Source organism: Acinetobacter sp. YH1901134, from assembly GCF_013416965.1.
Taxonomy (GTDB): domain Bacteria; phylum Pseudomonadota; class Gammaproteobacteria; order Pseudomonadales; family Moraxellaceae; genus Acinetobacter; species Acinetobacter amyesii.
In genome coordinates this window covers 1-57,671 of sequence record NZ_VPEW01000005.1, presented here as the reverse complement: position 1 = coordinate 57,671, position 57,671 = coordinate 1, and the positions used below count along the sequence as shown (strand labels likewise).

General features: G+C 41.5%; 54 protein-coding genes, 1 other RNA gene and 2 pseudogenes (1 of these 57 running past the window's edge). 22 read left to right on the top strand and 35 right to left on the bottom strand.

Annotation, left to right across the window (positions count from 1 at the left end; genetic code table 11):
• The 6 genes from cydB to FTV50_RS07575 all read right to left on the bottom strand — a co-directional run.
• Nucleotides 1-731: the 5' portion of a cytochrome d ubiquinol oxidase subunit II gene (gene cydB, locus FTV50_RS07595; RefSeq protein ID WP_078193076.1), read on the bottom strand. 274 nt of this gene lie to the left of the window's left edge; only the first 731 of its 1,005 coding nucleotides appear in the window; it begins with the start codon at nt 729-731; its stop codon lies beyond the left edge, outside the window.
• Nucleotides 724-2,154 carry a cytochrome ubiquinol oxidase subunit I gene (locus FTV50_RS07590; protein ID WP_180024031.1) on the bottom strand — a complete coding sequence of 477 codons (1,431 nt, stop codon included), beginning with the start codon at nt 2,152-2,154 and terminating at the stop codon, nt 724-726. The genes cydB and FTV50_RS07590 overlap by 8 nt, the downstream gene beginning before the upstream one ends.
• A gap of 259 nt (nt 2,155-2,413) precedes the next feature.
• Complete coding sequence (locus tag FTV50_RS16690; protein WP_078193302.1) at nt 2,414-2,827, bottom strand: DUF2946 domain-containing protein; 414 nt, start codon at nt 2,825-2,827, stop codon at nt 2,414-2,416.
• Between the two features lie 205 nt (nt 2,828-3,032).
• Nucleotides 3,033-3,905, bottom strand: a complete 873-nt coding sequence (locus FTV50_RS07585; protein WP_078193078.1) for an MBL fold metallo-hydrolase — start codon at nt 3,903-3,905, stop codon at nt 3,033-3,035.
• Nucleotides 3,906-3,907: 2 nt separating this feature from the next.
• Nucleotides 3,908-4,324, bottom strand: coding sequence for a DUF6691 family protein (locus FTV50_RS07580; protein WP_180024030.1), 417 nt, complete (start codon nt 4,322-4,324; stop codon nt 3,908-3,910).
• Between the two features lies 1 nt (nt 4,325).
• The gene (locus FTV50_RS07575; RefSeq protein WP_180024029.1) at nt 4,326-4,742 is read right to left on the bottom strand and encodes a YeeE/YedE thiosulfate transporter family protein; all 417 of its coding nucleotides are present in this window, start codon (nt 4,740-4,742) and stop codon (nt 4,326-4,328) included.
• A 126-nt stretch (nt 4,743-4,868) separates the two neighbouring features.
• Between FTV50_RS07575 and FTV50_RS07570 the strand changes: the two genes are divergently transcribed.
• Nucleotides 4,869-5,180, top strand: a complete 312-nt coding sequence (locus FTV50_RS07570) for a metalloregulator ArsR/SmtB family transcription factor (protein WP_078193081.1) — start codon at nt 4,869-4,871, stop codon at nt 5,178-5,180.
• 40 nt (nt 5,181-5,220) lie between these two features.
• Here FTV50_RS07570 and FTV50_RS07565 read toward each other — a convergent pair whose 3' ends face one another.
• The 4 genes from FTV50_RS07565 to dsbD form a co-directional block, all read right to left on the bottom strand.
• Entirely contained in the window at nt 5,221-5,583 is a 363-nt protein-coding gene (locus FTV50_RS07565) for a YidH family protein (protein ID WP_180024028.1), read from the bottom strand.
• Nucleotides 5,584-5,670: 87 nt separating this feature from the next.
• Complete coding sequence (dsbG, locus tag FTV50_RS07560; RefSeq protein WP_180024027.1) at nt 5,671-6,423, bottom strand: thiol:disulfide interchange protein DsbG; 753 nt, start codon at nt 6,421-6,423, stop codon at nt 5,671-5,673.
• A 21-nt stretch (nt 6,424-6,444) separates the two neighbouring features.
• A complete protein-coding gene (locus tag FTV50_RS07555; protein WP_180024026.1) occupies nt 6,445-7,287 on the bottom strand; it encodes a TlpA disulfide reductase family protein in 843 nt (280 codons plus the stop codon).
• Nucleotides 7,284-9,257 carry a protein-disulfide reductase DsbD gene (dsbD, locus tag FTV50_RS07550; RefSeq protein ID WP_180024025.1) on the bottom strand — a complete coding sequence of 658 codons (1,974 nt, stop codon included), beginning with the start codon at nt 9,255-9,257 and terminating at the stop codon, nt 7,284-7,286. Before dsbD ends, FTV50_RS07555 begins: the two co-directional genes overlap by 4 nt.
• A gap of 118 nt (nt 9,258-9,375) precedes the next feature.
• Here dsbD and FTV50_RS07545 point away from each other — a divergent pair, with 118 nt between their 5' ends.
• Together FTV50_RS07545 and FTV50_RS07540 are read left to right on the top strand one after the other, a co-directional pair.
• On the top strand, nt 9,376-10,065 hold the full coding sequence (locus FTV50_RS07545; protein ID WP_180024024.1) for a response regulator transcription factor: 690 nt from the start codon (nt 9,376-9,378) through the stop codon (nt 10,063-10,065).
• Entirely contained in the window at nt 10,044-11,405 is a 1,362-nt protein-coding gene (locus tag FTV50_RS07540; protein WP_180024023.1) for an ATP-binding protein, read from the top strand. Before FTV50_RS07545 ends, FTV50_RS07540 begins: the two co-directional genes overlap by 22 nt.
• 122 nt (nt 11,406-11,527) lie before the next feature.
• Here FTV50_RS07540 and FTV50_RS16805 read toward each other — a convergent pair.
• Both FTV50_RS16805 and ssrA read right to left on the bottom strand, forming a co-directional pair.
• A pseudogene (locus tag FTV50_RS16805) lies at nt 11,528-11,743 on the bottom strand (Arm DNA-binding domain-containing protein); the annotation flags it as partial.
• Between the two features lie 159 nt (nt 11,744-11,902).
• Nucleotides 11,903-12,262, bottom strand: a transfer-messenger RNA (tmRNA) gene (gene ssrA / locus FTV50_RS07530).
• A 128-nt stretch (nt 12,263-12,390) separates the two neighbouring features.
• On the opposite strand from ssrA, the gene glpK reads away from it, so the two are divergent.
• On the top strand, nt 12,391-13,875 hold the full coding sequence (glpK, locus tag FTV50_RS07525) for a glycerol kinase GlpK (RefSeq protein ID WP_180024022.1): 1,485 nt from the start codon (nt 12,391-12,393) through the stop codon (nt 13,873-13,875).
• A 70-nt stretch (nt 13,876-13,945) separates the two neighbouring features.
• On the opposite strand, the gene FTV50_RS07520 is transcribed toward glpK, so the two are convergent.
• The 3 genes from FTV50_RS07520 to FTV50_RS07510 all read right to left on the bottom strand — a co-directional run bounded on the left by FTV50_RS07520 (nt 13,946) and on the right by FTV50_RS07510 (nt 17,389).
• Nucleotides 13,946-15,472 carry a DHA2 family efflux MFS transporter permease subunit gene (locus tag FTV50_RS07520; RefSeq protein ID WP_180024021.1) on the bottom strand — a complete coding sequence of 509 codons (1,527 nt, stop codon included), beginning with the start codon at nt 15,470-15,472 and terminating at the stop codon, nt 13,946-13,948.
• A gap of 6 nt (nt 15,473-15,478) precedes the next feature.
• Nucleotides 15,479-16,630: an efflux RND transporter periplasmic adaptor subunit gene (locus tag FTV50_RS07515; protein WP_180024020.1), complete on the bottom strand. Its 1,152-nt coding sequence runs from the start codon at nt 16,628-16,630 to the stop codon at nt 15,479-15,481.
• A 261-nt stretch (nt 16,631-16,891) separates the two neighbouring features.
• The gene (locus tag FTV50_RS07510) at nt 16,892-17,389 is read right to left on the bottom strand and encodes a thioesterase family protein (protein ID WP_180024019.1); all 498 of its coding nucleotides are present in this window, start codon (nt 17,387-17,389) and stop codon (nt 16,892-16,894) included.
• Between the two features lie 107 nt (nt 17,390-17,496).
• On the opposite strand from FTV50_RS07510, the gene hemB reads away from it, so the two are divergent.
• Nucleotides 17,497-18,510 carry a porphobilinogen synthase gene (gene hemB / locus FTV50_RS07505; protein ID WP_180010032.1) on the top strand — a complete coding sequence of 338 codons (1,014 nt, stop codon included), beginning with the start codon at nt 17,497-17,499 and terminating at the stop codon, nt 18,508-18,510.
• 137 nt (nt 18,511-18,647) lie between these two features.
• The gene (thiO, locus tag FTV50_RS07500) at nt 18,648-19,772 is read left to right on the top strand and encodes a glycine oxidase ThiO (protein WP_180024018.1); all 1,125 of its coding nucleotides are present in this window, start codon (nt 18,648-18,650) and stop codon (nt 19,770-19,772) included.
• 21 nt (nt 19,773-19,793) lie between these two features.
• Here thiO and FTV50_RS07495 read toward each other — a convergent pair whose 3' ends face one another.
• The 3 genes from FTV50_RS07495 to FTV50_RS07485 form a co-directional block, all read right to left on the bottom strand.
• A complete protein-coding gene (locus FTV50_RS07495; RefSeq protein ID WP_180024017.1) occupies nt 19,794-20,729 on the bottom strand; it encodes a TIGR01777 family oxidoreductase in 936 nt (311 codons plus the stop codon).
• Nucleotides 20,730-20,799: 70 nt separating this feature from the next.
• Nucleotides 20,800-21,249, bottom strand: a complete 450-nt coding sequence (locus tag FTV50_RS07490) for an ABZJ_00895 family protein (RefSeq protein ID WP_180010029.1) — start codon at nt 21,247-21,249, stop codon at nt 20,800-20,802.
• 397 nt (nt 21,250-21,646) lie between these two features.
• A complete protein-coding gene (locus FTV50_RS07485; RefSeq protein ID WP_180024016.1) occupies nt 21,647-22,591 on the bottom strand; it encodes a GGDEF domain-containing protein in 945 nt (314 codons plus the stop codon).
• A 222-nt stretch (nt 22,592-22,813) separates the two neighbouring features.
• Here FTV50_RS07485 and FTV50_RS07480 point away from each other — a divergent pair, with 222 nt between their 5' ends.
• From FTV50_RS07480 to FTV50_RS07470, 3 genes are all read left to right on the top strand, one after another.
• Entirely contained in the window at nt 22,814-23,137 is a 324-nt protein-coding gene (locus FTV50_RS07480; RefSeq protein ID WP_373683678.1) for a VOC family protein, read from the top strand.
• Between the two features lie 138 nt (nt 23,138-23,275).
• On the top strand, nt 23,276-24,529 hold the full coding sequence (locus FTV50_RS07475) for an exonuclease SbcCD subunit D (RefSeq protein ID WP_180024015.1): 1,254 nt from the start codon (nt 23,276-23,278) through the stop codon (nt 24,527-24,529).
• Nucleotides 24,530-24,538: 9 nt separating this feature from the next.
• The gene (locus FTV50_RS07470) at nt 24,539-28,135 is read left to right on the top strand and encodes an AAA family ATPase (protein WP_180024014.1); all 3,597 of its coding nucleotides are present in this window, start codon (nt 24,539-24,541) and stop codon (nt 28,133-28,135) included.
• Nucleotides 28,136-28,183: 48 nt separating this feature from the next.
• Here FTV50_RS07470 and FTV50_RS07465 read toward each other — a convergent pair whose 3' ends face one another.
• The gene (locus tag FTV50_RS07465) at nt 28,184-28,984 is read right to left on the bottom strand and encodes a thioesterase family protein (protein WP_078193098.1); all 801 of its coding nucleotides are present in this window, start codon (nt 28,982-28,984) and stop codon (nt 28,184-28,186) included.
• A 193-nt stretch (nt 28,985-29,177) separates the two neighbouring features.
• Nucleotides 29,178-29,864, bottom strand: a complete 687-nt coding sequence (locus tag FTV50_RS07460; protein ID WP_180024013.1) for a YggS family pyridoxal phosphate-dependent enzyme — start codon at nt 29,862-29,864, stop codon at nt 29,178-29,180.
• Nucleotides 29,865-29,989: 125 nt separating this feature from the next.
• Here FTV50_RS07460 and FTV50_RS07455 point away from each other — a divergent pair, with 125 nt between their 5' ends.
• Both FTV50_RS07455 and FTV50_RS07450 read left to right on the top strand, forming a co-directional pair.
• Nucleotides 29,990-31,027 carry a type IV pilus twitching motility protein PilT gene (locus tag FTV50_RS07455; protein WP_078190026.1) on the top strand — a complete coding sequence of 346 codons (1,038 nt, stop codon included), beginning with the start codon at nt 29,990-29,992 and terminating at the stop codon, nt 31,025-31,027.
• Nucleotides 31,028-31,054: 27 nt separating this feature from the next.
• Nucleotides 31,055-32,176 (top strand): PilT/PilU family type 4a pilus ATPase, encoded by a 1,122-nt coding sequence (locus FTV50_RS07450; RefSeq protein ID WP_168379063.1) that lies wholly within the window; start codon nt 31,055-31,057, stop codon nt 32,174-32,176.
• A 78-nt stretch (nt 32,177-32,254) separates the two neighbouring features.
• Here the strand turns inward: FTV50_RS07450 and fur are convergent, their stop codons facing one another.
• Nucleotides 32,255-32,692, bottom strand: a complete 438-nt coding sequence (fur, locus tag FTV50_RS07445) for a ferric iron uptake transcriptional regulator (RefSeq protein WP_078193101.1) — start codon at nt 32,690-32,692, stop codon at nt 32,255-32,257.
• Nucleotides 32,693-32,804: 112 nt separating this feature from the next.
• On the opposite strand from fur, the gene FTV50_RS07440 reads away from it, so the two are divergent.
• Nucleotides 32,805-33,203 carry an outer membrane protein assembly factor BamE gene (locus FTV50_RS07440; protein WP_078193102.1) on the top strand — a complete coding sequence of 133 codons (399 nt, stop codon included), beginning with the start codon at nt 32,805-32,807 and terminating at the stop codon, nt 33,201-33,203.
• A 43-nt stretch (nt 33,204-33,246) separates the two neighbouring features.
• On the opposite strand, the gene FTV50_RS07435 is transcribed toward FTV50_RS07440, so the two are convergent.
• The 9 genes from FTV50_RS07435 to FTV50_RS07395 form a co-directional block, all read right to left on the bottom strand.
• A complete protein-coding gene (locus tag FTV50_RS07435; RefSeq protein WP_180004252.1) occupies nt 33,247-33,573 on the bottom strand; it encodes an RnfH family protein in 327 nt (108 codons plus the stop codon).
• Entirely contained in the window at nt 33,573-34,655 is a 1,083-nt protein-coding gene (locus tag FTV50_RS07430; RefSeq protein WP_180024012.1) for a hypothetical protein, read from the bottom strand. The genes FTV50_RS07435 and FTV50_RS07430 overlap by 1 nt, the downstream gene beginning before the upstream one ends.
• A 142-nt stretch (nt 34,656-34,797) precedes the next feature.
• Nucleotides 34,798-35,253, bottom strand: a complete 456-nt coding sequence (locus FTV50_RS07425; RefSeq protein WP_078190032.1) for a bacteriohemerythrin — start codon at nt 35,251-35,253, stop codon at nt 34,798-34,800.
• Between the two features lie 263 nt (nt 35,254-35,516).
• Nucleotides 35,517-36,365 (bottom strand): class II glutamine amidotransferase, encoded by an 849-nt coding sequence (locus FTV50_RS07420; protein WP_111885279.1) that lies wholly within the window; start codon nt 36,363-36,365, stop codon nt 35,517-35,519.
• Between the two features lie 209 nt (nt 36,366-36,574).
• Entirely contained in the window at nt 36,575-37,483 is a 909-nt protein-coding gene (argB, locus tag FTV50_RS07415) for an acetylglutamate kinase (RefSeq protein WP_180024011.1), read from the bottom strand.
• Between the two features lie 10 nt (nt 37,484-37,493).
• Nucleotides 37,494-38,918 carry a phosphomannomutase/phosphoglucomutase gene (locus tag FTV50_RS07410; RefSeq protein WP_180024010.1) on the bottom strand — a complete coding sequence of 475 codons (1,425 nt, stop codon included), beginning with the start codon at nt 38,916-38,918 and terminating at the stop codon, nt 37,494-37,496.
• A gap of 562 nt (nt 38,919-39,480) precedes the next feature.
• Nucleotides 39,481-39,933, bottom strand: coding sequence for a dUTP diphosphatase (gene dut, locus FTV50_RS07405; protein WP_111885270.1), 453 nt, complete (start codon nt 39,931-39,933; stop codon nt 39,481-39,483).
• 64 nt (nt 39,934-39,997) lie between these two features.
• Nucleotides 39,998-42,037, bottom strand: a complete 2,040-nt coding sequence (locus FTV50_RS07400; protein WP_078193107.1) for a UvrD-helicase domain-containing protein — start codon at nt 42,035-42,037, stop codon at nt 39,998-40,000.
• Between the two features lie 137 nt (nt 42,038-42,174).
• A complete protein-coding gene (locus FTV50_RS07395; protein WP_078193108.1) occupies nt 42,175-42,807 on the bottom strand; it encodes an OmpA family protein in 633 nt (210 codons plus the stop codon).
• A 250-nt stretch (nt 42,808-43,057) separates the two neighbouring features.
• On the opposite strand from FTV50_RS07395, the gene FTV50_RS07390 reads away from it, so the two are divergent.
• The 6 genes from FTV50_RS07390 to FTV50_RS07365 all read left to right on the top strand — a co-directional run bounded on the left by FTV50_RS07390 (nt 43,058) and on the right by FTV50_RS07365 (nt 47,635).
• Nucleotides 43,058-43,981: an acyltransferase gene (locus FTV50_RS07390; protein ID WP_180024009.1), complete on the top strand. Its 924-nt coding sequence runs from the start codon at nt 43,058-43,060 to the stop codon at nt 43,979-43,981.
• Between the two features lie 15 nt (nt 43,982-43,996).
• On the top strand, nt 43,997-45,061 hold the full coding sequence (locus FTV50_RS07385) for a preprotein translocase subunit SecA (RefSeq protein WP_373683677.1): 1,065 nt from the start codon (nt 43,997-43,999) through the stop codon (nt 45,059-45,061).
• A gap of 125 nt (nt 45,062-45,186) precedes the next feature.
• Nucleotides 45,187-45,906: a septum site-determining protein MinC gene (gene minC / locus FTV50_RS07380; RefSeq protein WP_078193110.1), complete on the top strand. Its 720-nt coding sequence runs from the start codon at nt 45,187-45,189 to the stop codon at nt 45,904-45,906.
• 65 nt (nt 45,907-45,971) lie between these two features.
• On the top strand, nt 45,972-46,784 hold the full coding sequence (gene minD, locus FTV50_RS07375) for a septum site-determining protein MinD (RefSeq protein WP_067670152.1): 813 nt from the start codon (nt 45,972-45,974) through the stop codon (nt 46,782-46,784).
• A 2-nt stretch (nt 46,785-46,786) separates the two neighbouring features.
• Nucleotides 46,787-47,059 carry a cell division topological specificity factor MinE gene (gene minE / locus FTV50_RS07370; protein ID WP_078190039.1) on the top strand — a complete coding sequence of 91 codons (273 nt, stop codon included), beginning with the start codon at nt 46,787-46,789 and terminating at the stop codon, nt 47,057-47,059.
• 288 nt (nt 47,060-47,347) lie between these two features.
• Nucleotides 47,348-47,635 carry a PA4642 family protein gene (locus tag FTV50_RS07365; RefSeq protein ID WP_067766167.1) on the top strand — a complete coding sequence of 96 codons (288 nt, stop codon included), beginning with the start codon at nt 47,348-47,350 and terminating at the stop codon, nt 47,633-47,635.
• An 82-nt stretch (nt 47,636-47,717) separates the two neighbouring features.
• Here the strand turns inward: FTV50_RS07365 and FTV50_RS07360 are convergent, their stop codons facing one another.
• Nucleotides 47,718-48,620: an AEC family transporter gene (locus tag FTV50_RS07360; RefSeq protein WP_180024008.1), complete on the bottom strand. Its 903-nt coding sequence runs from the start codon at nt 48,618-48,620 to the stop codon at nt 47,718-47,720.
• A gap of 104 nt (nt 48,621-48,724) precedes the next feature.
• Here FTV50_RS07360 and FTV50_RS07355 point away from each other — a divergent pair, with 104 nt between their 5' ends.
• Complete coding sequence (locus tag FTV50_RS07355) at nt 48,725-49,621, top strand: LysR family transcriptional regulator (RefSeq protein WP_180024041.1); 897 nt, start codon at nt 48,725-48,727, stop codon at nt 49,619-49,621.
• 42 nt (nt 49,622-49,663) lie between these two features.
• Here FTV50_RS07355 and FTV50_RS07350 read toward each other — a convergent pair whose 3' ends face one another.
• Complete coding sequence (locus FTV50_RS07350; RefSeq protein WP_180024007.1) at nt 49,664-52,777, bottom strand: DNA translocase FtsK; 3,114 nt, start codon at nt 52,775-52,777, stop codon at nt 49,664-49,666.
• A 253-nt stretch (nt 52,778-53,030) separates the two neighbouring features.
• Between FTV50_RS07350 and trxB the strand changes: the two genes are divergently transcribed.
• The 3 genes from trxB to FTV50_RS07335 all read left to right on the top strand — a co-directional run bounded on the left by trxB (nt 53,031) and on the right by FTV50_RS07335 (nt 55,663).
• Complete coding sequence (gene trxB / locus FTV50_RS07345) at nt 53,031-53,984, top strand: thioredoxin-disulfide reductase (RefSeq protein ID WP_180024006.1); 954 nt, start codon at nt 53,031-53,033, stop codon at nt 53,982-53,984.
• 110 nt (nt 53,985-54,094) lie between these two features.
• The gene (aat, locus tag FTV50_RS07340; protein ID WP_180024005.1) at nt 54,095-54,826 is read left to right on the top strand and encodes a leucyl/phenylalanyl-tRNA--protein transferase; all 732 of its coding nucleotides are present in this window, start codon (nt 54,095-54,097) and stop codon (nt 54,824-54,826) included.
• A 21-nt stretch (nt 54,827-54,847) separates the two neighbouring features.
• On the top strand, nt 54,848-55,663 hold the full coding sequence (locus FTV50_RS07335; protein WP_078190044.1) for an arginyltransferase: 816 nt from the start codon (nt 54,848-54,850) through the stop codon (nt 55,661-55,663).
• An 85-nt stretch (nt 55,664-55,748) separates the two neighbouring features.
• On the opposite strand, the gene rimI is transcribed toward FTV50_RS07335, so the two are convergent.
• The 3 genes and pseudogenes from rimI to tuf all read right to left on the bottom strand — a co-directional run.
• A complete protein-coding gene (gene rimI / locus FTV50_RS07330; protein WP_180024004.1) occupies nt 55,749-56,207 on the bottom strand; it encodes a ribosomal protein S18-alanine N-acetyltransferase in 459 nt (152 codons plus the stop codon).
• A gap of 118 nt (nt 56,208-56,325) precedes the next feature.
• Nucleotides 56,326-57,207 carry a metal-dependent hydrolase gene (locus FTV50_RS07325; RefSeq protein WP_078193116.1) on the bottom strand — a complete coding sequence of 294 codons (882 nt, stop codon included), beginning with the start codon at nt 57,205-57,207 and terminating at the stop codon, nt 56,326-56,328.
• A gap of 216 nt (nt 57,208-57,423) precedes the next feature.
• Nucleotides 57,424-57,671, bottom strand: a pseudogene (tuf, locus tag FTV50_RS07320) (elongation factor Tu); the annotation flags it as partial.

The window sequence follows — 57,671 nt, the reverse complement described above, 5'->3', positions numbered from 1 at the left end:
AATAATGTGAAGATCAATACTAAAATCGGCACAGGGCTAAAATAGTACAGTTGCGGCAAGCTAAACCAACGATTTGCAATCTCTGCATGTACCAATGGGGTGTAAATACTCACTGCAGCAAAAATCACAAATAAGGCGATAATCAGTTTTGGCATGAGGCTAAACATATGATTTTGAACACGTGCATCAGTTTTAAAAATCAGCCAACCACAGCCCAAGGTGGCATATAGCACCACTACAGCAATCCCAGTAAAAATTGAAAATGGGGTCAGCCAATCCAATCCACCACCACTATAAATACCATTGGTGGTTTCAATCCCTTGGATATAAGCACCTAAAATCATACCTTGGAAGAATGATGCCAAGATCGAGCCCCAAATAAACGCTTGATCCCATAAATGTTTGGTGCGGTTCGCTTTAAAACGAAATTCAAAGGCGACTCCACGGAAAATCAGCGAGATGACCATTAAGATAATCGGCATATACAGCGCAGAAAGCACAGTCGAATACACCAATGGAAATGCCGCAAATAAGCCTGCACCACCTAAAACCATCCAAGTTTCATTGCCATCCCAAACTGGTGCAACGGTATTCATCATCACATCGCGTTCTTGGCGATCTTTTACTAAAGGAAAAAGGATACCAATCCCTAAATCAAAGCCATCGAGTACCACATAAATCAGCACACCCACAGCAATGATTACTACCCAGATTAAGGATAAATCAATCATGGTTTTTCTCCTGTGGTTGTACTTCAAGCGACTCATCAATGGTACTCATTGGACGATTTGATGCACGAATGACCTCACCATCGCTATGGGCTTGAGAATGAATGAACTGTGGTCCTTTAACCATCAGTTTGAGCATGTAATAAATCCCAATACCAAATACGACGCAGTAGACAATCACAAAGATTATTAAGGTTAAACCGACTTGTTCTGCCGATACTGGTGACAAGGCATCTTTGGTACGCAGTACGCCATACACGACCCAAGGTTGACGACCGACTTCTGTGGTAAACCAACCAGCAAGCAAGGCAATAAAGCCTGAAGGTCCCATACATAAGGCAAATTTGTGGAGCCATTTTGACTCATAAAATTTCCCAGTTTTACGCAACCATGCACCCATCATAGCAAGCAAAATCATCAAGACTCCCATACCGACCATAATGCGGAAGCTCCAAAATACTATGAGCGAGTTTGGTCGATCTTCAGGGGCAAATTCTTTTAAGCCTTTCACCTCTCCCTCTAAGGTGTGCGTCATGATCAGACTACCGAGGTTCGGAATGCCAATTGCATACTTGGTTTCTTCCGCCTCCATATCAGGAATACCGAACAAATATAACGGCATGCCATGATCTTTATTAGTTTCCCAATGTCCTTCAATTGCAGCAAGTTTCGCAGGTTGATGTTCTAATGTATTTAGACCATGCATATCCCCCACAAATACCTGTAAAGGTGCAAGTGCGAGAATCATCCACATCGCCATAGAAAATGATTTTTTTACTAAGGCATCACGGCGACCTTTGAGTAAGTGCCATGCTGCAGTAGCAGCGACCAATAAGCCAGATACAAGGAATGCTGCTAGAGCCATATGCGCTAAGCGATATGGGAATGATGGGTTAAAAACGATAGCAAACCAATCTTGCGGCACTATAATGCCATTTTCAAAGCTGAAGCCTTGTGGAGTTTGCATCCAGCTATTGGAAGATAAAATCCAAAACATGGAAATACAGGTGCCAATTGCCACCATCAGCGTGGCAAAGAAATGGGTTTTAGGACCCACTCTTCCCCACCCAAACAGCATAATGCCTAGGAAACCCGCTTCTAAGAAGAAGGCACTCAAGACCTCATAACTGAGTAAGGGGCCAGTGACACTACCCGCAATACGAGAGAATTCACTCCAGTTGGTGCCAAATTGGTAGCTCATGACTACCCCTGAAACTACTCCCATTCCGAAAGACAATGCAAACACCTTGATCCAAAATTGGAACAGATCTCGGTAAACGGGATCTTGTGTTTTAAGCCAACGCCATTCTAAGACCGCAAGAAAACTTGCTAGCCCAATGGAAATTGCAGGGAAAATAATATGAAAAGAAACTGTAAAAGCGAATTGAATTCGCGCCAATTCAAGTGCTGTCAAACCTAAATCCATGTCTATCACCTTATTGTGGAATTATGCGGTGAACCACTAACGGCCCATAATTTCGGGACTGCTTTAGGAAAGATAGATCAGTACGATGACGCAGACTGTTGTGAATCTGTTGGGATTTGATCAATTGTTTTAGCCTAATGATATAGGCGAACCGATTCTGTTCGCATCCGCTAAACGGTGCAAAAATATAAAGTTTCATAAAATCACTCTTTAAATACCGAGGTAAATCAACAATTCAAATTGTTGGTCTGATTAGGATTTAAAGTGTGTGTGGAGGTGCCCTACCTTGTGGAAGTAAGTAAAGCCTTTGCAGTGAGAAATATACATGTCGGAAAGCATCTTTATAGAAACTTAGACGGACTTGAATCTTATCGATGATTTCAACTATCTCAAAATCAAAAGGTAGGACAACATCACCATAGACGGTACAGTATTGGCATTGATGGTTATGTCCATTGTGATCGTCGTGATTATGATCGTGGGTCAGATGATGAACAAGTTCGTTATACGTCTCATGTACGTGTTTGTGCTTTTCTGGGGACAGTAAATTATGTGTAATAGAGAGACATACCGGAGCAATTTGAAATTCTTCGGGTAATAGTGGTTGTAAATATACTGCGATTTGCAAAACTAAAGTTAAAATTGCAAAAAACAGTCCACTCTGTCTTAGCAACATATTCTCTCAACAGATGCCAACGAAAGCAAAAATACTTAAAAAGCCGTGCTTCCTTGAAATCCGATCATACAAGTCAGCTTTATAGAATAAATATACCTAAAATACCAAGATCTTTAAAGTGAATATTCACTTTAAAGATCTAAATATTAATTTTTAAGATAAAGACATAAATAAGTCTTTAATAATTTGAAATACAATATTTTTAGGTTTTAAAAAAATTAAGCGGTAACTTTAAATACGACACCCCATTTTCTTCAGGTTCGGGAAATTGGCCCGCTTTCATATTGATTTGAATCGACGGCAAAATCAGTTTAGGCATACTTAATGTTGCATCCCGCTCATGACGCATCTGCACAAATTCAGATTTTGTAGTTCCCTCATGAATATGAATATTGTGCTCTTTTTGCGTTTGAATATCGGTTTGGCAGTGATATTCATCACGCGTTTTTGGCAAATAGTCATGGCACAAGAACACCCGGGTGGACGCTGGCAATTGATACAGTTTTTGCACCGAATCAAATAAGGTATCTGCACTACCACGCGGAAAATCACAACGTGCTGTGCCATAATCTGGCATAAATAAAGTATCACCGACAAAAACTGCATCACCCACTACATAACTTAAACATGCAGGCGTATGACCTGGTGTCGGGATGTTATATGCCTCTAGCTCACCAATATGAAAATGCTCATGATCATCAAATAAATAATCAAATGGTTGTTGAGCATTAAACTGCTTGATATCTAAATTATAAATGGCACTAAAGGTTTCTTGCACCAAGGCAATGTGATGACTCATGGCAATTTTGCCACCGAGTACAGATTTTAAATACTGTGCTGCAGTCAAATGATCTGCATGCACATGGGTTTCCAAAATCCAATCTACTTTTAAATCTTGTACTTTGACATATGCAATGATTGCATCAGCATGGGTGGTCGAGGTGGTTGCCGAAGCCGCATCATAGTCCAAAACACTGTCAATGATAGCGCAGCGCTTGGTTACCGGATCACTCACCACATAACTAAATGTATTGGTCGCTTGATCAAAAAAATCCTGAACAATCGGTTGTTGCATAGTTAAGCTCCTGACCATTTACGGTGAATCAACACGCCTGCAAGCATCGCCACTATAAAATATAAAACTTGATAATGCCCTAAGCCAATTAAGGTGAAACTTGGCGCTGGGCAAATGCCGGCAATCCCCCATCCCACACCAAATATTAAGGCACCGATAATAAGCTTTGAATCAATTTTATTGTTACTTGGTAAATCAATCTGCTCATTAAATACTGTGGTTGGTGCACTGCTACGTACCGCTTTTTGGAATGGAATAAATGCCACAGCAATTGCCCCCATCATTACAAAGGCAAGGCTTGCATCCCAATTACCAAATATGTCTAAAAAATCGATCACTTTTTGCGGATTAGACATGCCAGAGAACATCAAACCCACTGAAAAAAGCGAACCAAATACAAAAGCTAAAAAGTTTTTCATTTTAGAATGCTCCAATCAAGTGACGAACGACATATACAGCAATAAAGCCTGCAAACATAAAGGTCATAGTTGCAATGATGGAACGTTTAGATAATCGGCTGATCCCACAAATACCGTGACCACTGGTACAACCAGAACCTAAGCGGGTACCAAAACCCACCAGTAAACCAGCAATAATCATCATTATTGGGCTAGCAGACACGATAATCTCTGGTTGTACAAAAAGACCATAAATAAATGGCGTGATGATCAAGCCTGAAAGAAACCACAGTGCAGGCGTTTTAAAAATCGTCTGTGGATTCAGTACCTGCTCAATCAAGCCACTGATGCCTGCAATACGCCCATGGACATACAAATAACCCACCACTGCTATACCCAACAGAGCACCACCAAGAAACGCTGTCACAAAATCATGCATAGTTAATGCGCCATAAAACAATATTTAAACTTATATTATATAATATTATATATTAATCAAGTCATTTTATGTTATTATCTCGATATACTTTGCTCCTTTTGCTTTTTATGATTCAGGTTAGACGTTATGAACATCGCATTCGATAACTTAAAAATTGAATTTACGCAGGTTGATACCGTTTCCAATTGTTTGAAAGTGTTATCAAATCCTGACCGTTTAAAAATTTTATGTGTGTTGATCAATGGCGAATTAAATGTTCAGCAAATTGAGGAATGTACCGATATTCATCAGCCGACCCTATCGCAACAATTGACCGTTTTACGGAACAATAAAATTGTTTCGACACGTCGCGAAGGCAAACAAATTTTTTATCAATTGGCAGACCCTAAAGTGCTGGGTATTATGCAAACGCTGTATCAATTGTACTGTCAGGAATAAACATTTTTGTGCATGCTTTTGTATGGAGGCTCAGCCAAGTTTAGTAAATCCAAAATGAGATGATCAGTAAAAACCCAGTCAGCATGGTCAATAAATTCAGCCACACGGGATGTTGGCTCTGATAATCCGCAATAAATTCCTGTTCGGTTAATGAGCGCAACCCTCGACGATATTGCAAAATTGAGGCAAAGTTCACCAATAAACCAAACACAATCACGACACTGCCAAGCCACTGTCCATAGATAATTTTGTGCTGATATTGCTCAGGGTGCAGTAGTTGTAACAATACATTTGATTTTTCAATCACAAAACCAAAGGCAATCAGCGCTAAACCACTGCGATTCCATGCCAATGCCGTACGTTCCAAAGCAAGCAATACGCGTGGATCTTGTAAATTTGACATCGAGTTTCCTGATTTCCTTATTTTAATGCTGAGCTTAGCATGATCTTAGACGGGCTGTTGTGTTGGCTTGGTGAACATCCATTTTACTTATTTTTCAAAGATTTCTTTGAGATCACTCGGCATCCCTTGTGCGGACTTGAAGTTCCCCTTGCTGTCACGCCAAGCAATGGATGGTGTTGAGAAGAAACCATATTTGCCCATTAAGCTTTGGTTAAAATCAATTTTTTCTGCAATTTCTAAAGGAATATTTTCAGCTGGTTTAAGACGATTTTTGCCACGATTGATATTAATGTCATTAAATACGGCTGTTGGATTTTTTGACATGAGTAAAGTTGCCACCTGAGCACGGCTTTCTTCACGAATCACACCCACTTGAATATGACGTAATTGAACCTTGCCTGACTCTACCCAAGGACGTGCTTCTTGCCAAAATTTATGGCAATACGGGCAATTTGGATCAGAGAACACATAGACGATACGTGGTGCATCGCTTTTGCCATCTTGAATCCAAGTTGAATCTTCTAATGTTTTCCATACATCATCCAAAATGGCTTTTTTCATATGGGTTTCAATTTGGGTGTTTGAAAGATTATTGCCTTGGGCATCAAATAACTCACCTTTTATATAATATTTACCATCTTTAGAAATAAAAATGGTATTGGAATATTGGTCTTCATGCCCCACCCAACCTGTTAAACCTTCGGGTGCAGGAATTGGTTTTACAAATTGAAAGCCTTCTTTTTCTAGTTGTTTTTTAATGGCATTCGGATTAGCACTGACACCACATGCCACCGTCAACAGTGTTCCGATAACTAAACTGGTTTTAAGTAAAGTATTCATGACACATATCCTATGATTAATTTATGGATTCATTTTCTTTAAGTATTGTTGCAACATCGCTTGACTGATTTCGCCTTGATGACGCTCAATTAACTGACCTTGTGCATTGAAAAATAAGGTAGTGGGTAAACCTAAACTGTTCACTGCTTGTGGCATTTCACCCTGCATATCGAGCAAAATATTTTGAAAACTGAAGTGATGTTTTGTGAGATAAGTACGGACGGTATCGACCTCTTCACCTTGATTGAGCATGACAAAATGCACCTCAGGATATTGATCCTGCGCACGCTGTAATACAGGCATTTCACGATGACACGGCGGACACCAACTCGCCCATAAATTCACAACCGTGGGCTGACCTTGAAATTGTTTTAGCGCAATCATTTCTGACCGACCTTGACTGGCTAGGTTCAGACTTGGAAAACTCAAACTTGGATAATGGCTGTCTTGATGCGTGATTTTTTGTGCTGTCCATCCTGTCCCTACGAGCATGACAAAGATCAGCAATAATGTGGCCTTTGCTTTGTTCGCAATGGCTGAATTTCGCCACCAAAACCATGCACTTCCTATAATTATTCCGCCACTCAGATGAAACCCTTTGTCTTGAATTTTCAGCATATCAATGGGCGATGCGAGATAAGATTCCAGATTTAATCCAATAAAGACTAGGCGTGCACCTATTAATCCGATCCAAATACTATTCCAAATAGAATCTTGGAAACGCTGTTGAATCTCGGCTGACCACTGTGCTTCTTGCCCGACTTTTCGTCCAATCATGGCGCTGACCAGCAAAGCCAACACCAAATACAACAGCCCCCAAGGCAACATGAAAGGTCCCAGATGCAGTGCTTCGCTTGAGATCATGGCGGTGTACCTCGGTTTAATCGGCTCAAGAGTTGCGCTGCACTAAAGGTGCCCGTCAAACGTAGATTGCGCTGTTCCTGATGATGTACATCTAAGAAAATCATGGTCGGTGGTCCTAAAATCTGCCAGTCTTTCAGCACGATATCTTGACTTGCTTCGTATTCTGTTAAGTCGAGTTTGATCCGAGAAACATGTGCTAAACCAGCTTGTACATCGGAACGAGGCATCACCTCTTTTTCAATCGGCTGACAAGCCACACACCAATCAGCATACACATCGATGAGTACTGCTTGTCCTTTGACTTTATTGAGTGCCTGTTCAAGCTCAGCCTGGGTACGTACTTTTTGCCATGCGACTAATGATGTGGCTTGTGTTGTACTCAGTTGTGACCATGCTTGCGTGATATACCATCCACCGGATATTGCAGTAGCTAAGCTCATAACAATGAACAGCAGTTGCGTCGGCATTTGTGAAATATGCGGACGAATCTTCCATAAAATGTAAACCGTGATACTGATGAATAAGAGTCCCATCAACGTCAAATAAACCACGCTCGGCAGTAAAGGACGTAGGAAATACACCGCCAACAACAGCATGACAAAACCAAAAGTGAATTTCAGACGATCCATCCATACGCCCGGTTTGGGTAAGTACTGTGCACCAAACACACAAGCAATCAACAATGGCAAGCTCACACCTAGACCTAGAATAAACAGGTAACTAGCCCCCATCCACGGTTCAGGCAATTGCGCAACAAACAGCAAAGCCCCTGCCAATGGCGCACTCATACAGGGTCCGACAATTAGCGCAGAGATCATACCCATAATGAATGAACCCCATAAGGTTCCACCTTTTTGTCGTTGTTGCCATTGATCTAAACGCTGTAATACACCTTGTGGTAAAGACAACTGGAATATGCCAAATAAATTCAATGCAAACAGCACGAACATCACGGCAAATAACCCAATAAAGATGGGACTTTGTAACCAACGTTGGAAGTTATAGCCAAGTCCAGCCACAGCTAAACCCATCAAGGCATAAATCAATGCCATTCCGACCACAAAAATACCTGCAATCATGCCAGCACGATAGCCACGATGACGTTGTACCAAAATACTGGATAAGATCGGAATCAGTGGTAAGGAACATGGTAAGAATGCGAGCAATACACCTAAACCTAAAAAAATGATCAGATTCAGTGCAATATTGTCTGTTGAAAGTAAATGAAAGAAGTACTGATCATTGTTCCAATCGGCCTGCTTCGTGCGCTGTTCAGCATTCCTTGTAGTCACAGATTCAGAACTTGCCTGCATCATCAAGGCATCATCTAGCTCTGGCGCACTGGCTTCGCTAGGTCCTGTTAATGCAGTCGGTTCAGAAGATGGATTTAAGCCATTTTCATCCTCTTTGACTTCTGCTGTATTTGCTGGCGTTACAACTGTTACAGTTTCAGTGTTTTTCGCCTGTAGTTCTACAGGTATTGCAGTATTGGGTAATGAGGTGGATGTGACTGCATCTAATAATTTCTTTTGCGTTGTGCTTTGCTGACTCAGCTTGCTTTCAGGCAATAATCCATCGGCATCGGTGTGAATGGTTGTACGCTGTACTGGATAACATAAGCCACTTTCGGCACAGCCTTGCCATTCAATTTTATAGCTTTGATTGGGTTGCATGGCGACAGTCGCTTGCACTTGACCATAATGTACGTCGGTCATGCCGAAATTGGGATCATCTTTTTGCTGTGGACGAGGCAGTTGCAGTGATAATGCTTTGCCATTTTCAATGACTTTAAGCTGATCATGATATAGATAATATCCATCAGCAATACGCCACGTGAAACTGGCTTTGTCTTGAGCTGTGGATACAGCCTGAAAAGCAAATGCTTGATCAGGAGGTAAAAAATCAGCCAATGCGCTTTGCATACTCAAAATACTGAATATTCCACACACCCCTGCTAACCCTATACGCATAGATGACTTTAATACCCGACATAAATCTATTTCAGTTGATTATGCAAAAGCATAAATTAAGGGAGCATTAACAAGATAAATCATTTATAAAATACAGGCAGGAAGTCAGGAAAACGCTATGTTTGTTGTTTTGGTTGAAGATGATCCATATATTGCCTCAAGTATTTGTGCCACATTGGATTTTTTAAATATTTCAGTAGAACATGTGAGTCATGCGCGTGATGCGGATTATTTTATCCGTCACAGTGCGGTCGATCTATGTATGCTGGATTTAGGCCTACCTGACCAAGATGGTTTAGACTTACTGCGATCATGGCGCAGAGATCAGATTCATGTTCCTGTTTTGGTTTTAACCGCACGGTTACAGACCCAACAATGTGTTGAGGCATTAAATGTCGGCGCTGATGACTATTTAACCAAGCCTTTTGAACTGGATGAACTGATTGCACGGGTTCATGCACTCACCCGACGTCATCGCGGTTTTTCATCGAATGTCATTCAATTTGACCACTTAAAGCTCAATAAAGACACTCAAGAAGTCCATTATCAAGATCAGATGATTCAGCTTTCACGCCGTGAATACAGTTTGCTTGAAACCTTGATGAGCCATCCAAATCAAGTACTTAAAAACGAAGTGCTGTTAGACAAGTTATACGGCTTTCAAGATAGCATTGAAAGTAATGCCCTGAATGTCCATATTTATCACTTAAGGCAAAAATTGAATGCGGACTATATTCAAACCATTCGTGGTGTCGGTTATATGTTTAGAATTGCTGAGTCAATCCCATGCAAAAATCACACAGCTTAAAATGGCGCTTGGTCAGCAGTCTTTTGGCCTTGATGATCGGCTTATGGAGTGTAGTATTTGTTTGGCTGTATATCGACTTACAAAAACGTCTACAGGAGACTCTAGATCAACGTCTACATGCCTCCGCACAAATGGTGGCACGGCTAATTCAACAATTACCAGTGCAAAGCTTGGATGAGTCTGCCTTAGCCCAACAACTTCATTCCACAGACCAAGAACAATTGATCGCGTGCGAAGTATCATTATTTAGCTCTGACATCAGTGTAGGACAGCATGTCATTGCCAAAACACGCGGTGCACCGAAAGATTTAAGTCAGCAAGCAGTTGGTTTTAGTACTTGGCAACAAGGTGAGACGCAATGGCGCAGTTATGTGTTACGCCGTGGTGAGATTCAAGTTGTGGCTGCAGAGCGTATGTTTTTGCGGGAGTCTTTGCTAAAACAAATTTTACAATCGGTCTTAATTCCGCTGATCTTGTCATTATTGTTGTGTATCGGCTTAATTGTTTTGATCATTCGTCGAGAATTTAAAGCCTTGGATCTGGTTGTAAGCGATTTAAGTCAGTCAAATTTATCGCTCAATGAAGCAAGCCAATATCTCACAAGCTTAGATGCCAATACCATGCCCTCAGAGGTCTACCCTTTTGTGCAAAATGCGAATCGCTTAGTCCATAAACTGCATCAAAGTCTTGAAAATGAAAAAGTCTTTAGTGCATACGCTGCGCATGAATTACGGAGTCCTTTAACCGCAATTAAAACCAATGTGCAATTGGCACAACTGATAGCGAAAACGGACGGCAATATGAAATTGCAATATAGCTTGGATCAAGCAAATCAAAGTGTCCGTCGCTATGCTGATTTACTTGAGCAATTACTGATGTTGTCGAATACTGATCAATCTATTGAACAGATCAAAGCAAGCATTCAGGTACAGCCCATTATTGCAAAAGTACTCGATGATTTAGCACTGATTTATCCTGAAGCAACAGCTAAAATTCAGGTCGATTGGCACAGTCTTGGTGATTTGGCATTACCTCAATTTGTCTTGTATTCTGTTCTTAAAAACCTGCTTGAAAATGCACTATTACATGCAAATGCTGATGTGATTAACGTGAGTATGCAGAAAAACACTTTACACATTCAAGATAACGGTCCACATTTAAATGCCGAAGATATTCGTTACTTAGGGCAACGTTTTTGGCGTAAATCGGCTCAGCAGAAAGGTCATGGACTGGGCTTATCTTTGGTCAAAATAATGCTGACAAAATATGCTTATACCATCCAATTTGAACCGAATTTTCCTAAGGGATTAAAGATTACACTGTTATCTCAAGAGTGTTGAATAAAGCAGATTATCATTTTTAGATCATGACTATTTATTCTTTGATTCTTAAATCATGTCTCAACGACCACTTAAAAAAATTGCTTGATATATTTGTAATAGACTGAATTGTAATACATTTATTTCAGTTCAAGGGCAAGCTCTCTTGCTTTCTTTAAACTCCCGTAAGGATATAGACTGAGTGAGTCCGACTTACGTTCACCATGAACGGTATAGCATACATTTCTTTATTTTTGTCCTGCTGGCGTCACAAGAAGTGAAAGACCATTCTCATCTGACAGACGGTAACGCTTATCTTGTGGCTGTGCTTTTCTGCATTCTGTATCTGTGAGTTTCATGTGTATTTACCCGTTATCAATCCTAAAATTATTGGGTAAATTTTCCCAAAAATTACCCACTCAAGGCAAAAATTGGGTCACACAGCTTAGGACAAGGTCGGACAATACAGCCAATAAAAAAGCCTTTAAACATTGAGTTTAAAGGCTTTTTTAGGAATTTGGTGGAGATGGCGGGAGTTGAACCCGCGTCCGCCAGCACTACGCTCGAGAATACTACATGCTTAGATATCGTCTATTGATTTAGCTCTTTGTGACCCGACGAACAGGGTACAAATCGCGATCCTTTAAGATTTAGTATAAGACCCCAAGGCTTGATCTTATACGGACTTGTGTGCGTTCGCTTCAGTCGGGACCCCTAACCACAAGTATTCAGGGATGCGGACAAGCTGCCCTTAGGCAGCTAGAGCGTAAGTTTCGTCGTTTGCGACTAAAATATGCAAATTTGATTTACGAGAGAAAATGCGCTCTCGACATGCATCTATGAGTTTCATCACCAGCGTCGAAGCCAGAAACATCCCCAAAGTAGCGTCATCATAGCATAACTTCAAAAAATTGCGATGCAATTTCGAAACAATTACACATTGATCTGCGCTTAATTACATAATTGCGTTAATATTTTATTTTTCAAGACCGCAAAAGAAAAATATATGAGCTTTTTATTGGCACTCGATCAAGGAACGACTTCAAGTCGTGCGATCATTTTTAACGAACATGGACAAGTTCAAGCTACAGCTCAACGGGAAACCCATATTCAAACCCCGCATTCGGGTTGGGTGGAGCAAGATGCTCAAGAAATTTGGAGTACACAAATTGCCGTCGTGCAACAAGCACTCGCTTCTGCTCGTATCCTCGCAAAAGATATTAAAGCCATTGGACTGACCAATCAGCGTGAAACCACTGTGGTTTGGGATAAACGCACAGGTCAACCGCTTGCTCCTGCAATTGTCTGGCAAGACCGCCGTGCAACCGAGTGGTGTGGACAACTGACCCAACAAAACCTCAATGACCTCATTCACAAAAAGACCGGTTTACGTATCGATCCCTATTTTAGTGCTGGCAAATTGGTCTGGTTATTAGAACACACTCAAGGTCTACGTGAACTCGCTCAGCAAGGTCATGTGGCTTTTGGCACGATTGACAGTTGGTTGGTGTGGAACCTGACGCAAGGTGCAGAGCATGTGATTGAAGCCAGCAATGCCTCACGAACCATGCTAATGAACTTACAGCAACAAGCTTGGGATGAAGAACTCTTAGAAATATTCGATATTCCCCTGTCGGTCCTCCCTAAAATCATCAGTTCAGATGAATATATTGCAGATACCGCTACAGGTTTACTTGGCGCAAACATTCCCATTACCGGCATTTTAGGTGATCAGCAATCTGCGTTATTTGGACAGTCATGCTTTGACGCAGGAACAGCAAAAAATACCTATGGTACAGGCTGTTTCATGCTCTTTAATACCGGCACTGAAGTTCAATATAGCCACAATAAATTACTCTCGACACTTGCATGGCAAGCTCAAGGTCAAACCCATTATGCACTAGAAGGCAGTGTGTTTATGGCTGGCGCAATCGTGCAATGGCTAAGAGACGGTTTAGGGATTATTCAAAAAAGCAGTGATGTTGAAAAACTCGCGTGCCAAGTGGAGCATACCGATGGCGTGGTTTTGGTTCCTGCCTTTACTGGGCTAGGCGCTCCGCATTGGGATAGTGATGCCCGCGCCCTCCTCTGTGGAATGTCACGAGGTACCAATAAATCCCACATAGCTCGTGCCGCCTTAGAGGCTATTGCTTTTCAAGTGTCGGATGTATTGACCGCCATGCAGTCCGACCTGTCTAGTCCACTTAAAGAACTCCGGGTCGATGGCGGTGCCAGTAGCAATGATATGCTGATGCAATTTCAGGCCGATATCTTAAATGTGCCTGTACTGCGTCCTAAACTTTTAGAATCAACTGCATGGGGTGCTGCCGCGATGGCTGGACTCAAAGCGGGTGTGTTTTCAAATCTTGATGAAATTGCCGCTTCATGGCAATTAGAACGTGCTTTTGAACCAAAAATGAATGCCGATCAACGTGAATTTCATTTGGCTCAGTGGCAGTCTGCACTCAAACGGGCGCGCTCGGACCTTTAATTTTTTCAATCAACACCGTATGCAATAAAAAAACCGCTCATTCGAGCGGTTTTTTTATACTTGATAATATTTAATGTGCATGACCACCACCCACACCTGCTTTAGGTCGCGGACAGAGCCAAATGATCAGTGCGGCGAATATAAAGACACCCGCCAAGACTAAAAACACATGATTGGCTGAAAGCGTTAAGGCTTCTTTATCCACCAAACTGGAGATGTAACCCAATGCGGATTCTGAACTCATTCCATGATTCACCAAGGTGTTTTGTACCTCAGTAACATGTAAATTACTGACCATTTCACTGCGTGCGACTTTGGTGTGATCATCCCAAATGGTTACTGCAATCGACGCTCCAATTGCCCCTGCCATGGTTCTTAAGAAGTTCATCAAACCTGCCGCAGATGCCATGTCTTGTGGCAGTACAGATGCTAAGGCCATATTTGACAAGGGAATAAAGAAAAATGGAACGGCAAAACCTTGTAATATTTGCGGCAAAGCCAAAGCCATAAAGTCTGCATCCGTGGTCCAAAAGGCGCGCATAAGGGTGACTCCGCCCAAGATACTTAAACCAAAACTCGCCAAAGCACGTTGATCGTATTTGGTTGCAAGCTTTGCAACAATTGGCGACATGGTCAAACTACCGACGCCCATCGTTGCAGTAAGATAACCGGCCCACGTTGCGGTATAGCCCAAGTTAATTTGTAACCACTGCGGAATCAGAACAATACTGCCAAAGAAGGCACCAAAACCAAAGGCCAAAGCCAAGACCGAAATGGTAAAACTTCGGTACTTAAACAGCAGTATATTCACCACAGGATGCCGCTCAGTCAGCTCCCAAATCGTGAAAATGATCAGCCCAACAAATGCCGTCAGTGCCAGCACCACGATAAATGGATTATTAAACCAATCTCGCTCATGGCCTAAGTCCAACATCAATTGCAAGGCACCGATCCACAACACCAACAACAGTAAACCACCGCGGTCAATTTTCAATTTCTGTGTTGGAGTTTCAGCCGTTTTCAGTAAGCGCATCGCTGCGATTGCACAACCTATTCCGACAGGAATATTGATAAAGAAAATCCAATGCCAAGATAAATTATCACTGATCGTACCACCCAAAATTGGACCTAAAATAGGGCCAACTACAGTAGTCATTGCCCACATCCCCATGGCTTGGGATTGCTTTTCAGGAGGGAAAATGCGCATTAACAACGTTTGGCTCAGTGGCATAATCGGACCACCAAACAAACCTTGCCCAATTCGGCAAAACACCAACATTTCTAAACTGGTCGACAAACCACACAGTATCGAAAATACCGTAAAGCCAAACAGGCTGATCACAAAAACCCGTACAGAACCAAAGCGCCCAGCGAGCCAACCGGTCAATGGCACGCAAATCGCTTCTGCCACAGCATAGGAGGTAATGACCCATGTCCCTTGGGATGCCGACACTGCAAGACTACCGGTGATATGCGGCACAGATACATTGGCAATGGTCATGTCGAGCACAACCATAAAGTTCGCCAATGCCAAGACCAAGGCAGCGAGAATCAGACGACCACCTTTTAAGTCAGTCATTTGCATTTGCTGATTCATAGGCAATTACTTCGATTTCAAGTCAATCGTCGCTTCCATAGACAGCCCCACACGTAGTGGGTGTTCTGCCAACTCTTTTGGATCCAAACGAATCCTTACAGGTAAACGCTGAACCACTTTAATCCAGTTTCCTGTGGCATTTTGTGCTGGAATCAAGGCAAATGCTGAACCTGTGCCACCAGAAAAACCAGTGACTATGCCATTAAATTTAACTTTGTCACCATACAGATCAGATGTCAGTTCAACTTTTTGACCCGCTTGCACCCCTGCCAATTGGCTTTCTTTAAAGTTGGCATCGACATATAACTGAGTGACAGGCACCACCATCATTAATGACGTTCCCGGTGCAATGCGTTGCCCAACTTGAATATTACGACGTGTCACCACACCATCAAAAGGTGCTTTAATTTGTGTACGTTCTAAGTCCAACTGAGCTTGTTGTAGACGTGCTTGTGCAATTAAAACATCTGGGGTTGAATTTTCATTGCTGTCTTGAATTAATGCATCATTTGCAGCTTTATTACTTTGTGCCGCTTTTTGACTAGATTTGGCTTGAGCGAGTCCTGCTTGTGCCACATCAAAACTGGCTTTAGCGGTATTCACAGCACTTTGCGCTGTGCTTAATTCTTCTTTAGAAATCGCACCCGAAGCAGCCAATTGTTGACGACGTTGTAATTCATCTTGTGCTTTATTCAGATCGGCTTGTGCCTTGGCGACTTGTGCGCTTGCACTATGAATCGCATCATCACTGACAAAGATTTGTGAGTTTAAAGAGCTACTATTCGCCGCTGTTTGTTTGTATTGTCGTTTTGCTTTAAGTAATTCAGCCTGAGCTTGAGCTAAGGCAATTTCAGCATCACGAGCATCAATGCGAACAAGCACATCGCCTTTTTTCACTTGCTGCGTATCACTCACCAAAACCTCTGCCACTTGCCCCGTGACCATCGAGGTAATCGACGCTGTTTCTGCACCGACATAGGCATTATCGGTACTGACGGAATGATTTAGAAATATTGACCAAATCAAATACATCACCAAAGCAATCACGATCAATACAGCCAATATACCAAGGCCTTTTTTTCTGCGTGCTTTTAATTCCTGATCGGTGGGCTGCTCTGTAGATGGGGTTTCTGGCAGGTTACTAACGGTATCTGTCATAGATTTGTCCTAAATCTAGCAGACTTGGTCATGGCATCATGAGCTTTGCAAAGCATGTCAACTTTGCTGTCAGATAATGGTGTCGTGAGAAAGTCTATCTTCTTCAATTTTCCGGCATTTTAAAGCTAAAAAATCATATCCTGAGAATAGAAAATGTAACTCGTCAGTCTTTTTTCGTCGGCAACAGGATAAAATCATGCCCTGCTGCCAATGCTGGACTTTATTTTTTCATCATTTTGAATGTGTTAACTTAAAAATGGCTTAATAAGCATACGATGCAATCGCTGTTGCAATCGCTTTACCTTCATCATTGACCATGGTCATACGCATAGTGCAACCCTTACGGCCTAAACGTAAGGTTTCTGCTCGTGCAACGAAATACTGTCCACGTCCTGGCGCCAAATAATCCACACGCATATCGACGGTCGCTAAGCGAGATACCTTTTTACTCGTTTCTACTAGATCTTCAGCTGTGGCCTTTTTATACAATTCTGCCATCGCAGAGATACCACCGATACTGTCGAGTAGGGTTGCCGCGACGCCACCATGTAAAATTTGGAATGCGACATTTCCAATTAGATTACTGGCCATGTCCACACGTGCTTCGATCTGACCATCGATCACCGTCATTTTCATGGCATTGTGTAAAAAAAATGGGGAGCTGTTAAATGCTTGAGCAATGTTATTTAATAAAGTATCGATTTCATTCTTCGAGTTTAGGTCAATATTACCGGTCCAACTCTTATTTACATCTGTCATAGCCTACTCGAATCGCTGTCATTGAATAAAAAAATAATACGGGGTGCGCCAAACCCTCATTATGCGTCTACAATAGTCAAAGTTTAATACTGATCAATGAGATTGTTATGACCTATACGTTCAATCGTCCAGCTTTTCCTGCTACCCGCATGCGTCGCATTCGTAAAAATGACCAGCTTCGTGCCATGGTGCGTGAAACTCAACTGACGACTGATCATCTCATTTATCCAGTATTTGTGTTGCCAGGCCAGCAACAAACTCAAGATATTCCAAGCATGCCAAACGTACAGCGTCTATCTGCTGACTTGTTACTCAAAAAGGCAGAACGTTTACTCGAATTGGGTGTTTCAAAATTAGCTTTGTTCCCAGTTACACCACAGGAAGATAAAAGCTTAACTGCTGAAGCAGCTTGGCATGAAGATGGCTTAGTCCAAAGCACCATCCGCTTATTAAAAAAAGAACTACCAGAAATGGTTCTCATCACTGATGGTGCGCTCGACCCATACACTACACATGGTCAAGACGGTATCATTGATGATACCGGCTATGTACTGAATGATGAAACCGTTGAATGCTTAATTAAACAAGCGCTCAGCCATGCCGAAGCGGGTGCAGATGTGGTTGCACCAAGTGACATGATGGATGGTCGTATCGGTGCAATTCGCCAAGCCCTTGAAGCCAATGGCCATATCTATACCAACATCATGGCTTATTCTGCAAAATATGCGTCTAGCTTTTACGGGCCATTCCGTGATGCGGTAGGTTCTTCAAGCAACCTCAAAGGTGGCAATAAATATAACTATCAAATGGACATCGGTAACCGTGCAGAAGCTTTACATGAAATCGCACTCGATATTCAAGAAGGCGCCGACATGGTGATTGTAAAACCGGGTATGCCGTATTTAGATATCGTCCGTGAAGTCAAAGATAATTTCGGTGTTCCAACATTTGTCTATCAAGTGAGTGGCGAATACGCCATGTTGGCAGGTGCCATTCAAAATGGTTGGCTATCTGAAAACGTGATTATCGAATCGCTTATGAGCTGCCGCCGTGCAGGTGCCGATGGGATCTGGACTTACTTTGCTGAAGATGCAGCACTCATGTTGAAAGACATGAAATAACCTGCAAAGCTTTCCTGAAATGGTAACGTTCAGGAAGGCTTTTTTATATCTGTAAAATTTAAAAAACAGTCTTGGAAGAAAAACTTCGGCGTTGCTGAAGTTAAGATCAAACTCATACATTCATCGGTTAAAAGAACATGAATATTGCCATTATTGGGGCAGGTATTAGTGGTTTACTCACCGCATTGGAACTCGTTGAACGCGGTTGTACGGTGACGATTTTCGACCAACAACGCACAGGTTCTGCCGCATCATGGGCTGGTGGTGGCATCCTCTCCCCGATGTATCCTTGGCGATATCCCAATGAAGTCAATGCGCTCGCACGTTATGGCAAGCAGAGCTACCAAAAATGGAATGAAAAATTAAAACCGATCACTGGGATTGATTTTGAAATTCATGAAACTGGCATGTTGATTTTTGATGAAGATGATTTTGAAATTGGCTTAGATTATGCCCGTTTGCACCAAGACCCAATGCAACACGCTGATTATTTACAATCCGATCAAATTGAGCAGATTAATCCTCACATTTCAGCATGCTTTGCACATGGCATTTATTTTTCGCAATTAGCCAACATCCGTAATCCGCGACTTTTGCAGTCATTAACGGCTTATTTACAGCAGCATCCTAAAGTTCAGATTTATGAACATTGCCCTATCCACCAATTAAACCGTTCGGACAATCGTATCCAGTCCATCACCACCGCAGATAGCAAACAACATACAGCTGATCAATTCGTTATTGCCACGGGCGCTTGGTCAGCCGCATGGAGTGAACAACTAGACATTGAGATACCCGTACAACCCGTGCAGGGACAAATGCTTCTCTTTAAAACCCCGCAAAATTGGTTGCCGACCATGTGCATGAATAAAGTCATGTACTTGATTCCACGCCAAGACGGTCATGTGGTTTGCGGCTCAAGTATGCGCCAATGTGGCTTTGATACTCAGACAACAAATACAACCTTGCAGCATATTCAAAAATCCTGCTTTGACATGGTACCAGAGCTTGCCAACTTTCCGATTGTGAAATCTTGGGCTGGCCTGCGCCCATCTTCGCCTGAAGGGATTCCATATATTGGGCAGATGCCAAATTTCGACAATCTTTGGGCAAATTTTGGGCATTTTAGAAATGGTTTATGCATGGGACCAGCTTCAGCTCAGTTATTGGCTGAACTGATGACTGGGGAAACGCCTTCATTCAATGCGGACCACTATAGTCCGAGTCGCCTGTTTCAAGATGCATTGTTAAGCGTCGAATAATGGTCAATCCGTCAAATTCAACTAAGCCAATAAATCCTGCAAGGCTTCTTTTAACGTCGGAAATTTAAACTCAAAGCCTTGCTGTAATAATGCGGCTGGCTGAACCAATTGACCATTTAAAATTAATTGCGATTGCTCACCCAATAAAATTTTAAAGATAGTTGCAGGCACATTGAGCCACGGCTTTTTGGCTAATTGACGTGCTGCAATCTGCGCAAACTGAGCCTGCGTCGTTTTTTCCGGCGCAACCAAATTGAAAATATGCGGATCGATTGGCGTGGGTTCAAGCAATGCATGTTTTTTCTCTGCTTGTTTCATTAAAAACAGCATACTTCGGATCACATCTTGTATATGTATCCACACAAAAGGCTGCCGACCGGAACCTATTTTGTTGACCAAATTGAGCTGAATCGGTCGCAGCATTTGCGGTAAGATTCCGCCACCTTCAGCCAAGACCACACCTAGTCGTGTGATAATGGTATTTTGTTCAGGAAATTGGCGTGTGACTTGCTCCCAACTTTGGCATAGCTCTGACATAAAAATGGCTTGTGGTGCAGTATTTTCATCGCACACTTTTGTCCATTGTTCTTCAATATCAATACCATAATAGCCAACAGCCGAACCTGAAATAATGCATTTCGGAAAAATTTTACGTTTACGTAAATATTGATACAGCGCTTCTGTGGTTTTGACCCGACTTTCTAATAATTGCTGTTTACGCGTCTCTGTCCAGCGACCTTTGCCGATACTTTCACCTGCAAGATTAATCACATAATCAATTCTGTCATGAGGAATTTGATCGAGCTGCTGTACCCAAGTTAAATGTGGTGATTTAGAAATACGCCCAGCCTTACGACTGAGCCCAATCACTTTATAATCCGCAGCTAAAAGTGCCTTGATGAGATGTGTGCCAATAAAACCGCTGCCACCCGTCATCAGTACTGTGGGCTGATGCATAATTTGTTCTTATCTATCTATATGAAATAATACTATTATCTATAGAACAAGATCACCAAACGATCAAGCTTTATGCACCAAACTTTTGAGCAGCCATCCGCTGTGCTTGCGGACCATAAAACCAATAGGTGATTAAATACAAAGGGATAGCCATCAGTAACAACATGATCACCATTAAACTCATAAACTGAGGATGTTGAACATAGAGCATTAAATTTTGCCAAATTTCAGGATCTTTTCTTGAAAAAATTGCGATACCCAAAAGTACAAAAGCTAAATTATATAACCAAAAAATCAGGCTAAAACCTAAGGTAAATTTTTTACGCTCTGCCTGTGTCGGTGCTCTCTGATTTTTATTTAAAAACCGAAATAACACCACGATCATTGCAATCAGGTAGGGTACGACTGTTAAAATACCGCCTACACCCTGTGGCAATAATGCAGCGATCACACCGCAAATACAGGTCATGATTAAACAAATGAAAAAAAACAAGAAAAAATAACGTGTTAAAGACACCATGACCCTAACCCAAGAAGAAGTTGACACCTAGTATAAAAAAAAAAAGCATTTTTTTTCATTTTCATGTCAACCAATCTGTAATCAGCTACGTTATATAGGGTACAAGGTCTGTAGCAACCGATGATTTGGACGGCATCCACAATGTTTCGGTGACCTTTTTAAAAGCAATAAGTTTCATTTTGAATTTAAGTATGAACAGCAGCCATCACTTAAATTTGAAATCGATTTTTTGACCGACGATTTCATCATCACTCGAATCGTCGGTCTTTTATTTTGTGCCTTATGTATTCAGCATTTAATTTTTATATTCTACACCAAAAAAAAAATCAGCCGATAAAATATCGACTGACTGAAAAATCTATGCAACTTTAAAATAAGTCACAACTGTAAATCTATGTTATGCAGCACAGTAGCGATTACGCCCCTGTCTTTTCGCTACATAGAGGTTTTTATCAACTTGATCCAGAAATTGCATTGGATTATCCAGATCTGAAGGAATAATGGTTTTTACCCCCATGCTGAGTGTGACGAGTTCCGACACTGCTGAGGCTTTATGCGGTAATCGTGCAACACGCACGGCATCCATAATTCTATCAGCCATCACTGCTGCTGCGGCTTCATTGGTCTCTGGTAAAATCCAAGCAAATTCCTCGCCACCAAAACGCGCAACTAAATCACGAGGTCGTGTACAACAAGATTCCAAACTTTTAGCAATTTGACGCAGACATGTATCCCCAATCACATGACCATTCAAGTCATTGTATTGTTTAAAATAATCTAAATCGATCAAAATTAAACTCAGCGGCTTTTGCGTGCGGATTGCGTTTAACCATTCACGCTGGTAAAAGTCATCAAACAAACGTCGATTTGCAATACCAGTTAAGCCATCTTTATATGAATATTCTTCGAGCTGACGTTGCAATTTTTGTAGTTGTTCCTCTTGTTTTTTCCGCTCGGAAATATCAAACATAAAGCCGACAAGACAATCTACATCACCATTTGGTTTACGCACGACATGCACAACATCACGTATCCAAAGATATGAACCATCTTCTTTAAGTGCACGATAATCTGCTTCATGATCTATACCAGCCATCGACTGTGAAACACAATAATTCAGTACATAATTACGGTCTTCCTCGTGCATACGTGATGCCCAATCATCTACCGTTTTCCAACTACTTTGTTTCCAACCGAGTAACTTTTCAATTTGCGGTCCAATATAACTAAATGTTTTACTGTCCCAATCAATACACCAAGGAATGGCTAATGTAGACTCTAATAAAGTCTTATACACCATACTATTTGCAAGTTTTTCTTCATCAAAAGGATTATTTGGCATGTTGCATCTCCTGCTACCCCAAATGCAGGCAATATACCCGCTGTACAATAATTCACCTATATACAGGATTAGAACAACATTTTATATTCCTAGTTCTTGGTATTTTTAACCTAATTTCAGATCTCTACTATTTGAAATGTGTAATCCATCAAAGAAAATATAACAACAATGAACCAGCTCTACTATTTTGAAATTCAAAGTTATGATACCAAGCTTTAAGTTGTGTATTATTCTGCCGTTTTTGGTTGGTCATTTACCCCAGTTGAAGGGCTACCAATTCAGTACTTCCGTATTGAAACTCAAGGTATTCATGGTGGCTTGTTAGAACGCCCTGCTCAGACGCCACCGACGCACTGCGGCACCAATGCATTTACCTGTAGTTTTGAAGTTGAAGATTTCAACCAAATCACTAAGAAAATTTTGGCGCAAGGTGGTCAAATTGCCATGGAAAAATTTGCGATCCCCGGTCAATGTTGGCAAGGCTATTTCTTAGACCCAGACCACAATACCTTTGGCCTTGTGCAAGTCGATCCAAATGCACAGTAAACACTTGATTTTCGATTGGGGAGCTTCTACTTGTCGAGAACGACTTAGTTTGACGTATGAATGATTAATCGCCCTCGAAAACGTGACCATCTGTGATACTTTAGAGCCCAATCAATTTTTTTGATTTTTGGGACTTGCATGACTGTTCGTTTTTTTCATACTTCTGATTGGCATTTAGGACAATTTTTCTATAACCACTCACGTGACTACGAACATGAACAGTTTCTCAATTGGCTGCTTGAACAAATAGCACAAAAACAGCCACATGCCCTGCTCATTGCAGGCGATGTTTTTGATGTGATCAACCCCGCTTCCAGAGCGCAAAAACAGTTGTATCAGTTTCTAGCAGATGCACATGAGCGGGCTCCGTACATGCAAACCCTGATGATCGCAGGCAACCATGACTCAGGCTACCGTATTGAACAAGTTGAGCCTTTATTAGAAAAATACCATGCCAAAGCTGTAGGCGTGGTCCATAAAAATACCGAAGGTCAGCTCGATTTAGACCGACTGCTGGTACCTATTTATGATGAACACAAAAATGTAGTGGCATGGTGCCTGACTTTACCTTTTCTACGTGCTGCCGAGATCACCGGTTTCAATGATCAAACCACCAATAGTCAAAATGCCATTGCCTATGTACATCAACAATTAATTGCTGAAGCCAATGCACGTAAAACTCCAGATCAAGCCTTAATTTTAATGTCCCATGCCCACATGCAAGGCGGTGAAACGTCAGACTCAGAGCGCCCGATTATTATGGGCAATGAAGAAGCAATTTCAACCGCCCTGTTTGATGATGTAATTGACTACGTGGCTCTTGGGCATTTGCATAAACCGCAAAAAGTTGGACAAACTCATATCCGTTATAGCGGCTCACCGATTCCCCTGTCATTTAGTGAAATCAATTATAAGCATCAAGTGCTTGATATCAGTATTGACCCGACTCAAAGCGATGAATCACGCTTTCAAATAGAGTCCTTAGCGATTCCGCGCAGCGTGCAATTGCATCGCATCAAAGGCACAATTCCAGAAGTTTTGGCACAATTATCCGCTTTGCCGAGCGGTGAAATTGAAGATATTGATCAGCGTGAATATGTCGAAATTGAATATCATACCGACACTCCGCCTGCACCGAATTTACGACAGCAATTTGAAGAAGCGCTAGCGCCAAACCGTTATCGTTTGGTGCGCATCAGCCGCCGTTATTTAAATTCAGATCAAAATAATCCGCAGCAAGCCGCAATCAACCTTGATCCGCCTACGCCTGAAAAATTATTCCAAAACCTTTGGGAAAAACAGGGCTACGGTGCTGATGACACCGTAATGAAAGATTTTTTAAGTTTGGTCGATGAAGCACAAAAATCACTTGAAGATGATGCGAACACTTAAGGAATTGCCATGAAAATTTTATCTATACGCATTAAAAACTTGGCATCTTTAGCGGGTGAGCATTTTATTGATTTTGAATCTGAACCCTTAGCAAGTGCAGGCTTAGTGGCAATTATTGGTAAAACAGGTGCTGGTAAATCGACTATTTTAGATGCCATGTGTTTGGCGCTGTTTAACCGTGTGCCGCGCTTAAAAGACAGCGATGGCAAACTCATCGATGTAGATGGTTCAGAGCTGCCGACCAACTCACCGCAAACAGTCTTGCGCCGTGGTACAAGCCAAGGCTTTGCCGAGCTCAGTTTTATTGCTCAAGACCAAAAAGTCTATTCTGCACGTTGGGAAATTAAACGTGCCCGTGAAAACCCAAACGGTAAATTGCAAAGCGTACAGCGCTCACTGAAATGCTTAACAGATGGCACTGTTGTTGCGGATAAAACCAAAGCGGTTGAGAGCCAAATTTTACGCATTACTCAACTCAGTTTTGAACAGTTCACCCGTGCCGTTTTACTGGCTCAGTCAGAAGTGACCGCTTTTTTAAAAGCGCGTGATAATGAACGTGGCGAGCTATTGGAGTATCTAACCAATTCCAGTATTTTCGGGAAAATTGGTCAATTGGCCTTTGAAAAAACCAAGCAAATTGCCAATCAGCGTAAGGCTTTGGAAGTTCGACTCGGTGATATTGAAATTTTATCGGATGAAGATCTTGCCTTATACACGGCGAATTTTCAAAGTCATACAGAGTCTTACCAAAAATTCGAAAGTGAAAAGCAGCAATTGCTCAAACAGCAGCAATGGTTTCAACACAAAGATAAACTGATTGCGGATATTCAGCAACGTGAGCAATATTTGGCTGTTCAACAGCAGCAACTCGATGCACTGCAGCCGCAGAAGCAGCAATTGCAGCAACTGGAAAAATTCGCCTCAATCCGTCCAAGCATCATTCAACGCAAGAATTTAAGTACTGAAATAGCAACGCTGCAGCCTCAATTGGCTCAAGCACAGCAGCAGTTCAGCGCAATTGAAATTAAGTTTAATCATGAAAAAACTCAATTTAAACAACTTGATCTACAGCAAAAACAGCAGCACCAATTTGAAGTTGATCATCAAGATCAAATTGATTTAGTACGTGCGCGAATTGCCGACCGCCGAGTGCTAGGCGATCAGCTAATTGCTGTAAAAGATGAACTCAAAAAACTGCAAGATCAGCATGCCCCGCTGCTTCAAGCCGAACAGCAATTGTTACAAGTACAGCAGCAGTTAGAACAAAATATAGCGCAGCAAAATACCCTACTCTCGCAAACAGCACATTTTCAAATTTTGGATGAAGCACTGTCTGCACATCTCAGCCCTTTACAGCGTTTTATTCAAAGTTATGTGCAATTTGAGCAGCAATATGGTGATGTCGCTCAAGCCACGCAACAAGTGGCACAAAAACAACAGCAACTTGACCAGCTCATTCAGCAATTTGGGCAAGACCAAGCACTTAACTCAAAAATTACGGGCTTGCGTACAGCGCGTGAAGACTTATTAAATCGCATCAATCAATTAGATATCACCAAGAGTCATTGGCAGCATTACCACGCCATTCATGTTGAACATCAGCAAAAATTGCAAGACCAGCACCAACTGCAAAGTGATCTCACACAGAATCAGCAGCAATGCAGCATGGCTGAAACTGAATTTCATGCACAAAAAGCAGCTCGAGAGAATTTGCAAACTGTACTGCAGCAGCAGCGATTACTGCATGCAGAAAATATTGAACAGCTCAGAGCAAATCTGGTTGCAGGTGAAGCATGTTTGGTCTGCGGCAGCACCGAGCACCCTTATACATATAACCAAGATGTGCTTTCCCATGAACTATTGAAACTGCAAGTACAGCAGGAACAGCAAGCACTAGCGCAGGAAAAAATAACGTTTGATCTGTGGCAGCAACTGCAAAAAAAATGCACACAGCAGTCCACTGCCTTTGAAGCCAATGCACAGCAACTCACCGCAATCAGCACGCAACAGAGCAATGCCCAAACCCAGCTTGAGCAATCACTTAATGCACTGAATATTCCATACGATTTGCACTCAGATTTGAGCTTGCTTGAAACGGCTATAACGCATCATATTGCACAAACACAGCAATCTTTGCAGCAAACAGAAGCTGATTTAAAAACCCATGAACAGGCGCAGCAAAACAGCCATACTTTGACTCAATACATTCAGCACACGACAAAGCAGCTGACAGAAATACAGCATGCGGAACAAAATATTCAACCTATTTTGTCTTTATTGGATGACACTGAAAAATACGCATGGCAGCAGTCAACCCGCACCGCTGCTGAAGAAATTTATATTCAATTACAGCAACGTCTTAACACCTTAAAACAACGTAATGAACTAAATGCTCAGCTGAATCAAATAACACAGCAGCTGGAACAGGCAAAACAGCGCAGTAAATTCAGTCTAGAGAATATTGCTGCAACTGAAAAACGCATTTCGACACTGTTAGAAGAAGGTAAACAAAATAGCGATCTTGCAATCCAAGCTATTTTTACCATGATTCAAGTAACTGTTGAAAAACCGCATGAATGGTTATTACAGTTTGAGCAAAACCGACAACAGCTGCAGACTCAGTTTAATACGGTACGTCAACAATTTGAGCAGCGACGCCAAGCCTTTGATACGGCACAAGCAACACTGCAAAAATATCAGGCACAGCAACTACAGTTGCAAACTCAACAAAATGCAGCCGCGTTGAGTATTCAACAGTGGTTAGCGCTGCATATTGATTTTAATGACGCCTTGTTACTGCAGCTCAGTGAAATTACACATGAGCAAGAGCTGCAACTGAAACAGCAAATTAGCTCGGCTGAACGTGCATATAGCGATGCTCAGTCTGCTAAGAAAACATTGGATGAGCAACTACAGCAGCACTTAATGCTGCAGCCTGAAATCGAATTTGAAGCACTACTCTCACAATTACAAAGTTTGGTTGAACAAATAACCCAAGTGATGGAACAGCGTGATGAAGTGAAACTCAAACTCGAAGTACATCAACGCAATGTAGCAAAACAGCAGCAATTTACCGATCAGATTCAACAGATCCAATCTGAGGAACATCGTTGGAATAAGATTTCGAGCTTAATGGGCGATGCAAAGGGCAAGAAATTCCGTGATTTGGCACAGCAATATAACCTCGATATTTTAATTGAATATGCCAATCAGCAATTGGCGATGCTTTCACAGCGCTATACCTTAAAGCGCCTTGAAAACTCATTAAGCCTAGCCATTGTCGATCATGATATGGATGGTGAAACCCGCTCGGTCTCTTCGCTTTCAGGCGGTGAGTCTTTCTTAACCGCGCTCGCTTTATCCTTAGCCATTGCGAGCATGGCATCAGGTACAACAAAAATTGAAAGCCTATTTATTGACGAAGGATTTGGTACGCTAGACGCTTCAAGTCTGCACATGGTAATGAATGCTCTGGATCAGCTACAAAACCAAGGGCGTAAAGTCGTGCTAATTTCTCACATTCAAGAAATGCACGAACGAATCCCTGTGCAAATTCAAGTCAATCCTGTCGGAGCAGGTGCAAGCACCATCCAAATCGTATCTTAAAAAAAGCCTGCTTAAAGCAGGCTTTATAATTTTTGATTCTCTAGATCATTACGTCCCGAGTGGACGTAGCGTTAAAATCTGTTCACTACGCCCAAATGGGCCATGGACATCATGCAATACAGAACTACTCAAACCAACACCATCCGCTCCATACTGCTGCACGGTTTCCAGACCTAACCACTGTCCCTGTGGTAAACGGTGCAAATGGATTTGTAGATCCAGATTTGGAAAGCCCCAGCCAAATGGCCAATCCTGACGCGGAACAATACCATTGGCGGTATCAACCATGCCCATTAAACGGACAAAATCAGCAGTCGGCTCACCTTCAACCATGTCATGCTGTGTTCTCAGCCACACAATGCCTTGACCTGCACGGCGCCCATGGCTTCTTGCTTCAATCGACTGAATATATCCCCCCGGCCACTGACGGATACCGTCCCAAATCGGCGCAGTTTCTGGCCCAGTCACATCAGCATCCTCCAAACCTTTCACGGACTGGCTATTTTGCGTCATCATGCGCCAAGTGCGTGCCACAATGCAGGTTTTGCCCTGAGCCCGCATTTCAGATTCAATCAGTTCAATGGTTTTTCCCGGACGAATCACTTGCGTGATTATTTCAAACTCGCCAGCAGGAATTAAGCCCAAAATATCGAGGCTAATGCGCCCGATACGCATATCATGACGTGGTGAAAAACGGTCTAATTCAGCACAAATAATGCCTGTAGCTGGTGCCATGTGTTGCTCATGTGCATTCCATGCACCTTGTGCTAAATTGGTCGAATGGTAATGTGCCGTGACACAGCCTTGCGCATCTACGTCGCGTTGAATCAACTGATAATATGCCGTCATGAACTTCCCTATTTGTCCAAGTGTGAATTACTTCAATATCAAAAACATCCTGATTATTTTGTACTCAACTTTAATGGAAAGTTCAAATTAAAAGGCTCACTTTGAACCCATAGGTTTCATCTATTGTGAAAATTTATCTGCTGTGCTTACACTTTATAAGCCTAGTTTTTGAAAGCAGGCTGAATCTTCTGTCCTATTTTGAATAATCACGTGCGCCAAACAATGCTGTCCCCACGCGAACCATCGTTGAACCCGCAGCAATCGCATCAGTCATATCGCCTGACATCCCCATACTTAATGTATCCCAATCTTCAGGTTTCGCATGCTGTGCTTTGACATGCTCAAAGAGCACTTTGGCATCAGCAAACGCTTGCGGATTGTTTGGAGCAGGAATCACCATCAGTCCACGTAAGCGTAAATTCGGTAGCGTAGAAATCTGTGCGACCAAATCTGCTACTTCATTCGGCTGACAGCCATCCTTCGTATCTTGCGCGTCAATATTGACTTGTAGGCAAATATTCAAAGGCGCTTGAGTCGCTTCTCGCTGGCTTGATAAACGCTCCGCAATAATCAAACGGTCTACCCCATGCACCCAAGCAAAGTTTGAAGCCAAATGTTTGGTTTTATTACGCTGTACATGACCTATAAAATGCCATTCAATCTCTAAATCTGCCAAAGCCTCTATTTTTTCAAGCGCTTCTTGCAGATAATTTTCACCAAATGAGCGTTGCCCCGTTGTATACATTTCTCTTAGCATTTCAGCAGGATGCGTCTTAGATACAGCCAACAATTCAACCGACTGCTGTGGTCGACCCGCAAGTTGGCAAGCCTGCTCAATTTGCTGCAAGACTTGATTTCGTGCTTCTTGAAGTTTATTCATTGACGGGGTTCTCATTTCATTCATCTTTTTTTGCATTGCCCTGCAACTAAGTGTTGGTTAAGCTGTGGGAAAGCCTTATTATTCTATCAAAATAATTAAGATTTAATTTTTATCTCGGGGATTTTATGGACATTACAGAACTATTGGCCTTTGCTGCCAAAAATAACGCTTCGGATTTACATTTATCTTCTGGTATGCCACCAATGATTCGTGTGGATGGTGAAGTTCGTCGTATCAACCTTCCTGCTCTTGAACACAAAGAAGTGCACAAATTGGTTTACGACATCATGAACGATAAACAGCGTCGTGATTACGAAGAAAAATTAGAAACTGACTTTTCATTTGAAGTACCTGGCGTGGCTCGTTTCCGTGTGAACGCATTTAACCAAAACCGTGGTGCTGGTGCCGTATTCCGTACCATTCCTTCAAAAGTACTAACCATTGAAGATCTTGGTATGGGCCAAATCTTCAAAGATATTTGTGAATATCCACGTGGCATCGTATTGGTGACTGGTCCAACGGGTTCGGGTAAATCTACCACGCTTGCTGCGATGGTCGATTACATTAACGACAACCGTTATGACCATATTTTAACGGTCGAAGACCCGATCGAATTTGTACACGAATCAAAAAAATGCTTGGTCAACCAACGTGAAGTACACCGTGATACGCACGGCTTTAACGAAGCACTTCGTTCCGCACTGCGTGAAGACCCGGATATTATCTTAGTCGGTGAGATGCGTGACCTTGAAACCATTCGTTTGGCGCTGACAGCTGCTGAAACCGGTCACTTGGTCTTCGGTACACTACATACAACCTCTGCCGCAAAAACCATTGACCGTGTGATTGACGTATTCCCTGCTGAAGAAAAAGATATGGTTCGTGCAATGTTATCCGAATCACTTCAAGCCGTAATTTCACAAACCCTACTCAAGAAAAATGGCGGTGGTCGTGTGGCTGCCCATGAAATTATGATTGGTATTCCTGCGATCCGTAACTTGATTCGTGAAAACAAAGTCGCACAAATGTATTCTGCGATTCAAACCGGTGCCAACTACGGTATGACCACACTCGATCAAAGCTTAAAAAACCTTGTCGCAAAAGGCATTATTAGTACGCAAACTGCACGGACTGCAGCGAAACAACCCGAATCTTTCTTGTAATTTTTTTATTTTTCTGGGGCGATCGTTATGGATTTTAACGGCTTACTTGATTATATGGTGGAGAAAAAAGCATCGGATTTGTTTATTACAGCCGATGTTGAACCCTCGATTAAGATCAATGGGCAAATTTTGCCAATTGGCTCGACTAAGTTACCGGGCCCGACTGTCGGTCAAATCTTACATTCGATTATGTCTGACAAACAGCGTAAGGAATTTGCCGATACGCGCGAATGTAACTTTGCCATTAGCAATACCAGTAAATCTGCTCGTTTTCGTGTCAGCGCCTTTCAACAACGTGACCAGCCAGGCATGGTGCTTCGTCGTATCGAAACCGTTATTCCAACGATGGATGAGTTGAAATTACCGCCGATTTTAAAAGAATTAGCGATGACCAAGCGTGGTATTATCATTTTCGTAGGTGCAACGGGTACAGGTAAATCAACCTCTTTGGCATCTTTGATTGGCTATCGTAATGAAAATAGCAAAGGTCATATCATTACGATTGAAGACCCGATTGAATTTGTACACCAACACCGAGGCTGTATCATTACCCAACGTGAAGTGGGTATTGATACCGACTCTTTCGAAGTTGCCTTAAAGAATACGCTACGTCAGGCACCTGACGTGATTCTGATTGGTGAGATTCGTTCACGTGAAACCATGGACTATGCGATTGCCTTTGCTGAAACGGGTCACTTGGTTTTTGCTACTCTGCATGCCAACAACGCCAACCAGGCCATCGACCGTATCATTCACTTCTTTGAAGCGGATCGTCATAGTCAGCTGTTCATGGACTTGTCTTTGAATTTAAAAGCAATGGTTGCGCAGCAATTGATTCCAACCATTGATGGTAATTCACGTCGTGCTGCCATTGAGATTTTGATCAACTCACCTTTAATTTCAGATTTAATCCGTAAGGGTGAAGTGCACGAAATTAAAGACCTGATGAAGCGTTCTCGTGAACTGGGTATGCAAACCTTTGACCAAGCTTTATATGACCTTTATAAAGCCAAGCAAATTAGCTACAAAGATGCGCTCAAACATGCCGATTCACCGAACGACCTGCGTCTACAAATTAAATTGTCTGAAGAAGGCGGTGAGCATTTACTGCGTGCAAATTCAAATATTACCTTTGATGGTCAACATTAATTTTGCTTAAACGCTTTCGGAAATAAAAAACAGACTTCATATGAAGTCTGTTTTTTATTCATTCTCATCCGCATTGGATTATTTTTTACGATATGCTTCTTGGCATTCAGGCGCATCACAATAGCCATAAAGATTTAATGAGTGACCTGTAAGTTGGAAACCAAATTTTTCTGCCACTTGATGTTGCTCATGCTCAATCACATCATTAGTAAATTCCACCACTTTATTGCAGTTTTGACACACAATATGGTCATGGTGATCTTCTTGCATAATCTCAAAAACAGAATGATTGTTTTCAAAATGATGGCGTTGAATAATACCTGCAGCTTCAAACTGTGTTAACACGCGATACACAGTTGCTAAACCCACATCTTCACCTTGTTCAAGTAAAGTCTTATAAATATCTTCTGCGCTTAAGTGATGTTGTCTTGAATTTTCAAGCAATTCCAATATTTTAATTCGTGGAAGTGTAACTTTAAGTCCAGCTTTACGTAAATCTTGATTTGAAATAGGCATGAAAAAAGGTCTCTCAACAAAATTAAAGTTGGAATATGCAACAAAGTGTAGATGCAGTATGATCTATCCTTGGATCAAATGCATCATAATTAATTTGGGATAGTTTAGCAAAATGCAAAAAATCATGCTGACGTTATTCGTCACTTCATTGCTCGTAGGCTGTTCAACCTTGGGCGTTTATAAAGTTGATATTCCACAAGGTACACCTTTAACTCAAGCACAAGCGGCTAAAATTCAAGTGGGAATGAGCCACCAACAAGTTCGCTTTTTGCTAGGTAGTCCAACTGTTGCCGATCCAATGAATCCGTTACGTTGGGACTACATTTATAAGTATACCCCAGGAACATATGCTAAAAAAGCCAAGATTCCTGCTGCACATGGTCAACACTTAAAAATCTTCTTTGACCAAAACGGTATCGTTCAAAAAATTGAAGGCTTAGAAACCATTCCAGAGTCTCAACCGGGCTTACCAGGTTCTAAAGAAGCGATTTTAACTGCGCCACCACTATAGTCGCTTTAAGATAAAAATAAACCCCTAAATTTAGGGGTTTTTTTTATAAGTACAATTGCTTGAAACGATTGCCTCGACAATAACGGCCGACGGGATTTTTCTTGGCGCGATTACGACGAATATCTTTCGGATTAATGGTTAATGCACGATAGATTTCGACGCGATCACCTGCTTCAAGTAACTGAGATGAATCGCTTACACGCGCCCCGAAGATTCCTAGTGTTAATACTTCTGGTAAATCCACTTGTTTTCGAATGCCACTTTGCACAATAGCATCTTCAACCGTCATACCGGGATTAAAGATCAGAGGAATTAATATCTGCTGTTCCACGCTCGCATAAGCGACCCATACTTGTAACTGAGCTGTCATTAGAATAACTGCCCAATCACAGCCACCAATGCCAATATTATTGACAAGGGCACGACGATACGTACGGCAATACGCCAAATATTATAAAAGGTTTCATGACTGAAGTTCATTGACTTACGTAGATGACTAATCTTCATAATCCAACCTGCGAAAATCGCATAAATCAGACAAATAATTAAGCCCCAAATCAACAAGGCAATATTAAATACTGGAAGAACAGTGCTCAGTGCCCATACAAAAACCGCAACCAATAAAATCGCCCATTGCACCACTACGGCCAATTGGCGTTGTTGTAATTGTTCACGTGCCATTTGAATCAGCAATGCTGAAGCAGCAACCAAACCCACAACCAATGCTAAAGCAGGTACTTGTGTTTTTGCTGCGAAAAAAGCAAAAGCAATCACTGCCAAGAGTTGAGCGATCCAAATTGGAAATACCGTTTTGCTTGCAATCTCTTGTTGCTTCACGGCTGGCAAACTTGACTGCCAGTACAAGCCCATCCCCAAACCACTTGCTACGAGCGCCAAAACTGTTGCATTGCCCCACTCACTAAATTCGAGCGCAGTCATTTTCCACTCTGGTAAGGCAGTTCCCATAACATTCGCTAAGACTACTGCAGCAATCACACCAATAGCGGTCAAAATCACTAAAAATTGGCGTGGTACAAACGACAATGCAAATGCAATGACCGCAAGGACAGCCAAAATAATGCTATAGGCAAAGCCATTAGCTGTAAAAATTGCCACATATTGCGACGCGGCTGAAAGCATGGCACCTGCGAGGAATGGAATAAATACTACGGCAAGCCAACCCACTATACGCCATTTTGGCGAAGCATCTGCATCACGTGTTAGCGAAGACAGTGCTTGAACTGCTGTAATTTTTGAACGTTTTGCTAAAGCAATTTCCAAATAACATAGCGGTAAAGCTAAAATAAGCATTGTACCTAGCCACAACAGCCAGAAATCTAGCTGACGTTCAATTTGAATACCTGTTACCGGTGCTAAAGTTGCAATAATGATAAAAGATAAACAGAACGCCATCAGTGGCGATAACCATTTCGACATCGCATTGTCCTGCATGACAAATTCCTTTGAAAATTCTAGCGCTATTTTGCCTTGCTGTGCCTTGAAAATCAAAAACAAAAAGCAAATCACCTTAAAGGTGATTTGCTGCGCAAATAATATTATTAGATTTTAATTGTTTTTATTTCATTTTTTGAGGTTATGAAAAGAAACGTGCAAACCAATTTTTGCCTTTTTTCTTTTCTTTTTCTTTGATGATACCCATCATATTTTCTTTAACCGCACCGACATAATCAGCATCATCGTGCTGAATATGGTTAATCAGCCATTTTGAAAGCACTTCATGTAATTCATTTTCAATCGCATGCCCCATTTCAAAACGGTCGCGGTAAGATTCAATTTTTTTAATAAATAAATCATGTACGCGTTTATGTGGCACACGATATTTATAACCCGCTTCTTCTTGTAAAGATTCTTCGAAGGTAAAATGTGATTGCGTGTAATCAATAATGTTTTCCAGAATTTGTTTTACACGATCACGATCTGTATTTGCGTCAATGCCATCAATTTCATTGATGTAGTCAAGAATCCGTTTGTGTTGATCGTCAATCACATCGATACCAGTATTGTATTCTGGAACCCATTTCATTTTCATTACGACCACCTATAAATATGAAGGACTTATCACGTAAATTTCATCATATAATTAAAGAACTTAAATAAAAATGAAGTAAAAAGGTTGGTTTTAATTGAAATACTGCTATTTATAATGTAATCAATTGTTTTTATTATGTTATTTTATTTAATCCCGAGTATAAAGCTAAGATATTTTTTAATCAATTCAATATCTTAGAAAATACCCTTAATTCAATAAAGTGTAAGATATTCATTTTTATAATGAATATCTTTCATTCAAAATTAATACTGATCTGCACGCGTGACGCGTTTTAAAGATGGGTCCAGCCGCTCACGTTCTAAACGTTCAACAACCGTCTTTGCAGCACGTATCGGACGGCCATGTTGAAATAAAATCATTTCACCCGGCTCAAATGCTGTCCAAACTTCGTTTTGCGTTAGGGGTTCAGTGGTAATCACGGCAACACGGTCTTCAGGCGTGGTGACTTCACTAAAATCGACTTCAACATCAATATCAATCAACTGTGCAGGTTGAAATGGGAACTCTCGAACCAACCAATGCAGCTTGGTAATCGCATAACTAAATAGCGCCTGCCCATTCGACAAACAAAAATTAAAGGTGCCATGTTCTGCAATTTTCGGAGAAATTTCTAATAACAGATCAAACACCTGATCGAGTGTAGGTTCGGTATAACCAAAACGTTTCACCATTTGCTCGAGCAAATAGCAAAAGGCCAATTCACTGTCGGTATTGCCGACGGGGCTGAAGCGCCCCGTGAGCTCAGGCTGAAAGCCATGTAGGTCGCCATTATGTGCAAAAATCCACTGTCTGCCCCACAATTCACGACTAAATGGATGTGAGTTTTCAAGATTAATTTTGCCTTGTGTCGCTTTACGAATGTGTGCAATCACATTGCGAGATTTAATCGGGTAGTTTCGGATCAGCTCAGCAATCGGAGACTCTACAGCAGATTGATTGTCGACAAATAAACGACATGCTTTATCTTCAAAAAAAGCGATACCAAAGCCATCACAATGATCTGAGGTAATTCCTGCTCGCTGCGAAAATCCCCGAAACGAAAAAGTAATATCGGTGGGAGTCGCACAATTCATTCCGAGCAGCTGGCACATATCGATCATTTCTGCAGTAAATCTATGATTTCTCTATTGTGCATGACAGTTTTAGTTGTTGTAAATCTAAAATCGGCGCCATTATAAGAGTTTTTATAATCCAACAGGGCAAATACTTTATTTGATCTATACAAATCTCACTTAGCCAACTGATAAATAATAAAAAAGCCTCAAAAGAGGCTTTTTTATATCAAAAAATGCTAAGTATCTTAAGCTTTTTTCACATTGGTTCGATTGGTGATTAATGTACCCACACCATGATCCGTAAAGATTTCAAGTAATGTTGCATGAGGTACACGACCATCAACAATATGCGCGCTAATTACGCCACCTTTGACTGCATCTAATGCACAGCCAACTTTCGGAATCATGCCGCCATAAATCACGCCAGTTTCAATCAAACGATCGACTTCTTGGGTTGTTAACCCAGTCAGCAGATTTTTATTTTCGTCTAAAACACCCGTGATATTGGTCAATAAAATTAGCTTTTCCGCACCCAATGCTTCCGCCACTTTACCTGCAACTAAGTCAGCATTGATGTTGTAAGTGTTGCCGTCTTCGTCTACACCTAATGGTGCAATCACAGGAATAAAATCGCTTTGGGTGAACATTTCAAGTACGTCAGTTTTCACACCAACCACTTCGCCGACTAGACCTAAATCAATCTGTTTTACTGAACCATCTTCGGCAGTTTTTTCCATCAATAATTTTTGCGCACGGATCAAATTACCATCTTTACCGGTTAAACCAATCGCACGGCCACCGTGTTTATTGATTAAGTTCACAATCGATTTGTTCACGCTGCCGCCCAAGACCATCTCGACAACTTCCATCGTTGCAGGATCAGTCACGCGCATACCGTCGATACGATCAGACTCACGGCCTAATTGTTTGAGGAATGAATCGACTTGTGGACCACCGCCATGCACCACAATCGGGTTTAAACCAACCGTTTTCAGCAGCACGATATCACGTGCAAATGAGCTCTCAAGCCCAGGATCGGTCATGGCATTACCACCATACTTCACTACCAGCGTCTTACCCGCAAAACGTTGAATATACGGCAAAGCTTCCGTCAGGATTTGTGCTTTGTCGATGCCAGTATGTTGATGTGGCATTTGCCTCTCCTTATTGAGCATCTGGAATGTCATGAGCAATGTCTGGATAGTGCTCAACTAACATAGAAACAAACAGATCTCGTATTTCTTTTAAGCGTGCTGATGAATTGGCATCAAAGCGTAAAGTGAAATACTCACCTGTATTCGATGCTCGAATGATGCCAAATCCATCATCAAAATCAAGGCGTATTCCATCAATTTTACTGATTTGTGCTGGAATTCGCGCAGAATTGGCTTCAACCTGCGTTAAAACTTCCGCTGGATCATGCTGATGTGTACTGACATATAAATCTTCGGTACTAAAGCGCTCCGGATATTTCGCCAAAGCTTCTGACAATGTCAGTCCTTGAGCCTGAATATATTCTATAACTCTTAGTGCAGCATATAGACCATCGTCATAACCGCCGCCGCGACCATCATTAAAAACATAATGCCCTGCGTATTCACCACCAAAAACCGCTTTGCCTTTAGATTGGGAAATATATTTTCGCAAGAAACTACTACCTGTTCGAATCATCACAGGCTGTGCTTCTAGATCACACACAGTATCGCGAATCATCGTTGAACATTTCACATCAAATACCACTTCTGCATGTGGTTTTTGAGTCAAACAAATTTCAGCAAATAAACATAATAATCGATCTGCAGAAACGACTTTGCCAGTCTCATCAATCAGCACTAAACGATCACCATCACCATCTAAAGCAATGCCAATATCGGCTTTTTGTAGCTGTATGGCTTGGCGGAGATGGGTTAAATGTTTGAGCTGTGATGGATCTGGAGCATGATCAGGGAAATGTCCATCAGCTTGGCAACGTAATGCCAAAACTTCACAGCCTAATTTATTTAATAATAAGGCTGCACAATGCCCAGCTGAACCATGCATGCCATCGATCACAACTTTAAGTGGTTGCTGTAAATGAATGTCATCTAAAATAAATTTCTGATAGGCCAAACAATATTCAGGCTTGATTTCGTGTGGCTCAATTTCAGTCATCAAATACACACGTTCCGATGAAAAACAATTTCGTGCTTCGACTGCAACGTGTTGAATCATCTCTGGACAAGGTGGCTCACCTTTGATAATCCACTTGATACCATTATCTGATTTTGGATTATGGCTCGCCGTCACCATAATGCCATTGCCTTGAAATTGTCCCGCAATAAAATACAACATCGGGCTTGAGCAGCAGCCAATAATTTCCGCTTCAAGGCCAGCCTCATGGCAGACTTTTTGAATTATTTTTGCATAGGTTGGACTGGTTAAACGCGCATCATAGCCAATGGCAAGTCTCTTTTGCCCTACATCTAAATATTGTTTGACTAAGCCACAAGCAATTGACTGAACTAAATCAGCATTTAAGAGCGATATTTTCCCGCGAATGTCATATGCACGAAAAATATGTTGAGGAAAGTGACTAAACAGTGAACCCATACTATGTTCTTCTAATTACATCTTTATTAATTAAAAAATCTAAAATTCTATTGAGAATTTAAGCTTTTAATTAAAGGATAAAATCCTGAAAAAAAGTGTAGCTTTTTTTATAACAAATTTAGTTAACAATCAATTAATAATATTTAAATACTGATCTAAAAATTACACTCACATTTATCCACTAATTTATTTTTAAAATTAAATCAATACCTTACATTAATAAAAATATCAATTTATCATTTAGTCTTAAATATTTTACTTTTCAAATATTTTTGATTATTTATTTAAATGTGTATAAATATAGTAAATCGATCAAATTTAAACCAATAAACAAAATTCTAATTATTCTTTACCCTCACCCCTAAAATATAAACCAAGTAAACTCATCAGAATTAAAAATCCTAATAAGATCCAAAATACTCTAAATATAGATTTGAATTTGAATAAATTAAAATTTAAATAAAATGATATAAATAAAAACCATCACGAGGATGGTTTTTTATTCGCTACGTGATTTTAGGCATTTACTTGTCAACACACTGGATCAAAAGTCTTGCGCTGATTAGTTTTTACCTGTATGACCAAAACCGCCTGCTCCTCGTTCAGTGGCTTCAAACTCATCCACAATATCAAACTGAGCTTGTACAACTGGCACTAAAACATATTGTGCTAAACGCTCACCCGGCTCTAGGCTAAATGCCGTTTGGCTACGGTTCCAAACAGATACCATCAATTCACCTTGGTAGTCTGAGTCAATCAAACCGACCAAGTTACCCAACACGATTCCGTGTTTATGACCTAAGCCTGAACGTGGCAGAATTAAACCTGCAAAGTTAGTATCTTCGATATAAATCGATAGGCCTGTTTTTACCAGAACAGTTTGACCCGGTTCAATTACGGTGGTTTCTTCTACACATGCACGGAGATCAAGACCTGCCGAACCTGCTGTGGCATAAGTTGGCATTGGCCATTCCGTACCTAAACGTGTGTCGAGAACTTTAACTTGAACTTTCATGGTTCATTCCTGTTTCAATAAAACGAATTTCAAAAAATAAATAAAATATTCCACGCTTTAAGCTTTAACGCTTAATCAGCGCGCGTAAATTTTCTAAATAATGCTGTGCTTGCTGTTTAGGATCGATATCCCCTGCCAGCTTTTTCTTGCGCCCTAACCACTCCAATTCATCTTGTGGCAGTTCGTCCAAGAAACGGCTTGGTGTCATTTGTCGCATTTGACCACCGGCTTTACGCTGCTCTGCAAGAGTCATGGTTAAACCTTGACGTGCACGAGTAATCCCCACATACATCAGTCGACGTTCTTCCTCAACCGTGTCGGCAGCAATGGAGTTTTTATGCGGTAGAATTTCTTCTTCCAGACCAATCAAATAAACGAATGGAAATTCCAGACCTTTCGACGCATGAAGTGTTAACAAATTGACTTTATCGGTGTCTTCTTCTTCTTGTTGCTGTTCTAACATATCGAGCAGCACCATTTTACGAATCACACTTTCAATGTTCTTTTCATCTACATCTTCAGCGCGGTTTATCAAACTTTGAATACTGCTATATAGCACTTCAATATTATCCAGTTTGGTTTTTTCCTGCGCAGGAGTAGCTGCAGATTCTTTAACATAGTCGATATAACCTGCTTCAATCATCATGCGACGAATAATGGGAACAGGCTCATCATCTTCTAATAATTCACGGGTAAAGGTCGAAATAAAGTCTGCAAATTCAGCCAATTGGGTTGTAGCTTTTTTCGGAATCGCCATGCTCAAGCGCTGATCCCCTGCTGCACTGAGCAAAGACAAATTACTTTCCTGCGCAAATAGACCAAGCTTTTCCAAAGTCACAGGACCAATCGCACGTTTTGGTGTATTGATAATTCGTAAGAATGCGCTGTCATCTTCAGGGTTAATGATCAGACGCAAGTAGCTCATCAAGTCCTTAATTTCAGCACGAGCGAAGAAAGACTGACCACCCGATAATTTATACGGGATCTGCATTTGGCGTAGCTGTGTCTCTAGAGCACGCGCTTGGAAATTACCGCGGTATAAAATGGCGTAGTCTTTCCAATTTTTACCGTTCATCAGCTTGTGCGTAATCAAGTCTTTTACGACGCGTTCTGATTCATCATCGTCATTACGACAAGTAATCACGCGGATCACTTCACCATGGCCTTTATCTGACCAAAGCTTTTTATCGAAAATATGTGGGTTATTGCCAATAACTGTATTGGCAGCTTTTAAAATACGACTGGTCGAGCGATAGTTTTGCTCAAGCTTAATCACTTTCAGATTACGGAAATCTTCCTTCAATAAAGCCATATTCTCAGGCTTAGCACCACGCCATGCATAAATCGATTGGTCATCATCACCTACCGCAGTGAATTGTCCCATGACACCCACGAGTAATTTCACCAAAATATATTGCGCGGTGTTGGTATCTTGATATTCATCGACCAATAAATAGCGGATTCGATTCTGCCAACGATCACGCACTTCTGCATTTTCTTGTAATAAGCGCGTCGGCATGACAATCAAATCATCAAAATCCACAGCATTGTAGGCACGTAAATTACGCTCATACAGTTGATACAGATGTGCAAACTGAACATCTTCTGCTGTTTCACAGGTGGTGTGCGCTTGCTCAGGTGGTATCAGATCATTTTTCCAATCTGAAATCATTTTCATGGCTTTGGCAATCAGCTCTTTACTTTCTGCACCCGACAAATTGTCACGATGCATTAAATCCATCAAAATGCGTTTGCAGTCATCTGCATCTAAAATTGAAAAGTTATTTTTTAGCGGTGTATTTTTTAATTCCAAACGAAGCATGTTTAGCCCGAAGTTATGGAAGGTAGAAACCGACAGCCCTTTTGCCTCTTCACGGCTCATCAGCTTTGTCACACGCTCTTTCATTTCTCGCGCGGCCTTATTGGTAAAGGTCATCGCGGTGATACGGTGCGCAGGAATACCACAATGCTTCACCAAATAGGCAATTTTACGGGTAATCACCGATGTTTTGCCTGAACCTGCCCCTGCAAGTACTAACAAGGGTCCTTGAGTGTATTTCATTGCTTCAAGTTGCTTGTCGTTCAACTGACTTGCCAGTGACATAGTCTTTCCTCTTATTAATTCGAGGATGATTATAGTCATCTGAAACGATCTTGCCTAATGCAAAATGTATTTTATCGGTCATTAAAAATGCCATAAAAAAAGCCACCCGAGGGTGGCCTTTCGTTTCAAACTAAAACTTATTTAGTTTCGTAAACTGAGATTTCTACGCGACGGTTTTGTTCACGACCTGCAGCAGTTGAGTTATCCGCTACTGGAGAAGTTGAACCGTAACCACGTGCAGTAATACGAGTTGAAGAAATACCTTGAGACGCTAGGTAGTTTTTCACTGAGTTTGCACGGTTCTGAGAAAGTGGGTTGTTAATCGCATCAGTACCAGTGTTATCTGTGTGACCATGTACAACGATTGCAAGTTTGTTTGCAGTACCGTCTTCACGCAATACTTTAGCAACATCATTCAATGCAGATTGGAACTGAGATTGAATAGTTGAAGAGTTAGTTGCGAAAGTTACTGATGGCATAACAAGGTTGATCGAACCATCTGGATTACGACCTACGTCAACACCAGTACCAGCCAATTCTTGTTTAAGACGTTTTTCTTTCTTATCAAGAAGAAGACCTGCACCACCACCAACTACAGCACCAATTGCAGCTGCTTGACCCATTTTGTCTTTATCAGCATTAGAATAAGCAATACCAGCGCCTAAAAGAGCACCTAGACCAGTACCGATTGCTGCTTTGTCATATTCCATGTTTTGACAACCAGTAAGTGCCATTGCCCCAACTACTGCCGAAATTACTAGTGCACGCATTGCATGCCTCCTTCTTTGTGTTTTGTTGTATGGTTGAAATGATGAAGTAAAACAAATGGCTGAACCATTGATTTTTTGTTAATAATAAAACGTTTAGTTACAATTTGTAATATGAATACGAGATTTATTTGTTAATTCCATCACAATTTCTTCACAGTTCTGCAGATGCCCTTTTTTATTTAATCAACTCGAACTATATTATTTATTAGAATAAATCATTATTTGGACAATTTCCGCTAGGACTTTTTATATGTCATCTCAAACAAATAAGCAACCGACACTAAAAAAAATTAGCAAAGGACTTACCGTCGGTTCAGTTATGACAGGCAGTACTTTTTTCCATGGTCCACCTGTACTAGCCCTTGGTCTAACCAAACTCTTTAAAAAATCAAAAAAGGTTGATGAAACCAACATAAAAATTACCAACAGTTGGCTCACGGTCAATAACTGGTTAATTGATCACGTTTTACCCAACACAAAATGGGATATCACCATCGATGAAGGCCTCGACTTAAATTTGCATGGTCGCTATCTCATGACCTGTAACCATCAGAGTTGGGTCGATACAACAGTTAACCAATATTTTGGTTTAACCCGTATGCCACTGACGCGTTTCTTTACCAAATGGGAACTCATTTTCATTCCATTTGTTGGTCAAGCTTTTAAAATTTTAGGCTTTCCAATGATGAAACGACACAGCAAAGAACAAATCGCGAAAAATCCTGAACTTAAATATCGAGATATGGAAGAAGCGCGTAAATCTTGTGAACAGTTATTGAGCCAGCCTTTTACCCTGCTGAACTATTTGGAAGGCACTCGCTTCACCCCTGAAAAACATGCGCAGCAGCAATCACCGTATCAAAACCTTCTTAAGCCAAAAGCGGGTGGTTTAGCACTAGCACTCAATATTTTAGGGGATCAAGTTGATGCTCTCGTAGATATGACCATCGTCTATCCAAATGGTGCACCAGCTTATGGCGAATTTTGGCTCGGTGAAGTTCCACGCATAGCCGTGGATTTACGTAAAATTGAAATTCCAACGTGGGTGCATGGCGGCAACTATGAAGATGATGCAGAATTCCGTGAAAAATTTCAGCATTGGGTAGATGAGCTGTGGACGGAGAAAGACCAACTCATTACTCGTATGAAAGCTAAATACTCAGTTACTGAATAATTAAGAAGAAGTTTTATGTCGCAGAACAGCATGCCGCAAAACAAGAAATCTAAATATCATCATGTCAATCCAAACAGTTGGTCATTCAAACTGTTTTTGATTTATGACATATTCATGGTGTTTATTATTGTTTTTAACTTGTTCTGCCTGTGCATGAACTTTTTCCTCATGAGCAATCTTGGCAGTTGGTTCTTTAACAGTATCCACCTGCCCGATGTGCTGAGTTTTTACCATGAACATTTGCATCCGTGGGTGATTACCACCGAAGCGTGGTTCATTATCTTTTTGATTGTAGAACTGTTGGTGCGTTGGGCGATTGCCATCATCAACAAGCACCATCAGCGCTGGTTCTTCTTCCCGTTTATACATTGGTACGAAATTTTAGCCATTGTGCCGCATTTACGTTTCCTGCGTTTATTTCGCGCGGGCGTGATTGCCTATCGACTGTATGAAATGGGTTATCAGATCGTGCCATCGGCATGGCAAAAGAAAGCTTTGTTTTATTATCGTGTGGTGATGGAAGAACTGTCTGATCGAGTAGTACTTACCGTGTTAGATGGTGTTAAGCATGAGCTCAATACCAGTACAACCCATAAAGACCTAATTAGTAATCTTGTGCAGCATCACCGTGAGATGTTCACCCAAGTTTTAGCTGAGATTTTGCAAGAAAATTTAAGCAAAGAGCTACGTACTGAACGTGAATTGATCGCCAAAAATGTCGGACAAATCGTCAGTCAGGCCATCGAAGACACTCCAGAACTCACGCAGCTATTGCGCTTAGTGCCAATCGTTGGCAGCCGCATTGAACAGCAGATTCAAAGTATCGGGCAACGTTTGGGTGAAAATATTACCCAAGGTTTAATTTCCCCGTTGGCTTATCCCAATACATCGACGGCTCAAAAACCCAATCTATATTTAGACATTTCACAGCGTGTTAGCCGTATTGAAATCGAAAATAATGCCCAGCTGGATGAGTTGGTTCGCTCTGCGGTTTTTGAAAGTCTAGAGGCTATTCGTAAGCAAGTGAAAGTAAAACAGTGGCAGCAGATTATGCAGGAACAGGACCAAGCTACAGAATAAACACTTAGTCAAAAATAATTGCGAACTCCGCTAGAGTATTCATGCAAATTGTTCTAGGATTTGCTCTATTTACAACATAACTACTTCGGCACAAAAGTAATAGTTAGAAGTCTCAAGGATTCAATATGGCTGATATACGGATAAAAGGCAAAATGGTCAATGCGATTCGCATTCACCTCGATACCAATGATCATGATGCGATCCGCCAGCAACTTACTCCAATGTTCCAAAAGGCTTTTCCACCCGGAACATTGGCCGTGATTGAAAGTACTGTTGATCAAGAACTAATTGCACTGATACAACTGCTTATTAGTATAGAAATTCAACCCATTGGTGTTACTGAAGGTCCGCTATCTGACCAAGCACGTGCCATCCAATTTCCCGTAGTTCCTGCAGATCGCAAACTACAACAAGTTAAACCGACACGCGAACAAGTGGTTGAAGAGCCCGCGCCTGCAGAAGAAAAAACCGAAGATAAAATTGCTGCAGTCGAAGTACCAACCATTCGTCATGCCACGTCGTATCACAATGAAATCTTGCGTACAGGTCAATGTTTAGTCCAAGACCATGGCGATATCATTATTAATGCTGGGATTAATAGCGGTTCAGAAGTAATTGCTTCAGGAAATATACATATTTATGGTAGTGCTCGTGGTAGAGTCATTGCCGGAGCTGGTGGGAACACGGCTGCACGTATTTTCTGCCATTCATTAGAAGCTGAATTGGTTTCAATTGCAGGGACTTACTGTGTCGCTGATGACATTCCACCTCATGTGGTCAAACAGCCAGTACATATTTATTTGAATGACCAGCAAGAGCTAGTATTTGAAGCTTTGCAATTTTAATGTATAAATAATCACCAAACCCCTAATTAAAAAAGGGGATTTAAACCATAACAGGAGTGGATTCGGTGGCGAAAATTGTTGTCGTAACATCAGGTAAAGGTGGCGTAGGTAAAACAACTACAAGCGCATCTTTTGCAACAGGTTTAGCCCTTCGCGGCCACAAAACTGTTGTGATCGACTTTGATGTGGGTTTACGTAACCTTGACTTGATCATGGGCTGTGAACGCCGCGTTGTATATGACTTTGTAAACGTATTGAATAACGAAGCTCGATTACAACAAGCGCTTATTCGCGATAAAGATATTGAAAATCTCTACATTTTGCCAGCATCTCAAACACGTGATAAAGACGCGTTAACAGATGAAGGTGTAGCACGTGTAATGGACGAACTTTCTCAAGAGTTCGATTACATTATTTGTGACTCACCTGCGGGTATCGAACGTGGTGCAATTTTAGCAATGTATCATGCTGATGAAGCGATCATTGTGACGAACCCAGAAATTTCTTCTGTACGTGACTCTGACCGTATTATTGGTATGCTTGACAGCAAAACCAAAAAAGTAGAACAAAACGAAGGTCGTATCCGTAAGCATCTCTGTATTACACGTTTCAATCCAGAACGTGCGGATAAACAAGAGATGTTGACGATTGATGACATTTCAAAAGATATTTTACGCGTACCGACTTTAGGTGTTATTCCTGAATGTAAAAGCGTTCTACAAGCATCGAACGAAGGTAAACCAGTGATTCTGTTTACAGAAGAAGCGGCTGGCCAAGCGTATGATGACCTTGTTGCGCGTTTCCTTGGTGAAGAGCGCCCTTACCGTCACATTACGGTAAAACCTAAGGGTTGGTTAGCACGTCTATTTGGAGCGTAATCATGGCAGGATTCTGGAGCAAACTTTTTAGCAGCGACGAGAAACCGTCAAGCGCACAAACGGCAAAAGACCGTTTAAAAGTCATCGTGGCATCTGAAAATGGTCTAGGTAAACGCCTTAGCCAAGACAAGATTGACATGATGAAAAAAGAAATCATGCAAGTGGTAAACCGCTATGTTCGTGGTGTAGATGAGCAACATATTCAAATGTCTGTTCGTTCTGAAGCGAATATTGAAATGCTTGAAATGAATATCAATTTGCCTGAAGAACGTTAATCTGAATTCTGATTAGCCAAGTAAATTGAATCAAGGCAAAATGTGAGGCTGGATCAGTAAAGCGCTGCTTTACCCAGCCGCAAGACGAGAAGCTTTGCTTCGAGTGGGCTGGATTAGTTTTATTCCTTTGTTAGATCAAAAGCTTTGCTTCGAGTAAACGGGATAAAAAAAATAACTTTTGATCCAACCATAAAATGAGTCGCTTAACTTAGAGATGGCGAATAAAACCATTTTACTTGCGTACTCATTTTTGCCTTTTTGTATTTTTAAACCAACAAGGAGATTGCGATGGCATTATCTCAGCCAGCAACGTTCAACGAAGAATGGTCAGATGAGCGTGTATTTGCCTACCTTACTCAGCTTCCTCCTGAAGGAGTGAATGGCGACTTTCACGTGCTTTACCATGCTTTCAAACATATGCGTCCAAATGACTATGAGCGTCTTTTGACTCAATTCGTTGCCGATGGCCGTGATGTGAACGCAACTAATCCTGAAGGTCAGCGTATTCATGACGTGATTGCTCAATACCCACGTCAAAGCGCAGGTTTCCTCGAAGTATTGGCAAAATTTGCTTAATTTCGAGTAATAAAAAAAAGCCCGCATCATGCGGGCTTTTTTTTATCTGATTTAAAATCAGTGTTATTGTATTTCAGCATGATTAATGCACGATCAACATAAGCAATGGAAACATCAAGCCAAAACCAATGGTTTGTACACTAATAATGGCCGCCATCAGTTGTGAATCGCCTTGATAATAGCGTGTCAAAATATAAGACGATGATGCAGTCGGCAAAGCAAAAAAGACCACTAAAATCATCCGCTCAAAATCAGTCAAACCCATCCAAGTACTCAATAGATAAGCAATACATGGCATTAACATGAGGCGCCCTATCGTATTTAAACTTAAACGACGTATATCGGCGCGCATTTGCTGAAACTGTAATGCTGCCCCAACGGAAAGTAGTCCGAGCGGTAAACTCATGGCTGCCAATATTTTTAAGAATTCAGGTAAGCCTTTAAATAGACTCAAGCCTGATAAATTAAACAATACCCCTGCCACACAACCTAAAATTAAGGGATTTTTTGCGATGGACTGAAAGGTCTGCCCCAATTGCTTCAGGCTTAAATTTGAAAAGGCCAATACTGAAATAATATTAACTAAGGGCACAGCAACGGCAATTAACATGGCAAACATCTGCATGCCTGTAGAGCCAAATAAAGCGCCCATAAGAGATAAACCAATATAGGTATTAAAACGGATATGACTTTGGATATACACGCCAAAACGCTGCACGGGGATATGCATAAACTGCTTGATCCCCCACAACACGATGCTGATCAAACAGGTGCCCGCAACCAGTACTGTCAACATTCGTGAAACAGTGTTCATATCCAATTGCACGGCTGATACATTCAAAAATAGCAGCACAGGAAATAAAACGTAGTAATTGAGTTTTTCTGAATTTGCCCAAAATTCATCCTGAACAAACTGTGTATATTTAAGCACATAGCCCATCACGATTAATGCAACGAGGGGAAACAATGCGACGACGGTATTCATGCTGTACGCCTTGAAATAAAGTAGCTATTTCATCTTTAACCATTTATGTAGCACAATATAATCCTCATCTAGACTCATAACAAAATGAGTAATTACTCATGGCAATGACATTTTCTCAGCTTGAAATTTTTATTAAAGTCGCAGAACAACAAAGCTTTACTCTCGCTGCTCGACAGCTGGGAATTACTCAGTCAGCTGTCTCTCATGCCCTAAAGTGTTTAGAACAACATTGGAATGTCAGCTTATTTAGCCGTGAACAAGGCGAAATTAGCCTGACTCATATTGGTCAGCAGTTATTACTGCATGCTAAAGAAGTCATCAATACCGCACAAATCATGCAACAAGAAGTGCATGCCGCACATGGTATTCAACAAGGAACTTTAAGAATTGGTTCTTTTGGCTCCTCTAGCTCAATCCACCTTTTACCTGAACTTTTAAAAGCCTATCGTGAACGCTATCCACATATTGAAATTTTTGTCGAGGAAGGCACCGATGCGGAAGTATCTCAGTGGATTGCGGAGCGACAAGTTGATGTCGGTTTTGCTGTTCTTCCAAAATCTCAACTGGTCACATTCCCACTGATAAAAGACATCTTTATTGCGCTCATTCCGGATTCATTTGAAGTCGCGCAACAAGCTAAACTGAATATTCAAGATATTCAAAACTACCCTTTTATTATGACCCGTGCAGGTAGTCAGTCTCATGTGGAAAAGTTACTGCAACAACATCAAATTCAACCCAAAATCACCTATCAAATGTCGCAACTTTTAACCATTTTAAATATGGTGAATTTACAAGAAGGTATCGCTATCGTTGCAGATATGGCTATGCCCAAAGAATTATTAGCTTTACATCCGCATGTGGTGAAACGTCCACTTTCACCTAATACGCAACGGCAGATTGGACTCGCGGTAAAAAATCAAAAACTCATGAGCCCTGCCTGCAAAGCCTTTATCGAAATTGCCCAGTGCATGTTCTACCAAGATAAGTTCTCAATCTAAAAATAAAAAAAACCTGCCGAAGCAGGTTTTTTGTTTTAGAACTTAGACCAAGATATCTCGTTTACCATTTGGCCCCATACTACTTACGATACCATTTTCTTCCATCTGATCAATAATCCGTGCAGCACGGTTATAACCGAGGCTAAATTTACGTTGCAGCGAAGAAGTAGAAGCTTTACGAGTTTCCAGTACAAAGCTAACGCATTGGTCATACAAAGCATCTCGATCTGATCCGCCATCACCATCTTCAAAACCGCGAGATGTCGGCTCTTCATCATAAGGCGTGAGGATTTCATCGACATAATTCGGTTCACCGCGCTCACGCCATGCATCACAAATACGGTTCACTTCATCGTCTGAAATAAACGCGCCATGTACCCGTTCAGGTTCAATTTTCCCCGGTCCGAGGAATAACATATCACCATGGCCCAGTAAGTCTTCCGCACCACCAGCGTCTAAGATAGTACGTGAATCCAGTTTACTGTTGACACGTAGCGCAGCACGCGTTGGAATATTGGCTTTGATCAAACCTGTCACTACATCTACGGTTGGACGCTGCGTCGCCAACAGCAAATGAATCCCTGCTGCACGTGATTTTTGTGCAAGACGGGTAATCATTTCTTCAGCTTTTTTACCCACTTGCATGATCATGTCGGCAAATTCGTCGGCAACAATTACGATCAACGGCATAGGCTGTAAACGTGGCGCACGACTTTGGGTTGCAGAGTCATCTGGCTTCCAAGTTGGATCGATGAGATCTTCCCCGTTGGCCATTGCTTCTTCAATTTTGCGGTTAAAGTCAGTCAGCTTACGCACTTTCATCAAAGACATCAGCTTATAACGACGCTCCATTTCATTCACACACCAGTTCAATGCACTCACCGCATCTTTCATGTCGGTTACAACAGGCGTTAATAAATGTGGAATATCGTTATAGTTAGCAAGTTCCAACTGTTTTGGGTCAATCATGATGAGTCGCAGTTGCTCAGGTGTATATTTCAACAACATCGATAGCAACATGGCATTGACAGCGACTGACTTACCAGAACCTGTAGTACCTGCCACCAACATATGCGGTGCTTTCGCCAAATCTGCCAAGACAGGATTACCGGAAATATCTTTACCCATCGCCATACTAAGTAAGGCATTTGGATCACGGTATGCCGGCGTTTCTAACAGCTCAATAAGTCGAACCATTTCACGTGAACTATTCGGGACTTCAATCCCGATATATGGTTTACCTGGAATCACTTCCACCACACGTACAGAGGCCATAGACATTGAACGCGCCAAGTCTCGTGAAATATTGGTCACTTTTGACGCTTTTACACCGGGTGCCAAGTCTAGTTCAAAACGTGTCACGACAGGGCCCGGCTGTGCCTCTACAACTTTAGCTTTGACATTAAACTCTTGCAGCTTAATTTCTAACAGTTCAGACAAACGAGACAATTGCTCTGCGGTAAAATTGACTTTCTTATTCGGATCTACAGGATCTAATATTTCCAAGCCCGGCAAAGTCGGTAAATCCAAACGTTTTTGTGCCACTTGCATTGCACGTGACATGGGACGACCAGAGGCATCGGTTAAAGGCGCATCAAAGTCAAAATCATCTTCGATATCTAAATCGATGTCTTCAGGCTTACCTGCTGTTTCTTGCCACACTTCACGGAAAGCATCTTTATTCGAGCTGATTAACGCTTTTTCATCGTCAGATACAAAAGTCTGCGGCTGTGTATTGATTTCAGCACGAACCAAAGGCGTTGATTGCGCATAACTACTGGTTGTACGAACCGGTTGTGACTGTTCAATTGCCTGCTCTGCTTCTTCAACCAGCAAATCATCGAGATCATTAAATTCAGCTTCAGCACTGATATTTTTCGGTGTGGTGAGCGTTGTCGTTTGTGCAGCTGCCACACCTAATCCTACAACAGTTGCAGCAGTAGCTGTTGCAAAATCATTTGAATGCGTTGCAGGACTTTCACTTTGTGCTGTATTAAATGGGCTATGCACATCCGTCGCTGTTTTACCATTTGGAACAGCAGCTAACAGCTCATCGAAGATCTCATCATCATCCCAATCCACTGATTTTTTAGCAGGTTGCACCGCTTCTGTCGGAGAAGTCGAATGCACATCCGCTGCTTTGTTGAAATATTCAGTTTGATTGGCAGGCTGCTCTTCTTCTGCAGCTTTCAGTAAAGCATCAATATCTTGTTTGTGCCGTTGGTCATCATTTGAATGCAAGGCACGCCAAACCTCTCCCGTCGCAACAACACGTTGTTGATCTTGCTCAAGCTGACGCACTTTCGCCAAAGTATGTTCAAAATCTTCATCGGATGGTGTAGCAGTCTCCGGCGAATTTACCTTAGATAAATGCTGTGCATTGCCTTCTTTGTCTGCCCATTCTTTATCAGCAATATCATCAAATAAACGCTCAGCAACACGATCACGTACTACAGGGTCAACCTCTACAGCATGATGCTCATGGGCGGGTGTGACTGGTGCAATCACTTTTGATACATTAGTAGCCACACTGCCTTTTTTAGTAGATGGTACGGTACGGTCAAAAGCAGTATCTCCTTCAGGGACATTGCGATAGAACAAATCTTGGAGATAAGCCGGTGTGGACTTCATGGTTGCCCATGTCTTATTCCACTTGATACCAAAGGCCAAAGTGAACAACATGATCCAAAATGCAATGAGAAATACTGCTGCACCATAGACCGTTAATATTTGTTCAAGACTTTGACCTAGTTCATAGCCAATGATCCCGCCCGATGCATTTTCTAAGGTATCTTCAGGGACGTTCCAAAATAGGAAAAGTAAACTTGAAGTTGCCAGTAAAATAAAGAACTGAGCGGCATAGCGAAATGGACGGTTCAGAAAACTACGTGGCCACCAGACTTGAATTGCTTCGAGAAATAAATAGACAGGTATCAGCAGACTTGCCCAACCTAAAAATCCATAGAGTAAGTCAGCTATCCATGCGCCTGCGACGCCGCTGGCATTTGAAACTTGCTGAGTATCACTGGATAAATGCATCCATCCCGGATCAAATGGCGTATATGTGACTGTTGCAAGGAACAGATATATCCCAAATGAAACAAGGAATAATGTCATTATTAAGCGCTGTGCATATGCACCCGACACCGCTGTCATATACGTTCCTGTAACCAATTCTTCATGAATGTTTTTGTCATTACCCACAACAAAAATGGGCTGAATCTAAACCTGTTATTATGCACCTGTTCAATAAAAAAGATGCAAGATAATTTAAGTATAGTTGTTAACTTTATTGTATATAGCTCAAAACGATTTTGATGATCAATAATATCGACTTTAATCTCACACAATCGTTTCAAACTTTGACGTATAATTCCACAAATTATCATATAAAAAAAGGATTCTACGGATGAGCGCTCGTCACTCACGTCTAATTATTTTAGGTTCTGGTCCTGCAGGTTATAGCGCTGCGGTATACGCTGCCCGTGCGAACCTGAAACCGACACTCATCGCAGGTATTCAATTAGGCGGTCAATTGACTACAACAACAGAAGTAGACAACTGGCCAGGTGGTGCAGAAGGTTTAACAGGCCCTGCCCTAATGGAACAAATGCAAGCACATGCTGAACGTTTTGGCACAGAAATCGTGTATGACCATATCAACGAAGTTGACCTCAATGTTCGTCCATTCGTACTTAAAGGCGATATGGAAGAGTTCACTTGTGATGCATTGATTATTTGTACAGGTGCAACTGCACAATATTTAGGTCTCGAATCTGAAGCTGCATTTATGGGTCAAGGCGTGAGCGCATGTGCAACATGTGACGGCTTCTTCTACAAAAACCAAAAAGTTATGGTTGTCGGCGGCGGTAATACTGCTGTCGAAGAAGCGCTGTATCTTTCAAATATTGCATCGCATGTCACTCTAGTACACCGTCGTGATACTTTACGTTCAGAGAAAATTCTGCAAGATCATCTTTTTGCAAAAGAAAAAGAAGGTAAAATCAGTATTATCTGGAATCACCAAGTAGATGAAGTCATTGGCGATAACACCGGTGTGACTTCTGTACGTATTAAATCTACGCAAGATGATTCAACTCAAAACGTTGATGTCACTGGTATGTTCGTGGCGATTGGTCACAAACCAAATAGCGGTATTTTTGAAGGTCAATTGAACTTACGTGATGGCTACATCCAAGTTCAAAGTGGCACCGCAGGCAACGCAACACAAACGTCTATTCCAGGCGTATTTGCTGCGGGTGATATTGCCGATAGTATCTACCGTCAAGCGATTACTTCTGCAGGTTCAGGCTGTATGGCTGCACTCGATGCTGAAAAATACCTTGATGCACTCGGCGAATAATCTTTTGCTTAAGTCATTTGCTTAGCTAAATAGTTTTAAAAATTAGCCGACCTGATGGTCGGCTTTTTTATGTATGATAAATATCCGTGTACCTCAATAAGAAGCTTGGCATGCCGATACTCCCTCCTTCTGAATTTACTTTCCCCGATCCTGTTGAATGCGATCCCGAAGGTGAAGGCTTAATTTGCATCGGTGCTGACCTCTCCCCTTCCACACTGTTTGAAGCCTATAGTCACGGTCTTTTCCCATGGTTCAGTGAAGGTGATCCGATTTGTTGGTGGTGTCCTGAACCCCGCTGCATTATTCGACCGCAGGACTATCATCCAAGCAAATCGTTATTACGCAGCATGAAAAAAATGGACTATAAGATCACCATTAATCATGCGTTTGAAACTGTAATTCGCTCATGTTCTTTGCCGCGTAGTTATGCCAATGAAACATGGATTTCAGAAGATATTATTCAGGGATATTCTGCGCTGTTTGACGCAGGCTATGCTTATAGCATTGAAGTTTGGGAAAATGAGACTGTTGTCGGTGGCCTCTATGGTGTCAATATTGGCCATGGCTGCTTTGGCGAGTCTATGTTTAGTACACGAACAGATGTCTCTAAAATGGCGTTTTACACCTTAATGCTCATCGGGCAAGAGAATCAGTTGCCATGGATTGATTGCCAATTGGTCAACGATCACCTCTTAAGCTTAGGTGCGAGTACACTTTCTCGCCAACAATACCTTAATTCGTTACAAGATGTTGTTAAACAACCATCAATCGATTGGAAAAAGTATCAGGACAGTGTATTTTCAAGTAAAACAATAGCGCAATGGGCGAGTCTCAGCGCATGACAATAAAAGAGGGATATTACGATGAATTCCTATCAACCGAAGTCCCTGTTGAACGAATTACAGTACTACATCACGCCTCCGCATGATTGTAGCTACTTAGAAAATAAATCTGCTCGGATGGTCTTTCTTGATCCTGTCCATCGTATTGATGTGGTCACATTATCTGAACTTTCCCGCATGGGTTTTCGTCGTAGTGGTGATTTTGTCTATCGCCCTGAATGTCATCTTTGTCGCCAATGTTTGTCCTCTCGCGTTCCTGTTCATGAATTTCAAATGAACAGCGTGCAAAAAAAAGCGTGGAAACGGAATCAAGATTTAACGGTGAAAATTAGCCGCCCTCAAGATGCCGATGCAAAGCATTATGCGCTGTACGAACGCTACATTAATGAGCGGCATGCTGATGGTGATATGTACCCACCTAGCCAAGATCAATTTGAAAAATTTTTAATTAATAGCTGCACTGACAGTTTCTTTTTAGAGCTGTGGTTAGATGAGCAACTAATCAGTGTATCTACCTGTGATCCCCTCGATGATGGTATTTCAGCGGTATATACCTTTTTTGATCCTGATGAAAGCCGTCGCTCACTAGGGACTTTTGCCATTCTGAAACAAATCGAGCATGCACAAAAGCTTGGACTGCAATATGTCTACTTGGGCTATTGGGTGCCCGATTCGCAAAAAATGAATTATAAATCTCAGTACATTCCACTGGAACTTCTGCTTGATGGACAATGGCGTCGACTCAACCGACCACTGACCCAAGAAGAAATTAGCCAACTGGGGGATTCCCTGATGACCACCTTACCTTCCGGCTGGAACAATCCTATTATTAAATAAAAGGGATCAAACAAAAGATATTCAATAAAATAGCATCCGTTTATTCACGAATGCTTTCTTTAAATTTGATCACTCTTCACCGCTTTTATTTAAATAAAGCTGCAAAATCATCACCACAAGTCTTCACCATAATAATGGCGTGCTCACGAGTTCCATCGGTATTTGGATAATAATTCTTTCGCAAATCGATTTGATGAAAATCCGCTTTTTCATATAAACGGATCGCTGGTTGATTACCTTCTCGCACTTCTAAGAAGATTTGAATGGGGTTATTTTTGAGTAAGGCAATAGATTCATCGAGTAATTGAAAACCTAATCCTTTGCCTTGCTGGCTCGGATCGATCGCCATTAACAATAAATTTGCTTCATCTAAAACGGGTTGTAAAATGCAAAAACCTACAACTTTTCCTTGTCGCTCAATCACCGTACTTTGATAGGCAGCAATCGATTCTTGAAATTGTTTTATGGTCCAAGGATGGCTTTGTACGCGGCGCTCGATATCGTAAACCTGCTGGACATCAGCGTCTTGCATCAAACGAATCATCTTCGTTTATCTTTCTATAGCTAGGGTATGCGCATTATAAAAAGTTTGTCTTTAAAGTTGAATAAAAAAAAAGAGCGATTTACATCGCCCTTCTGAAAAAGTCACCACAGCGCTGTGATTAGAGACCCAAATATGCTTTCCACGTTTTTAACAAACCAGAAGTATCTAAATCATTCGGGTGAAAACCTGGTTTAAAATACATCAGCATTTCTTTACCCATACCAGTGATGATGCCTTTTGAAGGGCTATAACCATAGGTATAAATATCTTTTAATGCTTCAAAATTAAGCTTGTTATCTTCTTTTAATAAACGAGCGACAAAATAACTTTGTACGAAGAATAATGTCACCATTGCGCCAATCAATGAACCTGTACGGAGTGCGTAGGCCTTTATTCCCTGACCAAAGACACCTTCAAATACATCATAAGCTACGGCTTTATGCTCATTTTCTTCAATCGCATGCCATAACCACATATTTTTCATGGTTTCATCAGTCATTAAGGCTTGAATATGTGGGTTTACCAATAACTGTGAAGCAATCGTTGCAGTGAAATGCTCAAGTGCCGTAGTTGCAGTAAGATCCACCATTTCTTGAGTAATACCAACAGGTTTACCAATACGTGCAAAGACTTTGCGCACACCTTGGATAACACGACCCGTTGCCTTATCAAGTGTTTCGACATCATGACCGTATTTTTGTGCAGAAGCATTAAAACCCTCATGCTCTTGCGTATGCATTGCTTCTTGACCAATGAAAGCACTAATTTCTTTTTGTAGGGCTTCATTATTTGCGATCGCGGGGTGTTTACGTACTGCACGCACACTATCAATAAAGAACATTTCACCCGCGGGAAATAAAGCAGACAATGCGGTCATAAAATGTGTCAAACCTGCTGAGCCATTCATCCAGTACTCTGGTACCGCATCAAAATCAAAATTCATGCGACGTACAGGGAAACTTGCACCTGCTCGATTAGTAATCTTTACTTTAGCGTTCATGCCTAACTCCTTTTTGAGTTATGAAATACTCAAACTTTTATTGGTTTTCTTGAGTTCATATTACGGTTTTATTGACACGTAATTATTTCAGTTAAGGACAGTGAATTATCACTAAAGGACAGCTTTAAAAAATATTGTCAGACAATTTCCCTATCACATTGAATAAGCATAAAAAAAAGCGCCTCAAAGAGGCGCTTTTTTACACACATTTAGTGATTATGCAGTTACTTTAGAAACTACACCCGCACCAACTGTACGACCACCTTCACGGATCGCAAAGCGTAAGCCAGCGTCCATTGCGATTGGGTGGATTAATTCTACTGACATTTCTACGTTGTCACCAGGCATAACCATTTCAACGCCTTCTTTAAGCGAGATCGCACCAGTTACGTCAGTTGTACGGAAGTAGAACTGTGGACGGTAACCGTTAAGGAATGGAGTATGACGGCCACCTTCGTCTTTAG

Coding starts and splice junctions, on each gene's coding strand:
- FTV50_RS07580 (WP_180024030.1), bottom strand. CDS start 4,324: ATGAAAAACTTTTTAGCTTTTGTATTTGGTTCGCTTTTTTCAGTGGGT.
- FTV50_RS07515 (WP_180024020.1), bottom strand. CDS start 16,630: ATGACAGATACCGTTAGTAACCTGCCAGAAACCCCATCTACAGAGCAG.
- FTV50_RS07495 (WP_180024017.1), bottom strand. CDS start 20,729: ATGCATCAGCCCACAGTACTGATGACGGGTGGCAGCGGTTTTATTGGC.
- FTV50_RS07540 (WP_180024023.1), top strand. CDS start 10,044: ATGCAAAAATCACACAGCTTAAAATGGCGCTTGGTCAGCAGTCTTTTG.
- FTV50_RS07390 (WP_180024009.1), top strand. CDS start 43,058: ATGTCATCTCAAACAAATAAGCAACCGACACTAAAAAAAATTAGCAAA.
- FTV50_RS07470 (WP_180024014.1), top strand. CDS start 24,539: ATGAAAATTTTATCTATACGCATTAAAAACTTGGCATCTTTAGCGGGT.
- FTV50_RS07365 (WP_067766167.1), top strand. CDS start 47,348: ATGGCATTATCTCAGCCAGCAACGTTCAACGAAGAATGGTCAGATGAG.
- FTV50_RS07450 (WP_168379063.1), top strand. CDS start 31,055: ATGGATTTTAACGGCTTACTTGATTATATGGTGGAGAAAAAAGCATCG.
- FTV50_RS07400 (WP_078193107.1), bottom strand. CDS start 42,037: ATGTCACTGGCAAGTCAGTTGAACGACAAGCAACTTGAAGCAATGAAA.
- FTV50_RS07420 (WP_111885279.1), bottom strand. CDS start 36,365: ATGTGCCAGCTGCTCGGAATGAATTGTGCGACTCCCACCGATATTACT.
- FTV50_RS07410 (WP_180024010.1), bottom strand. CDS start 38,918: ATGGGTTCACTGTTTAGTCACTTTCCTCAACATATTTTTCGTGCATAT.
- aat (WP_180024005.1), top strand. CDS start 54,095: ATGCCGATACTCCCTCCTTCTGAATTTACTTTCCCCGATCCTGTTGAA.
- FTV50_RS07440 (WP_078193102.1), top strand. CDS start 32,805: ATGCAAAAAATCATGCTGACGTTATTCGTCACTTCATTGCTCGTAGGC.
- hemB (WP_180010032.1), top strand. CDS start 17,497: ATGACCTATACGTTCAATCGTCCAGCTTTTCCTGCTACCCGCATGCGT.
- dsbD (WP_180024025.1), bottom strand. CDS start 9,257: ATGCGTATAGGGTTAGCAGGGGTGTGTGGAATATTCAGTATTTTGAGT.
- FTV50_RS07350 (WP_180024007.1), bottom strand. CDS start 52,777: ATGACAGCGGTGTCGGGTGCATATGCACAGCGCTTAATAATGACATTA.
- fur (WP_078193101.1), bottom strand. CDS start 32,692: ATGCCTATTTCAAATCAAGATTTACGTAAAGCTGGACTTAAAGTTACA.
- minC (WP_078193110.1), top strand. CDS start 45,187: ATGGCTGATATACGGATAAAAGGCAAAATGGTCAATGCGATTCGCATT.
- FTV50_RS07325 (WP_078193116.1), bottom strand. CDS start 57,207: ATGAACGCTAAAGTAAAGATTACTAATCGAGCAGGTGCAAGTTTCCCT.
- argB (WP_180024011.1), bottom strand. CDS start 37,483: ATGCCACATCAACATACTGGCATCGACAAAGCACAAATCCTGACGGAA.
- FTV50_RS07475 (WP_180024015.1), top strand. CDS start 23,276: ATGACTGTTCGTTTTTTTCATACTTCTGATTGGCATTTAGGACAATTT.
- FTV50_RS07510 (WP_180024019.1), bottom strand. CDS start 17,389: ATGACAGATGTAAATAAGAGTTGGACCGGTAATATTGACCTAAACTCG.
- FTV50_RS07570 (WP_078193081.1), top strand. CDS start 4,869: ATGAACATCGCATTCGATAACTTAAAAATTGAATTTACGCAGGTTGAT.
- FTV50_RS07465 (WP_078193098.1), bottom strand. CDS start 28,984: ATGACGGCATATTATCAGTTGATTCAACGCGACGTAGATGCGCAAGGC.
- FTV50_RS07490 (WP_180010029.1), bottom strand. CDS start 21,249: ATGGTGTCTTTAACACGTTATTTTTTCTTGTTTTTTTTCATTTGTTTA.
- FTV50_RS07565 (WP_180024028.1), bottom strand. CDS start 5,583: ATGTCAAATTTACAAGATCCACGCGTATTGCTTGCTTTGGAACGTACG.
- FTV50_RS07435 (WP_180004252.1), bottom strand. CDS start 33,573: ATGACAGCTCAGTTACAAGTATGGGTCGCTTATGCGAGCGTGGAACAG.
- thiO (WP_180024018.1), top strand. CDS start 18,648: ATGAATATTGCCATTATTGGGGCAGGTATTAGTGGTTTACTCACCGCA.
- FTV50_RS07575 (WP_180024029.1), bottom strand. CDS start 4,742: ATGCATGATTTTGTGACAGCGTTTCTTGGTGGTGCTCTGTTGGGTATA.
- FTV50_RS07460 (WP_180024013.1), bottom strand. CDS start 29,864: ATGAATAAACTTCAAGAAGCACGAAATCAAGTCTTGCAGCAAATTGAG.
- minE (WP_078190039.1), top strand. CDS start 46,787: ATGGCAGGATTCTGGAGCAAACTTTTTAGCAGCGACGAGAAACCGTCA.
- dsbG (WP_180024027.1), bottom strand. CDS start 6,423: ATGAATACTTTACTTAAAACCAGTTTAGTTATCGGAACACTGTTGACG.
- FTV50_RS07545 (WP_180024024.1), top strand. CDS start 9,376: ATGTTTGTTGTTTTGGTTGAAGATGATCCATATATTGCCTCAAGTATT.
- FTV50_RS07360 (WP_180024008.1), bottom strand. CDS start 48,620: ATGAATACCGTCGTCGCATTGTTTCCCCTCGTTGCATTAATCGTGATG.
- FTV50_RS07335 (WP_078190044.1), top strand. CDS start 54,848: ATGAATTCCTATCAACCGAAGTCCCTGTTGAACGAATTACAGTACTAC.
- FTV50_RS07520 (WP_180024021.1), bottom strand. CDS start 15,472: ATGAATCAGCAAATGCAAATGACTGACTTAAAAGGTGGTCGTCTGATT.
- rimI (WP_180024004.1), bottom strand. CDS start 56,207: ATGATTCGTTTGATGCAAGACGCTGATGTCCAGCAGGTTTACGATATC.
- dut (WP_111885270.1), bottom strand. CDS start 39,933: ATGAAAGTTCAAGTTAAAGTTCTCGACACACGTTTAGGTACGGAATGG.
- FTV50_RS07455 (WP_078190026.1), top strand. CDS start 29,990: ATGGACATTACAGAACTATTGGCCTTTGCTGCCAAAAATAACGCTTCG.
- FTV50_RS07425 (WP_078190032.1), bottom strand. CDS start 35,253: ATGAAAATGAAATGGGTTCCAGAATACAATACTGGTATCGATGTGATT.
- FTV50_RS07485 (WP_180024016.1), bottom strand. CDS start 22,591: ATGCCAAATAATCCTTTTGATGAAGAAAAACTTGCAAATAGTATGGTG.
- FTV50_RS07430 (WP_180024012.1), bottom strand. CDS start 34,655: ATGCAGGACAATGCGATGTCGAAATGGTTATCGCCACTGATGGCGTTC.
- trxB (WP_180024006.1), top strand. CDS start 53,031: ATGAGCGCTCGTCACTCACGTCTAATTATTTTAGGTTCTGGTCCTGCA.
- FTV50_RS07590 (WP_180024031.1), bottom strand. CDS start 2,154: ATGGATTTAGGTTTGACAGCACTTGAATTGGCGCGAATTCAATTCGCT.
- FTV50_RS07555 (WP_180024026.1), bottom strand. CDS start 7,287: ATGATCTCAAGCGAAGCACTGCATCTGGGACCTTTCATGTTGCCTTGG.
- FTV50_RS07355 (WP_180024041.1), top strand. CDS start 48,725: ATGACATTTTCTCAGCTTGAAATTTTTATTAAAGTCGCAGAACAACAA.
- glpK (WP_180024022.1), top strand. CDS start 12,391: ATGAGCTTTTTATTGGCACTCGATCAAGGAACGACTTCAAGTCGTGCG.
- FTV50_RS07395 (WP_078193108.1), bottom strand. CDS start 42,807: ATGCGTGCACTAGTAATTTCGGCAGTAGTTGGGGCAATGGCACTTACT.
- FTV50_RS07585 (WP_078193078.1), bottom strand. CDS start 3,905: ATGCAACAACCGATTGTTCAGGATTTTTTTGATCAAGCGACCAATACA.
- FTV50_RS07385 (WP_373683677.1), top strand. CDS start 43,997: ATGTCGCAGAACAGCATGCCGCAAAACAAGAAATCTAAATATCATCAT.